General features: G+C 63.4%; 49 protein-coding genes and 3 tRNA genes. 29 read left to right on the plus strand and 23 right to left on the minus strand.

What is annotated here, in order from left to right:
* A partial coding sequence (locus E5X34_RS28065) for a rhomboid family intramembrane serine protease (protein WP_292571665.1) occupies positions 1 to 230 on the plus strand: 230 nt, incomplete at its 5' end.
* A 127-nt stretch (positions 231 to 357) separates the two neighbouring features.
* Entirely contained in the window at positions 358 to 789 is a 432-nt protein-coding gene (locus E5X34_RS28070) for a CBS domain-containing protein (protein WP_292571668.1), read from the plus strand.
* A gap of 49 nt (positions 790 to 838) precedes the next feature.
* Here the strand turns inward: E5X34_RS28070 and E5X34_RS28075 are convergent, their stop codons facing one another.
* Positions 839 to 1,111 carry a YjhX family toxin gene (locus E5X34_RS28075; protein WP_042643899.1) on the minus strand — a complete coding sequence of 91 codons (273 nt, stop codon included), beginning with the start codon at positions 1,109 to 1,111 and terminating at the stop codon, positions 839 to 841.
* Positions 1,112 to 1,482: 371 nt separating this feature from the next.
* On the opposite strand from E5X34_RS28075, the gene gatB reads away from it, so the two are divergent.
* Entirely contained in the window at positions 1,483 to 2,982 is a 1,500-nt protein-coding gene (gatB, locus tag E5X34_RS28080; protein WP_292571671.1) for an Asp-tRNA(Asn)/Glu-tRNA(Gln) amidotransferase subunit GatB, read from the plus strand.
* A gap of 4 nt (positions 2,983 to 2,986) precedes the next feature.
* Entirely contained in the window at positions 2,987 to 3,475 is a 489-nt protein-coding gene (locus E5X34_RS28085) for a GNAT family N-acetyltransferase (RefSeq protein ID WP_292571674.1), read from the plus strand.
* A 100-nt stretch (positions 3,476 to 3,575) separates the two neighbouring features.
* Here the strand turns inward: E5X34_RS28085 and panC are convergent, their stop codons facing one another.
* Both panC and panB read right to left on the minus strand, forming a co-directional pair.
* Positions 3,576 to 4,427: a pantoate--beta-alanine ligase gene (panC, locus tag E5X34_RS28090; RefSeq protein WP_292571677.1), complete on the minus strand. Its 852-nt coding sequence runs from the start codon at positions 4,425 to 4,427 to the stop codon at positions 3,576 to 3,578.
* Positions 4,424 to 5,263: a 3-methyl-2-oxobutanoate hydroxymethyltransferase gene (gene panB / locus E5X34_RS28095; RefSeq protein ID WP_292571680.1), complete on the minus strand. Its 840-nt coding sequence runs from the start codon at positions 5,261 to 5,263 to the stop codon at positions 4,424 to 4,426. Before panB ends, panC begins: the two co-directional genes overlap by 4 nt.
* 321 nt (positions 5,264 to 5,584) lie before the next feature.
* On the opposite strand from panB, the gene E5X34_RS28100 reads away from it, so the two are divergent.
* The 3 genes from E5X34_RS28100 (at position 5,585) to E5X34_RS28110 (ending at position 7,179) form a co-directional block, all read left to right on the plus strand.
* On the plus strand, positions 5,585 to 5,983 hold the full coding sequence (locus tag E5X34_RS28100) for an NADH:ubiquinone oxidoreductase subunit NDUFA12 (protein WP_042643890.1): 399 nt from the start codon (positions 5,585 to 5,587) through the stop codon (positions 5,981 to 5,983).
* 129 nt (positions 5,984 to 6,112) lie between these two features.
* Positions 6,113 to 6,742, plus strand: a complete 630-nt coding sequence (locus E5X34_RS28105; protein WP_292571684.1) for a DUF2155 domain-containing protein — start codon at positions 6,113 to 6,115, stop codon at positions 6,740 to 6,742.
* A gap of 59 nt (positions 6,743 to 6,801) precedes the next feature.
* Positions 6,802 to 7,179 (plus strand): hypothetical protein, encoded by a 378-nt coding sequence (locus E5X34_RS28110; RefSeq protein WP_292571687.1) that lies wholly within the window; start codon positions 6,802 to 6,804, stop codon positions 7,177 to 7,179.
* A gap of 8 nt (positions 7,180 to 7,187) precedes the next feature.
* Here E5X34_RS28110 and aat read toward each other — a convergent pair whose 3' ends face one another.
* The 6 genes from aat to E5X34_RS28140 form a co-directional block, all read right to left on the minus strand.
* Positions 7,188 to 7,805 (minus strand): leucyl/phenylalanyl-tRNA--protein transferase, encoded by a 618-nt coding sequence (gene aat, locus E5X34_RS28115; protein WP_292571690.1) that lies wholly within the window; start codon positions 7,803 to 7,805, stop codon positions 7,188 to 7,190.
* 12 nt (positions 7,806 to 7,817) lie between these two features.
* Positions 7,818 to 9,161, minus strand: coding sequence for an acetyl-CoA carboxylase biotin carboxylase subunit (gene accC, locus E5X34_RS28120; RefSeq protein ID WP_292571693.1), 1,344 nt, complete (start codon positions 9,159 to 9,161; stop codon positions 7,818 to 7,820).
* 13 nt (positions 9,162 to 9,174) lie between these two features.
* Positions 9,175 to 9,642 carry an acetyl-CoA carboxylase biotin carboxyl carrier protein gene (gene accB / locus E5X34_RS28125; protein WP_292571696.1) on the minus strand — a complete coding sequence of 156 codons (468 nt, stop codon included), beginning with the start codon at positions 9,640 to 9,642 and terminating at the stop codon, positions 9,175 to 9,177.
* A gap of 26 nt (positions 9,643 to 9,668) precedes the next feature.
* The gene (gene aroQ / locus E5X34_RS28130; RefSeq protein ID WP_292571698.1) at positions 9,669 to 10,103 is read right to left on the minus strand and encodes a type II 3-dehydroquinate dehydratase; all 435 of its coding nucleotides are present in this window, start codon (positions 10,101 to 10,103) and stop codon (positions 9,669 to 9,671) included.
* 132 nt (positions 10,104 to 10,235) lie between these two features.
* Positions 10,236 to 11,063, minus strand: a complete 828-nt coding sequence (locus E5X34_RS28135; protein ID WP_292571701.1) for a DsbA family protein — start codon at positions 11,061 to 11,063, stop codon at positions 10,236 to 10,238.
* Positions 11,064 to 11,121: 58 nt separating this feature from the next.
* Positions 11,122 to 12,534 (minus strand): M48 family metalloprotease, encoded by a 1,413-nt coding sequence (locus E5X34_RS28140; protein ID WP_292571705.1) that lies wholly within the window; start codon positions 12,532 to 12,534, stop codon positions 11,122 to 11,124.
* A 185-nt stretch (positions 12,535 to 12,719) separates the two neighbouring features.
* Between E5X34_RS28140 and E5X34_RS28145 the strand changes: the two genes are divergently transcribed.
* Positions 12,720 to 13,868 (plus strand): aminotransferase class I/II-fold pyridoxal phosphate-dependent enzyme, encoded by a 1,149-nt coding sequence (locus tag E5X34_RS28145; protein ID WP_292571708.1) that lies wholly within the window; start codon positions 12,720 to 12,722, stop codon positions 13,866 to 13,868.
* Between the two features lie 5 nt (positions 13,869 to 13,873).
* Positions 13,874 to 14,803 carry a glutaminase gene (locus tag E5X34_RS28150; RefSeq protein WP_292571710.1) on the plus strand — a complete coding sequence of 310 codons (930 nt, stop codon included), beginning with the start codon at positions 13,874 to 13,876 and terminating at the stop codon, positions 14,801 to 14,803.
* An 85-nt stretch (positions 14,804 to 14,888) separates the two neighbouring features.
* Here the strand turns inward: E5X34_RS28150 and E5X34_RS28155 are convergent, their stop codons facing one another.
* Positions 14,889 to 17,852 carry an Rne/Rng family ribonuclease gene (locus E5X34_RS28155; RefSeq protein ID WP_292571713.1) on the minus strand — a complete coding sequence of 988 codons (2,964 nt, stop codon included), beginning with the start codon at positions 17,850 to 17,852 and terminating at the stop codon, positions 14,889 to 14,891.
* Between the two features lie 722 nt (positions 17,853 to 18,574).
* Here E5X34_RS28155 and E5X34_RS28160 point away from each other — a divergent pair.
* The 8 genes from E5X34_RS28160 to E5X34_RS28195 all read left to right on the plus strand — a co-directional run bounded on the left by E5X34_RS28160 (position 18,575) and on the right by E5X34_RS28195 (position 26,980).
* Positions 18,575 to 19,756 (plus strand): N-acetylmuramoyl-L-alanine amidase, encoded by a 1,182-nt coding sequence (locus E5X34_RS28160; protein ID WP_292571800.1) that lies wholly within the window; start codon positions 18,575 to 18,577, stop codon positions 19,754 to 19,756.
* Between the two features lie 228 nt (positions 19,757 to 19,984).
* On the plus strand, positions 19,985 to 22,441 hold the full coding sequence (locus E5X34_RS28165; protein ID WP_292571716.1) for a penicillin-binding protein 1A: 2,457 nt from the start codon (positions 19,985 to 19,987) through the stop codon (positions 22,439 to 22,441).
* Between the two features lie 127 nt (positions 22,442 to 22,568).
* A protein-coding gene (gene prfB, locus E5X34_RS28170; RefSeq protein ID WP_292571719.1) for a peptide chain release factor 2 occupies positions 22,569 to 23,700 on the plus strand; the annotation gives its coding sequence in 2 pieces (ribosomal slippage) (positions 22,569 to 22,634 and positions 22,636 to 23,700; 1,131 coding nt in all).
* Between the two features lie 31 nt (positions 23,701 to 23,731).
* The gene (locus E5X34_RS28175) at positions 23,732 to 24,136 is read left to right on the plus strand and encodes a GFA family protein (protein ID WP_292571722.1); all 405 of its coding nucleotides are present in this window, start codon (positions 23,732 to 23,734) and stop codon (positions 24,134 to 24,136) included.
* 298 nt (positions 24,137 to 24,434) lie between these two features.
* The gene (locus tag E5X34_RS28180) at positions 24,435 to 24,812 is read left to right on the plus strand and encodes a hypothetical protein (protein WP_292571803.1); all 378 of its coding nucleotides are present in this window, start codon (positions 24,435 to 24,437) and stop codon (positions 24,810 to 24,812) included.
* Positions 24,813 to 24,964: 152 nt separating this feature from the next.
* The gene (locus E5X34_RS28185) at positions 24,965 to 25,333 is read left to right on the plus strand and encodes a GFA family protein (RefSeq protein ID WP_292571725.1); all 369 of its coding nucleotides are present in this window, start codon (positions 24,965 to 24,967) and stop codon (positions 25,331 to 25,333) included.
* A gap of 136 nt (positions 25,334 to 25,469) precedes the next feature.
* On the plus strand, positions 25,470 to 26,120 hold the full coding sequence (locus E5X34_RS28190) for an OmpA family protein (protein ID WP_126061063.1): 651 nt from the start codon (positions 25,470 to 25,472) through the stop codon (positions 26,118 to 26,120).
* Positions 26,121 to 26,371: 251 nt separating this feature from the next.
* On the plus strand, positions 26,372 to 26,980 hold the full coding sequence (locus E5X34_RS28195) for a hypothetical protein (protein WP_292571728.1): 609 nt from the start codon (positions 26,372 to 26,374) through the stop codon (positions 26,978 to 26,980).
* 80 nt (positions 26,981 to 27,060) lie between these two features.
* Here E5X34_RS28195 and E5X34_RS28200 read toward each other — a convergent pair whose 3' ends face one another.
* From E5X34_RS28200 to E5X34_RS28230, 7 genes are all read right to left on the minus strand, one after another.
* Positions 27,061 to 28,599, minus strand: a complete 1,539-nt coding sequence (locus tag E5X34_RS28200; RefSeq protein WP_292571731.1) for a DEAD/DEAH box helicase — start codon at positions 28,597 to 28,599, stop codon at positions 27,061 to 27,063.
* Positions 28,600 to 28,789: 190 nt separating this feature from the next.
* On the minus strand, positions 28,790 to 29,563 hold the full coding sequence (locus E5X34_RS28205; RefSeq protein ID WP_292571734.1) for an NAD kinase: 774 nt from the start codon (positions 29,561 to 29,563) through the stop codon (positions 28,790 to 28,792).
* 431 nt (positions 29,564 to 29,994) lie between these two features.
* A complete protein-coding gene (locus E5X34_RS28210) occupies positions 29,995 to 30,753 on the minus strand; it encodes an MBL fold metallo-hydrolase (protein WP_292571738.1) in 759 nt (252 codons plus the stop codon).
* A gap of 3 nt (positions 30,754 to 30,756) precedes the next feature.
* The gene (locus E5X34_RS28215) at positions 30,757 to 31,821 is read right to left on the minus strand and encodes an ABC transporter ATP-binding protein (protein WP_292571741.1); all 1,065 of its coding nucleotides are present in this window, start codon (positions 31,819 to 31,821) and stop codon (positions 30,757 to 30,759) included.
* A complete protein-coding gene (locus E5X34_RS28220) occupies positions 31,818 to 32,600 on the minus strand; it encodes an ABC transporter permease (protein WP_292571743.1) in 783 nt (260 codons plus the stop codon). Before E5X34_RS28220 ends, E5X34_RS28215 begins: the two co-directional genes overlap by 4 nt.
* 2 nt (positions 32,601 to 32,602) lie before the next feature.
* Entirely contained in the window at positions 32,603 to 33,448 is an 846-nt protein-coding gene (locus E5X34_RS28225; protein ID WP_292571757.1) for an ABC transporter permease, read from the minus strand.
* Between the two features lie 8 nt (positions 33,449 to 33,456).
* On the minus strand, positions 33,457 to 34,533 hold the full coding sequence (locus tag E5X34_RS28230; protein ID WP_292571760.1) for a spermidine/putrescine ABC transporter substrate-binding protein: 1,077 nt from the start codon (positions 34,531 to 34,533) through the stop codon (positions 33,457 to 33,459).
* A gap of 93 nt (positions 34,534 to 34,626) precedes the next feature.
* Between E5X34_RS28230 and E5X34_RS28235 the strand changes: the two genes are divergently transcribed.
* Both E5X34_RS28235 and E5X34_RS28240 read left to right on the plus strand, forming a co-directional pair.
* Positions 34,627 to 35,241: a TetR/AcrR family transcriptional regulator gene (locus E5X34_RS28235; protein ID WP_292571763.1), complete on the plus strand. Its 615-nt coding sequence runs from the start codon at positions 34,627 to 34,629 to the stop codon at positions 35,239 to 35,241.
* A gap of 126 nt (positions 35,242 to 35,367) precedes the next feature.
* Positions 35,368 to 35,940: a DUF2569 family protein gene (locus tag E5X34_RS28240; protein WP_292571766.1), complete on the plus strand. Its 573-nt coding sequence runs from the start codon at positions 35,368 to 35,370 to the stop codon at positions 35,938 to 35,940.
* A gap of 122 nt (positions 35,941 to 36,062) precedes the next feature.
* Here the strand turns inward: E5X34_RS28240 and E5X34_RS28245 are convergent.
* Positions 36,063 to 36,138 (minus strand) — tRNA-Thr (locus E5X34_RS28245).
* Between the two features lie 152 nt (positions 36,139 to 36,290).
* Here E5X34_RS28245 and E5X34_RS28250 point away from each other — a divergent pair.
* Positions 36,291 to 36,458 (plus strand): hypothetical protein, encoded by a 168-nt coding sequence (locus E5X34_RS28250; RefSeq protein WP_292571769.1) that lies wholly within the window; start codon positions 36,291 to 36,293, stop codon positions 36,456 to 36,458.
* 218 nt (positions 36,459 to 36,676) lie between these two features.
* Complete coding sequence (locus E5X34_RS28255) at positions 36,677 to 36,994, plus strand: BA14K family protein (RefSeq protein ID WP_292571772.1); 318 nt, start codon at positions 36,677 to 36,679, stop codon at positions 36,992 to 36,994.
* Positions 36,995 to 37,485: 491 nt separating this feature from the next.
* On the opposite strand, the gene E5X34_RS28260 is transcribed toward E5X34_RS28255, so the two are convergent.
* Positions 37,486 to 37,851, minus strand: coding sequence for a hypothetical protein (locus E5X34_RS28260; RefSeq protein WP_292571775.1), 366 nt, complete (start codon positions 37,849 to 37,851; stop codon positions 37,486 to 37,488).
* Between the two features lie 206 nt (positions 37,852 to 38,057).
* On the opposite strand from E5X34_RS28260, the gene E5X34_RS28265 reads away from it, so the two are divergent.
* A complete protein-coding gene (locus tag E5X34_RS28265) occupies positions 38,058 to 38,417 on the plus strand; it encodes a hypothetical protein (protein ID WP_292571778.1) in 360 nt (119 codons plus the stop codon).
* On the opposite strand, the gene bhcR is transcribed toward E5X34_RS28265, so the two are convergent.
* The gene (bhcR, locus tag E5X34_RS28270; protein WP_292571781.1) at positions 38,414 to 39,235 is read right to left on the minus strand and encodes an HTH-type transcriptional regulator BhcR; all 822 of its coding nucleotides are present in this window, start codon (positions 39,233 to 39,235) and stop codon (positions 38,414 to 38,416) included. The two genes, E5X34_RS28265 and bhcR, sit on opposite strands and share 4 nt — an antisense overlap.
* 204 nt (positions 39,236 to 39,439) lie before the next feature.
* Between bhcR and gcl the strand changes: the two genes are divergently transcribed.
* From gcl to E5X34_RS28285, 3 genes are read left to right on the plus strand one after another with little or no spacing between them, the layout of a single operon-like run.
* Positions 39,440 to 41,221: a glyoxylate carboligase gene (gcl, locus tag E5X34_RS28275; RefSeq protein WP_292571783.1), complete on the plus strand. Its 1,782-nt coding sequence runs from the start codon at positions 39,440 to 39,442 to the stop codon at positions 41,219 to 41,221.
* A 27-nt stretch (positions 41,222 to 41,248) separates the two neighbouring features.
* A complete protein-coding gene (otnI, locus tag E5X34_RS28280; protein ID WP_292571786.1) occupies positions 41,249 to 42,046 on the plus strand; it encodes a 2-oxo-tetronate isomerase in 798 nt (265 codons plus the stop codon).
* Positions 42,016 to 43,038, plus strand: coding sequence for a 2-hydroxy-3-oxopropionate reductase (locus E5X34_RS28285; RefSeq protein ID WP_366664921.1), 1,023 nt, complete (start codon positions 42,016 to 42,018; stop codon positions 43,036 to 43,038). The genes otnI and E5X34_RS28285 overlap by 31 nt, the downstream gene beginning before the upstream one ends.
* A gap of 94 nt (positions 43,039 to 43,132) precedes the next feature.
* Here the strand turns inward: E5X34_RS28285 and E5X34_RS28290 are convergent, their stop codons facing one another.
* Positions 43,133 to 43,996 carry an RNA methyltransferase gene (locus tag E5X34_RS28290; protein ID WP_292571789.1) on the minus strand — a complete coding sequence of 288 codons (864 nt, stop codon included), beginning with the start codon at positions 43,994 to 43,996 and terminating at the stop codon, positions 43,133 to 43,135.
* A gap of 199 nt (positions 43,997 to 44,195) precedes the next feature.
* On the opposite strand from E5X34_RS28290, the gene E5X34_RS28295 reads away from it, so the two are divergent.
* Both E5X34_RS28295 and E5X34_RS28300 read left to right on the plus strand, forming a co-directional pair.
* Positions 44,196 to 44,280: transfer RNA gene (locus E5X34_RS28295), tRNA-Tyr, on the plus strand.
* An 88-nt stretch (positions 44,281 to 44,368) separates the two neighbouring features.
* Positions 44,369 to 44,442, plus strand: a tRNA-Gly gene (locus E5X34_RS28300).
* A gap of 73 nt (positions 44,443 to 44,515) precedes the next feature.
* Here the strand turns inward: E5X34_RS28300 and E5X34_RS28305 are convergent.
* Positions 44,516 to 44,971 carry a YidB family protein gene (locus tag E5X34_RS28305; RefSeq protein ID WP_292571793.1) on the minus strand — a complete coding sequence of 152 codons (456 nt, stop codon included), beginning with the start codon at positions 44,969 to 44,971 and terminating at the stop codon, positions 44,516 to 44,518.
* A 128-nt stretch (positions 44,972 to 45,099) separates the two neighbouring features.
* On the opposite strand from E5X34_RS28305, the gene E5X34_RS28310 reads away from it, so the two are divergent.
* Positions 45,100 to 45,357 (plus strand): GlsB/YeaQ/YmgE family stress response membrane protein, encoded by a 258-nt coding sequence (locus tag E5X34_RS28310; protein ID WP_112130010.1) that lies wholly within the window; start codon positions 45,100 to 45,102, stop codon positions 45,355 to 45,357.
* Positions 45,358 to 45,430: 73 nt separating this feature from the next.
* Here the strand turns inward: E5X34_RS28310 and E5X34_RS28315 are convergent, their stop codons facing one another.
* Complete coding sequence (locus E5X34_RS28315; protein WP_127884139.1) at positions 45,431 to 46,318, minus strand: DMT family transporter; 888 nt, start codon at positions 46,316 to 46,318, stop codon at positions 45,431 to 45,433.
* A 227-nt stretch (positions 46,319 to 46,545) separates the two neighbouring features.
* Between E5X34_RS28315 and E5X34_RS28320 the strand changes: the two genes are divergently transcribed.
* On the plus strand, positions 46,546 to 46,873 hold a 328-nt coding region (locus E5X34_RS28320; RefSeq protein WP_041006264.1), incomplete at its 3' end, for a GTP-binding protein.

Raw genomic sequence — 46,873 nt, forward strand, 5'->3', positions numbered from 1 at the left:
GCAGGGCGGCCTTCGCCGGCGAGCCCCTGCCGATTTCGGCCGTGTTGCGCTCGCGCGGCGTCATGACCTTTCTTGGCGTCTGGTTGGTGATCAATCTCGCCACCGGCCTGCTCGGCTTCGCGCCAGGCGTCGATGGCCAGATCGCCTGGGAAGCCCATATTGGCGGCTTTGTCGCAGGCTTCTTCGGATTGCGTTCCTTCGACCGCGGCTGGCTGCAGCCTAGTCCTTAGGCGCACTTGAAAAGCAACCAATCACGGCGCACGATGTTTGCTAAGCACCCGGTGTCTTTCTAGGGGCGCAGGGGCTGAAAAAGCCGGTCGGGGCGGGGAGCCGGCGTCAAAGGCAGTGGAGGACGCCATGACGGTTAAGGCAATTCTCGAAAGCAAGGGCCATGACGTGTTCACGCTCGGGCCCAATGAGAAACTCAGCGAGGCCATTCGCATGCTGGCCGAGCACAGGATCGGCGCGCTCGTCATCACCAATGGCGACCGGAAGATCGTCGGCATCCTCTCGGAGCGCGACATCGTCAAGGTCCTGGCCAGGGATGGCGCCGCCGCGCTCGATATCGCCGTGCGCTCGGCGATGACGCCGAAGGTGAAGATCTGCAACGAAAACCACACGGTCAATGAGGTCATGGAGATCATGACCAGGGGCCGCTTCCGCCATCTGCCGGTTGAGAAAAACGGCCTGCTCGACGGCATCGTCTCCATCGGCGACGTGGTCAAGCGCCGCATCGAGGACGTCGAGCGCGAGGCCGAGGAGATCAAGCAATACATCGCCACTGCTTGATCTTGAGTGAAAACCGCCGGCTGTTGCCAGCCGGCGGCGTGGGCGCGTTCTATCGGTTGTCGAGCTCGGCACGGACGAGTTGGAGCCCGCGTCGGGTGATGCGATAGGGGCCGCCATCTGTCGAGGAAACCGCTTTCTTGCGCCTCAGTTTTCGAAAGAGTTCCAAGTCGAAGCCCGGATAGCGCCAGCCGTCGCGGGTCAGGCACTGGACCGAGGCGATTTTCCTGCTCTCGTTCTTTTCGATTTCGATACGCCCGCCCTGCGCGAGCAGGTGCAGGATGCGCTGTTCCCCACAGCGCCGCGCGTCCTCTTGGACGCGCAAAAGGACGCTGTGGCACTCTTGGTTGGCGCATGATCCTTTCCGAAAATCGGTTCCGATTTTCGGGGTCATGCGCTGCGCGAAATGTCCATTGGAGAATTCCCGGGAAAATAAAAAAAGCCGCCGCCGCGAGACATCGCGGCACGGGGTTTCAGGTTTTTCTGCCCTGCCTCGCTTAGGAGGTCAGGGCTTCACCGGGACTGAGCGTAAGTGGACATCCACTCTCCATTGGGATGGATGTCCTATAGGCGAACGTGGCGGAAAAGGCCAGGGTGGGGCTTTCCGCTTGTCTCGACGGGCTGTTTGCACTAGCGAAGTTGCGCAGCGAAATGTGCATTAATGCAATTCCGAGAATTCTAAGTCCGTAGGCCTCCATGAGCATCATCGACACCCGCACCCCCGACGCAAAACGGCTTATCCCCGGCGCCACCGGCGACTGGGAAATCATCATCGGGCTCGAAGTGCATGCGCAAGTGATCTCGCAGGCCAAGCTTTTCTCCGGCGCCTCGACCTCGTTCGGCGCCGCGCCCAACGCCAATGTCAGCCTGGTCGACGCGGCCATGCCCGGCATGCTGCCGGTCATCAACGAGGAATGCGTCAAGCAGGCGATCCGCACGGGGCTCGGTCTCAAAGCCGCGATCAACCACAAGTCGGTCTTCGACCGGAAGAACTATTTCTATCCGGACCTGCCGCAGGGCTATCAGATCTCGCAGTTCAAGCAGCCGATCGTCGGCGAGGGCAAGGTGATCGTCTCCGTCGGCCCCGACCGCCAGGGCGAGTTCGAGGATATCGAGGTCGGCATCGAGCGCCTGCATCTGGAACAGGACGCCGGCAAGTCGATGCACGACCAGCACCCGACCATGTCCTATGTCGACCTCAACCGCTCCGGTGTCGCGCTGATGGAGATCGTCTCCAAGCCCGACATCCGCTCGGCCGACGAGGCCAAGGCCTATGTCACCAAGCTGCGCTCGATCATGCGCTATCTCGGCACCTGCGACGGCAATATGGACGAGGGCTCGCTGCGTGCGGACGTCAACGTCTCGGTGCGCCGTCCGGGCGGCGAATTCGGCACGCGCTGCGAGATCAAGAACATGAATTCGATCCGCTTCATCGGCCAGGCCATCGAATATGAGGCGCGCCGGCAGATCGCCATTCTAGAAGACGGCGGCAAGATCGACCAGGAAACGCGCCTGTTCGACCCGAACAAGGGCGAGACGCGCTCGATGCGCTCCAAGGAAGAAGCGCACGACTATCGCTATTTCCCGGATCCCGACCTTTTGCCGCTGGAGTTCGACCAAGCCTATGTCGACGCGCTGGCCAAGGACCTGCCGGAACTGCCTGACGACAAGAAGGCGCGGCTGGTCGATGTGCTTGGGCTGTCCGCCTATGACGCCTCGGTGCTGGTTTCGGAAAAGCCGATTGCCGACTATTTCGAGAAGGTTGCCGCCGGGCGCGACGGCAAGCTCGCCGCCAACTGGGTCATCAACGATCTCCTTGGGCAGCTGAACAAGGCCGGCAAAGACATTGAAAATGCTCCGGTTTCGCCTGAGCAGCTGGGCGCCGTGCTGGACCTGATCAAGGAAGGCACCATTTCAGGCAAGATCGCCAAGGACCTGTTCGAGATCGTCTGGAACGAGGGCGGCGACCCGCGCCAGCTGGTCGAGAGCCGCGGCATGAAGCAGGTCACCGACACCGGCGCCATCGAGAAGGCCGTCGACGAGGTGATCGCCGCCAACCCGGACAAGGCCGAGCAGGCGCGGGCCAAGCCGACCATGGCCGGCTGGTTCGTTGGCCAGGTGATGAAGGCGACGGGCGGCAAGGCCAACCCGCAGGCGGTCAACGACCTCGTCAAGGCCAAGCTGGGCATCGAATAGGGCGATGTTCGTCCGTACCGCCAGCGAGCGCGATCTTGTTGCGGTCCGCGCGCTGCTGGTCGAGACCTGGCATGCGACCTATGACGCCATCTACGGCGCCGAGCGGGTGACGGCGATCACCGACGACTGGCATTCGATCGCCTCGCTCAAGGCGCGGCTGACGCGGCCGAATTCCGAATTCCTGGTGGCTGACGATGGCAAGCGGCTCGGCGGCATGGCGTTCGCCGCCGCGACCACCGACCCGAAGATCGTCCTTCTGAACCAGCTCTACGTGCATCCGGCCTGCCAGCGGCAGGGGATTGGCCAGTCGCTGCTCGACGAAGTCGAGGCCAGTTTTCCGGAGATGGATACGCTGCGCCTCGAGGTCGAGGAAGCAAATGCCGCGGCCATCGGCTTCTACGAGGCCAACGGATTCCGGCCGGCGGGCAGGACCGCCGATTGCGGCGGCGGTTCGGGATTGCCCGCGCTCATCATGGAAAAACGGCTCGGCTAGACCGCCGGCGCGCATCCAATCGATGTATCTGCATAGGCCGTCGGACGAGTAGCGTCACGAAGCGTAGCGGCGGATCGGCAGCCGATCGGGCCGCAAGCGGTCAGGCGGAGGGAATCTCCACATTGTCGATCAGCCGCGTCGTGCCGAGCCAGGCTGCCGCGAGCAGACGGCCGTCGCGGCTCCGCTGCCAGGGTGCAAGCGTCACGCTCGCGCGCGCGGCGACATAGTCGACCTTACGGAAGCCCGCTGAGATGACAGCCTTCGTGGCATCTTCGATCGCGTCGGCTTCACCCGCGCCGGCTGAGAGCGCCGCCGCCGTGCGGCGCAGGATTACGTTGAGCTGGCGCGCGATGTCGAGCTCGGCTTCGCCCAGATAGGCATTGCGTGACGACATGGCGAGGCCATGGGCGTCACGCACCGTCGGCGCGCCGATGATCTCGACCGGCAGGTCGAGATCGCGGCAGAGCTGCCTGACGACGCAAAGCTGCTGGTAATCCTTCTCGCCGAACACGGCGCAATCGGGCGCCGCCTGCAGGAAGAGCTTGGCCACCACGGTCGCGACGCCGTCGAAGAAGCTTGGCCTGAAGTCTGTTTCGAGGCCCGACGAGGGACCGCCCACCGAGATCTTGGTGGCGAAGCCGGCAGGGTACATTTCGCTTACGCCCGGCGTGAAGGCGAGATGCGCGCCTGCCTCCCGCAACCGGTCGAGATCGCGGGCCAGCTGACGCGGGTATTTGTCGAGGTCTTCCGTTGGCGCGAACTGCGTCGGATTGACGAAGATCGAGACGACGCAGCGCTCGGCCCGTTCGAGCGCGATCCTGACCAGCGAGATATGGCCGTCATGCAGCGCACCCATCGTCGGCACCATGGCGACCTTGAGGCCGGCTCGCCGCCAACCCTGGACCTGCGCCCGAAGCGCTGTGACGCTGTCGACGACGATTGGAGCGTTCATGTCTCGTCCTTGCTGGATGCCGTCGTGAAGACGTGGTCGGGGCCGGGAAAGGCGCGGCTGCGCACCTCGGCCGCGTAGCGCGCCGCCGCATCCGCGATGACGCCGCGCAAGTTGGCGTATTCCTTCACGAATTTAGGCACGCGGTCGACGGTCATGCCGACCATGTCGTCGATCACCAGGATCTGGCCGTCACAGTCGGCGCTGGCGCCGATACCGATTGTCGGTATGGAAATGTGACGGGTCAACTTCGCGGCCACGACCTCCATGGTGCCCTCGATAACGACGGAGAAGGCGCCGGCCTTTTCCACCGCCTCGGCGTCGCGGAAGAGCGCTGCGATGTTCTCCTCCGTGCGGCCCTTGACCTTGTAGCCACCGTCCTTTTCCACTGACTGTGGCTGCAGGCCGATATGGCCCATGACCGGTATGCCTTCGGCGACGATGGCCGCGATCTGGGCGGCCATGTCGACGCCGCCTTCGAGCTTCACGGCCTGGCAGCCCGTTTCCCCGACGATCCGCCTCGCCGATGCTGCGGCCTGCGTCGGTGAGTCCTCATAGCTGCCGGCCGGCATGTCGACCACGACGCAAGCCTTGGCCGAGCCGCGCATCACGGCCTGACCGTGGGCGATCATCATCTCCAGCGAGGCGCCGAGCGTGGTTGCGTGGCCGTGCAGGACCATGGCGACGCTGTCACCGACCAGGAGCAGGTCGACATGCGGATCGAGCAGGCGGGCGACGGGATAGGTATAGGCGGTGAGGCACACGATCGGCACGCCGCCCTTGCGGCGGCGGATGTCTTCGGCGCTGATCCGGCTGTCGGCGGACGGATCACGGGTCAATCGTCACCTCCCTAGAGCATGATGCCGAAAAGTGTGTAGCGGTTTTCGGACGACATCATTCTCTATCTCTTTGATCTAGAGCCGGATGATTTCAGTTCGATTCGACCTGAAATCATCCGGCTCTAGGCGCCCCGGAACGAGGCGGGTCGAGCTTTAGAAAGACAGGCAAGGCTTGGCAAGCCGCCCTGCCGCCGGCGGAGCGGCTGCATCGATTTAGCGCACGAAGCATTATGTTCCGGGCGCGGCAAAAGCCTTGCCTTCGCGTTTGGGTGACGCCATAAGCAGGGGAATGGCGCAGCCGCTGCCGCCGCGAGGATCTGGATGAAAACTTTCCTGCTGCAGTTTTTCACCTGGTGGAACAGCCAGACGCTTGGCACCCGCTTTCACACCTGGCGCTTCGGCAAGAAGGTCGGCGAGGACGAAGCAGGCAACGTCTACTATGAAGGCGGTGTCGATTCGGAAGGCCGCACCCGCCGTTGGGTGATCTACCGCGACTATTCGGAAGCCTCGAAGATCCCGCCCGGCTGGCATGGCTGGATTCATCACCGCGTCGACACGCCCCCTTCGGGCGAGAGCTACAAGGCGCGCGAGTGGCAGAAGCCGCATCGGGCGAACCTCACAGGAACGCCCGGCGCCTATCGGCCGCAAGGTTCGATCTTGACCAACCAGCATCGTCCGCAAGTGACCGGCGACTACGATGCCTGGACGCCGGGATCGTAATCACCCGGATCGCAAAGCGCCGCTTCGATCCTTTATCGCCACAATTGGCGTTTAGCTGCTTGCTGACTGCGCAGCCATGATTAGCCTTGGGCATTGAGAATCACCCGGGCGCAACCACCGGTATTTTGCATGAGCGATCCAGAGCAATTCCAGGAAAAGTGCGCAGCGGTTTTCCGTTCGGAATTGCGGCTCAGGATTCCAGCCCAAATCTCTAAGGCGCTGATCGCTGCGGCGTCCCTTCTGCTTGGCTCGACGGCCGCTTTCGCCGCCGCGCAGGCGCCGGCCCCAGCGCCGGCTGCCTCCGAGCGTATCACCAATCCCGTGGCCGAATTCGCCGGCATCGACAAGATCACCGGTCGCATCATCACCTTCGACGTCTATGTCGACGAGACCGTGCAGTTCGGCGCTTTGCAGGTCACGCCCCGCATCTGCTATTCGCGGCCGGATACGGAGCAGCCGAAGACCGATTCCTTCGTCGAGGTCGACGAGATCACGCTCGACCGCAAGATCCGCCGTATCTTCACCGGCTGGATGTTTGCCGAAAGCCCTGGCCTCAACGCCGTCGAGCACGCCGTCTATGACGTCTGGCTCAAGGGCTGCAAGCAGAAGTCGGACGTGCCGCCACCGACCGCGGCAAAGGCCGAGACAGGCAAGCCGAAGACCCAGGCCGCCAAACCCAAGGCTTCGGCGGAGCCAGCGACCGAGCCGGCCGACGCTGCTCCCGAGCCGGCCGACGACGATCCTTCCAGGACCAACTGATCCCGGAACCTGCCCGCCTTTGAGCCGTTCCAACTCGGCAAGGCGAGGAGGATTCCGCGATGACCCCCACGAAGCCGATCATGGCCAACAAGCAAGAGCTTCTCGACATCGAGAAGGGCTTCTGGACCGGCGATTCCGCTTATTATGAAGCCAATGCCGATGTGGAATGCCTGGTGGCGTTTCCGCAAATGGCCAAGGCGATGACCAACGCCGAACTGGCAGGGACTGCCGGCAAGCCCAACCGTTGGCGCGACCTCGACATCAAGCTGAAGGGTATGGTCGAGCCGGGCAGCGATATCGTCATGCTGACTTACGAAGCGCGCGCGACGCGTGAGAACGGCGAATCCTATGCCGCGCTGGTCAGCACCGGCTATGTTCACCGCGCCGACGGCTGGAAGATGATGTTCCATGCCCAGACGCCGTTGGAGACGGCGTAGAGCTGACCTCAAGGATAGAAGACGGCCTCGCCCTTCAGCGCTTCGGCCAGCAGCTTCTCATATTGGCCGCGCGGCACGTCGATGGCGCCGAAGCGCTTCAGATGCTCGGTGGTGAACTGCGTGTCGAGCAGCGCGAAGCCGCGCGCCTTCAGCCGCTCGACGAGATAATAGAGGCAGGTCTTCGAGGCATCGGTCTCCCTGGCGAACATGCTCTCGCCGAAGAACACACGCCCGAGCGAGACGCCGTAAAGGCCGCCGACCAGGCGATCCTCGCGCCAGGCTTCGACCGAATGGCAATGGCCGAGGCGATAGAGCTCGACATAGGCTTCGCGGATCGGCGCATTGATCCAGGTCGAGCGGCGCTCCTCGCGCTTCTCGGCGCAGCCGTCGATCGTCGCCTCGAAATCGAAATCGTAGCGGATCTCGAACGGGTGCTTGCGGATCGTCTTCTTGAGGCTGCGCGGTGTATGGAACCCGTCCAGCGGGATGATGCCGCGCGTTTCCGGCCGCACCCAGAACACTTCCGGGTCGTTGGCGCTCTCTGCCATCGGGAAGACGCCCGAGGCGTATGCCCTGAGCAGCAGGTCGGTCGGGATGCGATAGCCTGGCGCGTAGGGGCGGGTCATCGCATCCCCGTGCTATTCACCCTTGGCCAGGTATTTTTCCAGCCAGTGGATGTCGTAGTCGCCATTGGCGATGTCGGGATTGCCGACAAGGTCGCGAAACAGCGGCAGCGTCGTCTTGATGCCGTCGACGACGAACTCGTCGAGCGCGCGGCGCAGCCGCATCATGCATTCGACGCGGTTGCGGCCATGCACGATCAGCTTGCCGATCAGGCTGTCGTAATAAGGCGGGATCTTGTAGCCGGAATAGACACCGGAATCGACGCGGACGCCGAGGCCGCCCGGCGTATGGAAATGCGTGATCGTGCCGGGCGAGGGTGTGAAGGTGCGCGGATCCTCCGCGTTGATGCGGCACTCGATGGCATGGCCGTTGAACTTGATATCCTCCTGCCTGACCGACAGCCCGCCGCCGGAAGCGACGCGGATCTGCTCGTGCACGAGGTCGATGCCGGTGATCGCTTCCGTGACCGGATGCTCGACCTGCAGGCGCGTGTTCATCTCGATGAAATAGAACTCGCCATTCTCATAGAGGAATTCGATCGTGCCGGCGCCGGAATAGCCGAGATCGGCGATCGCCTTGGCGCAGATGTTGCCGATGCGCGAACGTTCCTCGGCATTGAGCGCCGGCGAATTGGCTTCCTCCCAGACTTTCTGGTGGCGCCGCTGCAGCGAGCAGTCGCGTTCGCCGAAATGCACGCCGCGGCCGGCGCCGTCTCCGAACACCTGCACCTCGATATGGCGCGGCTTCTCCAGATATTTCTCGATATAGACGGCGTCGTCGCCAAAGGCCGCGCCCGCTTCAGACTTTGCCGTCTGCAACGCGACTTCGAGATCCGCTTCGGTGTGCGCCACCTTCATGCCGCGGCCGCCGCCGCCGGCGGAGGCCTTGATGATCACCGGATAGCCGATCTCGGCCGCAACGCGCTTGGCCTCCTTCTCGTCGCTGATCGCGCCGTCGGAGCCGGGCACCACGGGAATGCCGAGACGCTTTGCCGTGCGCTTGGCCTCGATCTTGTCGCCCATGATGCGGATATGGTCGCCGGAGGGGCCGATGAAGGTGATGTTGTGGGCGGCGAGGATGTCGGCGAATTTGGCGTTTTCCGACAGGAAGCCGTAGCCCGGATGCACGGCGTCGGCGCCGGTGATCTCGCAGGCGGCGACGATCTGGTGGATGTTGAGATAGCTTTCGCGCGACGGCGGCGGGCCGATGCAGACGCTCTCATCGGCGAGCCGCACATGCATGGCGTCGGAATCCGCAGTCGAGTGGACCACCACCGTCTGGATGCCGAGCTCCTTGCAGGCGCGCAGCACCCGGAGCGCGATTTCGCCGCGATTGGCGATGAGGATCTTCTGGAACATCTCTTGGCTGTTCCTACTCGAGGACCACCAGCGGCATTCCGTACTCGACCGGCTGGGCATCCTCGATGAGGATCGCCGTCACCGTGCCGGCGCGCGGCGAGGGAATCTGATTCATCGTCTTCATCGCCTCGATGATGAGAAGCGTCTGGCCTTCCTTCACCTTCTGACCGATCTCGACGAACGGCTTGGCATCGGGCGAGGGCGCCAGATAGGCAGTACCGACCATCGGCGAAGGCACGGCGTTTTTCGACGGATCGGCGGGCGCCGCGGCGGCGGCCGCTGCCGGCTGAGTCGCGGCGGCGACGGGAGCGGCGATCGCGGGCAGGGGCGCGGCAACCGCATGGACAGCCTGCGACTGGCGCGACACGCGCACCTTGAGGTCGCCGAGCTCGACCTCGATCTCCGTCAGATTGGTGTCGTTCAGGATGCCCGCCAGATCGCGGATCAGCTGCTGGTCAACACCGGTCTTTTTTATCGACATTTTCGAGCCTTCTGTTTGGGGGCCGGTCACAGGCGTGCCGCCAGTGCCTTCAGCGCGAGCGTGTAGCCGAGCGGCCCGAACCCGCAGATCATGCCGACAGCGACCGGCGCGACCATCGAAACGTGGCGGAAGGGCTCCCGCGCGTGGATGTTGGAAAGATGGACCTCCGCGACGGGCAGTGGCGCAACAGAGCGGATGGCGTCGTGGATGGCGATCGAGGTGTGGCTGTAGGCGCCGGGATTGATGACGATGCCTGCGGCCTTCTCGCCGGCTTCCTGGATCCAGTCGACCAGATCGCCCTCATGATTGGACTGGCGAAAATCGATCTCGAGCCCGAGCGCGGCGCCCGCCGCCTTGCAGTCCTCTTCGATGGCCGCAAGCGTCTTGCCGCCATAAATTCCCGGCTCGCGTTTGCCGAGCGCATTGAGATTGGGACCGTTGAGGACGAAAATCGTTTTCAATATGCCGACCTTGTTTCACGCCGACCTCAAGCCGGCGCACTGGGCCTCTATAATGGGCATAGCCGCCCGCGAAAAGAGCGCAAGTGCGTTCTTACGCTGTCCACAGCGGCCGGCTTTTGTATCCGCAAGCGCCTACAGTGCGCTCTTGGCCTCTTCGATCTTTTCCGCCAGAACCTGCTGGCCGAGCGCTCCGAAGATCACCTCGTTGCCGACCACATAGGACGGCGTGCCAGTGATCGACAGTTTCGTCGCAAGGTCATAGGTGCGCGAAAGCGTCTCGGCGATGCGCGGATCCTTCATCTTCTCGCGCAGCGTCGCCTCATCGGCGCCGAGCGAAAGCGCCACCTTGATAGCGGTCGCTTCGGTGGCGCGGCCCTGGCCGCCGAGCAGCGCGGTGTGGAATTCGCCGTATTTCTCCGGATGCATCAAGTGGAACGCCATGGAGACGACGCTGGCCTTCTGCGAATCGGGGCTCAGGATCGGGAACTCCTTGAGCACGAAGCGCAGGTCCGGGTCTGACTTGGTCAGCGCCTGCATGTCCTCGATGGCGCGTTTGCAGAAGCCGCAATTGTAGTCGTAGAACTCGACGATCGTGACCTTGCCCTTGGGGTTGCCGACGACGCCGTCGAAGGTCGAGTTGAAGATCTCGTCCTTGGAATTCTTGATGACGCCCAGTGCGGCAAGCCGCTGCTCTTCCTTCTGCTTGGCCTCGAGCGCGTCCTGCACCTCGAGCAGCACTTCCGGGTTCTTCAAGAGGTAGTCGCGGATGATGCCCTCGACCTCCTTGCGGTCGATCTTGGTGTCGGCAGCCGCCTTGGTGTCGGTGGAGGACGTGACCTGGGCGACCTGCACGGTGTCGGCCTTCGCGGCCTGCGGATTTCCCGCCACGAAACCGAAGGCCAGCATGCCGAGCGCCACCGCCAGGCCGCCGGCACTGCCAAGCAGGATTGCCTTGTTCATTATCGTCGTCCTTTTTCCTGTTCCGGTCCGCCTTCGTCGTCGCCGACGTCCGGGAGGTTCATTTGAGTTTGTTAGACGGTGTGTAGTTTATAATATCCTGAGCGCGCACCCAGCGGGGTTCGCCGCGCTTCAATTTCTGTTGAGCGCGCATGGCGAAGATCTTCGCATTCTTGTAGTCGCCCGCATAGTAATGGCCCTCCGCGGTGGCGAGATCGGCGGCCGGAATGTCGCCCTGTTCTCCATAGGCCTGCGCCAGGAAGCGATAAGCATCGGCATTCTCCTTGTCCCGCCCAACGCCGTTGTTGAGCTGGACCACGGCCTTTTTCAGCGAATCGGGCGTGCCCACCGCCATCAGCGCCTGGCCGAGCGAGACCAGTAGCAGTCCGGAATGCGCGGGATCGAGGCTCACCGCCTTGGCATAGGCGTCCGCCGCATCCTTCGGCTTGTTTGCCTTCATCAGGATATCGCCGCGCAGCTCCTGGAAATAGGGGTTCTTCGGCTGTTCCTTGATCAGCGCCGCCGTCTTGGTCAGCGCGGCGCCTGGATTGCCGTAAAGATAGGTCTGCTGCGCGTCGCCATAGCGCGAGGCGAGGCTGGCCGGATTCTTGCGCATCAGCCGCGCGACAGCCGCCTGGCCCTGCATATAGGCGGCGATCTTGATGCGCATCATGTCGTGCCGCTGCTGCAGCGCCGGGGGGTCGACAACATTGACGAAGGGGCTCTGCTTGACCAGCACTTCAAGATTGGCGATGCGCTCCTGCGGCATCGGATGGCTGATCCGGTAGGGATCCACCTGGGTGCCGGCGAGCGACAGCGCGCTCTGGAAGCGGCCGAAGGTCTTCAGCATGCCCATGCCGGATTGGCCGGTGGCGTTGAGATAGGTGATCGCCGAACGGTCGGCGGTGATCTCTTCGGTGCGCTGATAGGCAAGGATCGAACGTTGCGCCATCTCGCCGCCGCCGGCGGCGACGCCCATGCCGGCGCCCGCCAGCCCTTTGCTGTTGGTGGTGGCGCCGGCAACCATGGCGCCGGCGCCGAGCAGCGTGGCGATGATGGCCATTGTCTTGGCGCGGTCGAGCTGGTCGCGCAATTTCTGCTGATGTCCGCCAGCGATATGGCCGGCCTCGTGCGCGATGACGCCGATGATCTCGTTCGGGGTTTCGGCGGTCACCAGCGCGCCGGTGTTGACGAACAGGCGCCGCCCGGTGACGAAGGCGTTGAAACTCGGATCGTTGACCAGGACAATGTCGATGCCGTCATTGGCAAGCCCCGCGGCCTTGAAGATCGGCCGGGCGTAATCGCGTACCAGCGCCTCGATCTCGGCGTCGCGCACCACCGGCACGCCTTGCGCGAAGGCGCCGACCGAGCTCGACACGGCAACGGCGGCGGTAAGCATAAGCGTCGCGAAACCGCGCGCGGTTCGGCTGAGAGAGGTCGATCTGCCAATCGATGGTCGGGGTCGGCTCAACATAGGTCCACTGGTAGACGAGCGGGCGAAAGATGAAAAGTCGGCGCCGGCAACTTCCTGCGCGCTTGTGATCCCCACATCAATCGGGCATTTGTGCGGCGCTGTTCCTTTAACTAGGGCAGTTCAAGGGCAAGTCTGCGCTGCTTGCGTCCGAAATTCACCGAAATAGGGCGGTTGGAAGAGGTCAAATGGTCGTTTCGCTTTCGCGCCGGGGGGAAGTCGAACCCTTCCACGCCATGGATATCCTGGCCGAAGCCAACCGGCTGAAAGCTACCGGCGTGCCCGTGGTGTCGATGGCCGTCGGCCAGCCGTCGGATCCCGCGCCGGCCGGCGTCCGCGAAGCGGCTGCCGCGGTCCTCAAGCACGGCCGCATTGGCTACACCGATGCCTTGGGCCTGGCCGATCTGCGCAAGGCGATCGCCGAGCACTATGGCGAGCATTACGGGATCGACGTCGCGCCGTCGCGCATCGCCGTCACGACCGGCTCGTCGGCCGCCTTTAACCTCGCTTTCCTGGCAATGTTCGATCCGGGCGACCGCGTCGCCATCGCCGCGCCCGGCTATCCGGCCTATCGCAACATCATGGCCGCGCTCGGCATCGAGATCGTCGAGATCGAGCTCGGCGCGGACGCCTATCTGCATGCCGAGCATTTGAAGGCCGCCCATCGCGATGAGCCGCTGAAGGGCGTGCTGTTCGCCAGCCCCGCCAATCCGACGGGTGCGGTGATCCCGGCGGACGAACTTGCGGCCCTGGTGAAAACGGCCGAGGAACTCGGCGTCGCCGTCATCTCCGATGAAATCTACCACCGGCTGGCCTATGCGGCGCCCGATGTGAGCGCGCTCGCGCACAGCGCCGGCGTGACCGTGATCAATTCCTTCTCGAAATACTATTGCATGACCGGCTGGCGCATCGGCTGGATGGTGTTGCCCGAGGAATTGGTGCGGCCGGTCGAGCGTATCGCCCAGAGCCTCTATATCTCGCCGCCGGAATTGTCGCAGGTCGCCGCGATCGAGGCCTTCAAAGCCACGGAGGAGCTCGAAAAGGTGAAGGCGCGCTATGCCTGGAATCGCGACCTTCTGATGAGGCGTCTGCCCGAGCTCGGCTTTGCGCTGGCCGCACCAATGGACGGCGCCTTCTATGCCTTCTGCGATGTCACCCGCCACACCAATGATAGCATGGCCTTTGCGCGAAAAATGCTGGCCGAGGCGCATGTCGCGGCGACGCCAGGCCGCGATTTCGACCCGTTGCAGGGGCATCGCACCATGCGCTTTTCCTATGCCGGCAGCCATGACGACATGGTCGAGGCGCTGGCGCGCATCGAACGCTGGCTGAAATAGAAGCCATGCCGGAACTCGAGCAAGCATTGGCGGAAGTCGCCGCCGAAATGGCTGAGCGCACCGATCGCGGCAAGGTGGCGACCTACATCCCGCAGCTGGGCAAGGTCGATCCGAAGAGGTTCGGCATCGCCGCCGTGACCAATGACGGCCGCGTCATCCTAGCTGGCGATGCCGATCAGCCCTTTTCGATCCAGAGCGTCTCGAAAGTTTTCACCCTCACGCTGGCGCTGGGCAAGATCGGCGATGCGCTCTGGCAGCGCGTCGGTCGCGAGCCGTCCGGCAATCCGTTCAATTCGATCGTCCAGCTCGAACATGAGAACGGCATCCCGCGCAATCCGTTCATCAATGCCGGCGCCATCGTCGTCTCCGACGTGCTGCTCGCCGGCCATCAGCCGCGCGAGGCGATCGGCGAGATCCTGCGCTTCATCCAGTTCCTCGCCGATGACGAGACGATCATCATCGATCGCGAAGTGGCGGCATCCGAGCGGGCCACCGGCTACCGCAACTTCGCTCTGGCCAACTACATGAAATCCTTCGCCAATCTTCATCATGAGCCGGAGCTGGCGCTGGGCGTCTATTTCCATCACTGCGCCATCGCCATGAGTTGCCGACAGCTTGCCATGGCGGGCCGGTTCCTCGCCAATGGCGGCAGGAATCCGGCGACCGGGCATTCGGTCGTATCGGCCGAGCGGGCACGCCGTATCGGCGCGCTGATGCTGACCTGCGGCCACTATGACGGTTCCGGCGATTTTGCCTTCCATGTCGGCATCCCCGGCAAAAGCGGAGTCGGCGGCGGCATTTTAGGCATTGTGCCTGGCGTGGCTTCGCTGGCTGTCTGGTCGCCCGGCCTCAACGAGAACGGCAACTCCAAGCTCGGCTCCATCGCCTTGGAGAAGCTCGCACGTATGATGAACTGGTCGATCTTCGCGCCTTAAAAGCAATGCCCCTTCGCGGAATCAAAAATCCCGCGCCGGTTGTGGCGCGGGATCTTGAGAAAACCAGTCTAACGGCCTGAAAAGCTTAGAAGAAACCTTTGCGCTGCCACCAGCCCGCACGCTTCGGCTTGTCCTCGGTCTTGGCCTCTTCAGACACGTTCGAGGACACGACGGGAACCACCGGCGCGTCGATCGACTGCGGCTTGCGCCGCGTCTGATGCGGGTTGACGGCGGGCTCCGCCTCGGCCGCCGCGGGAGCGGCAGCTGCCTGCTCCGGCTCGACCGCCACGGGCGCCACCTGAGCTTCCGCTACAGGTTCGGACACCGTCTCCGCCACGGCCTCCTCGGCGGCTTTCTTGGCGCGCGAACGGCGGGGCTTCTTCGGCTTCTCGACCGCCTCGGCATCGTCATTGGCGGCCGCGGGAGCAGCAGGCTGCTCGGGCGCGGCCGCTACCGCCGGCACGCCTGCGGCGTCCTCATCTTCCGCCGCTTCGACCTCGCCATCGGCGGCGACGGCCTCTGACGCCTCGTCGTCACGGCGGTTGCGCTTGCCGCCGCGCTTGCCGCGCCGGCGCTTCTTGCCGGAAGCATCATCGGTAGCGGTTGCCTCGGCTTCGCCGCCAGCGGTCGCCTCCTGGGCTGCTTCTTCCGGCGCATCCGCGGCATCGTCGCTGGCTTCGCCAGCTTCCGCCGGCGCCGCCGCGACATCCCCATTGTGCTCGCGGTCGCGGTCCCTGCCGCCACGCCGCCGCCGGCGCTTGCGACGCTTGCGGTCGCGGCCTTCGCCGTCCTCGGACCGCTGCTGGTGCTGGCCCTGCTGCTGCGGCTGGCGCGGCTGTTCGGCCTGCACTGCGGCCTCTTCTTCTTCCTCGATGACGATCTCGTCCTCGGGTTCGTCCGGCTCGACATAGGCCGGCAGGCTGCGCACCTCGACAAAGCCTTCCGGCTTCTCGGCGATGGCGCCGCGGAAGATCGCGTAATGCTGGGTGCCGAGCGTCTCGTCGGCCTCGATCGTGATCGTCAGGCCGAAACGGGCTTCGAGTTCCACAAGGTTGGCGCGCTTGTGGTTCAGCACATAAAGCGCGGTCGCGGCCGGCGTGCGCACGATGATGTGGCTGCGCGAATCCTTGAGCAGGAATTCCTCGATCGCCCGCACCACCATCAGCGCCACCGAGGAATCGGAACGCACATGGCCGGTGCCGCCGCAATGCGGGCAGGGCTTCATGGTCGATTCCAGCACGCTGGCGCGGATGCGCTGGCGCGACATTTCCATCAGACCGAAATGCGAGATGCGGCCGACCTGGATGCGGGCGCGGTCGTTCTTGAGGTGATCCTTCAGCCGCTTCTCGACAGCGCGGTTGTTGCGGTTCTCCTCCATGTCGATGAAGTCGATGACGATGAGGCCGGCAAGGTCGCGCAGGCGCAACTGCCGCGCGACTTCCTCGGCCGCTTCCAGATTGGTGTGTAGCGCGGTCTCCTCGATCGAATGCTCCTTGGTGGAGCGGCCGGAGTTGACGTCGATCGAGACCAGCGCCTCGGTCTGGTTGATGATGATGTAGCCGCCGCTCTTCAGCGTCACCTGCGGCTGCAGCATGCGGTCGAGCTGCGCCTCGATGCCGTTGCGCACGAAGATCGGCGTCGTGTCGCGGTAGGGCTGAACCACCTTGGCGTGGCTCGGCATCAGCATGCGCATGAAGTCCTTGGCCTCGCGATAACCGTCCTCGCCGGAGACCAGGATCTCGTCGATATCCTTGTTGTAGAGGTCGCGCACCGACCGCTTGATCAGGCTGCCTTCCTCATAGACGAGGGCAGGGGCCGTGGATTGCAGCGTGAGGCTGCGGACATTCTCCCACAGCCGCATCAGATACTCGTAGTCGCGCTTGATCTCGGCCTTGGTGCGGCTTTCGCCGGCGGTGCGCAGGATGACCCCCATGCCCTGCGGCACGTCGAGGTCGGTCACGACCTCCTTCAGCCGCTTGCGGTCCTGGGCGTTGGTGATCTTGCGCGAGATGCCGCCGCCGCGCGCCGTGTTCGGCATCAGCACCGAATAGCGGCCGGCAAGCGAAAGATAGGTGGTGAGCGCGGCGCCCTTGTTGCCGCGTTCTTCCTTGACCACCTGCACCAGAAGGATCTGGCGGCGCTTGATGACTTCCTGAATCTTGTACTGGCGGCGGACCGGCTTGCGGCGGCTGCGGATTTCCTCCAGCGCGTCCTCGGCGCCGACCGACTCGACCTCGTGCTCGTCCGAATGCGAGGCCGATACGTCCTCCAGCATGCCGCGATCATTGTCGCTGGCGGCTTCGGCGGTCTGCTCGGGCTGATCCGCCTGCGGCACCGCCTCGGAAATCACATCGGCTTCGACGCTCGCTGCAATCGAGGTGGGACCACCTTCGGACGGCTTGCCGTCCTCGTTGTCCGCTGCGTCGCCGCCGCCGGTCTCGGCGGCGGACTCTTCAGCCGTTTCCTGGTCGGTTTCGACTTCGACGGCTTCGGCGACGATGGATGCATCCGATACGTCCGATGCGTCTTCTGGTGAGGCATCGGCGGTCACGCCGCCGGCTTCCGCGCTCCCGGCAGCCTCGCTGGCGGGTTCTTCAAGGGCTGCGGGCTCAGCCGGGCTTTCCTCGTTTTCCGAGGAAGCGTGTCTGTGCTCGCCGCGGTCGCGGTTCTTGCCGCCGCGCCTGCGGTTGCGCCGCCCGCCGCGATCGCGCGCCTGCTGCTCTTCGCCGTTCTCCGCTTCCTCGTCGTCTTCGTCCTCGGCCTCCTGCGCTTCGGCGCGCAGCAGAGCCTGACGGTCGGCGACCGGGATCTGATAGTAGTCGGGATGGATTTCACTGAAGGCGAGAAAACCGTGACGGTTGCCGCCATACTCGACAAAGGCTGCCTGCAGGGAAGGTTCGACGCGGGTTACGCGGGCGAGGTAGATGTTTCCTTTGAGCTGCTTCTTGTCCTGGGATTCAAAGTCGAATTCTTCGATGCGGTTACCGCGAACGACGACAACGCGTGTTTCCTCCGGGTGGGAGGCGTCTATCAGCATCTTGTTGGGCATTATCTTGTTTCCTGCCGGCAGCCGACGGCCGCAGCTGGCGTGGCAATGCCCGCCGCTGTGCGCCTGTATCTGTGTGCATGCCGGATAATTGAATGTCCGCTAGCCGCCGCTTGAGCGCAATGGCGGTGCCGCCCGCAGCCATTATGGCGCGGTTGGATGCGGACCTTTCCATGATTGCGCTTGAAGCCATAGGCACCCAGCAGAACCTTTTGAACCAAAGCCCGGGCTGCGCCGGACCAGCTTGTTTGCTCACGAAGAGCCGGCGCGGGGCAAACCCGGCCGTTTTCCTCACGCAAGCGATTCCCCCGCCACGGGAGCACGCCTGCGAAAATCGTCGCGACCACATGAGCCTGGAAGGATAAAGGAGCCGCCTTTGCATCCGACCTTTGGCAGGAAACTGCTGAGGCGAGCGGTTCCAGGATTGCAGTGATCCAATGTCGCTTTTATGATTTGGCGGGATGGAAGGCAACCCCGATTTCGGATGCCGGCAAAAAGCGCTTCCGCAGGGGAAGGTGCCCTTCGTCTCACCTCATGAAAGGCTTGGTTAACCTTCTCTGAATACCAATCGTTAATCGAATTGGCGGCCTGACGGGCACTCTGCGAGAAGACCGGGCGCAATGCGTCAAACCGGGAGCGACGGACAAGAGATGGGATCGGCGGGCAACGCGGACAAGAGGGGTGGGGCCGCGGCGCATGTCACGCGCATGTCCTGGGCCGCCTTGATGCTGGCGCTGCTGCTTTGTTTCGCGGCCGCCGCGCGCGCCGACGGCCTGCTTGGCGCGACCGGCTACAAGATGGCCGGCGACGCCACCAAGATGCGCATCGTCGTGAATTTCGACAGCGAGCCGGACGTCAAATGGTTCTTGTTGCGCGGCCCCAATCGCCTGGTCGTCGACCTGCCGCGCACGCGATTCGCCCTTGAGGCCAAGGATGTGAAGCCGCGTGGCCTTGTGCGGGCCGTCCGTTACGGCGATCAGGGACATGGCTCGCGACTGATCCTCACCGGCAAGGGTCCTTTCGCCGTCGACAAGCTCGAGGTGCTCAAGAATGACGACGGCACCGGCTACCGCATCGCCATCGACATCTCGGCCGCCTCCGAACGGGAGTTCGACGAGGCGCTGGCCAACCAGTCGCTGACCACCGGTTCGACGGTTTCCACCGAAAAAGGCGAGCGGGTCGGCACCGGGCCGGTCTCGGCGCCCGGCCATCGCTTCACAGTGGTGATCGATCCTGGCCATGGCGGCGTCGATGGCGGCGCCGAAAGCTCAGCCGGCACGGTCGAGAAGGACGTCACGCTCGCTTTTGCCAAGGAATTGCGCGACAAGCTGGCCGCGGTCGGCAAATACGATGTCTTCATGACCCGCGATGACGACGTCTACCTGGCGCTTGACGAGCGCGTGCGCATCGCGCGCCAGCACGAGGCCGATCTCCTGATCTCGATCCACGCCGATACGATTGCCGTCAAAGGTCTTCGCGGTGCCACGGTCTACACGCTTTCGGACAAGGCCTCCGACCCGGAAGCCCAGGCGCTCGCCGATCGCGAGAACCTGTCCGACCAGTTCGCGGGGATGAAGATCGAGGACGACAACAAGGAAGTTACCGACATCCTGATCGACCTGATCCGCCGGGAAACGCATGGCTTCTCGATGAGCTTCGCTCATACGCTGGTCGGCCAATTGTCGACCAGTGTCGGCCTCATCAACAATCCGCAACGCTCGGCCGGCTTCAAGGTGCTCAAGGCTCCGGACGTGCCGTCTGTTCTGGTCGAACTTGGCTACCTCTCCAACAGCAAGGACGAGGCGCAACTGCTCAGTGCCGACTGGCGCGGCAAGGCGGCGCAAAGCATAACCAACGCGGTCGCGCTGTTTGCCGCTGCCAAGGCCGGAACGGCGACGGGCGGTTGATCCGCCCACGCCCCACAACCGCTTGGTGTCTGCAACCATAAGCGGCGTTGCATGACGACAACACCCGGCGTTATTATTCGGCGACCGAGTCCTCAAATCTCGCGCTGCCGTATTTTGTCCACATGGTCGCGACATGGGTCTTTTGATTGCGGATTGGGACCGCCCCGGGAAGCTTGCGCGACTGCCGGCTTCGTCTAGGAAACTCCCGAACCTCGGACTGGAGCGGGCATGATTCGTCTCATCGGCTATTTCTTTGGCATCGGCACAACGCTGGCGTTGCTGGTGGCGGCCGGCCTTGCCATCTATATCAGCCATGTCGCGAAGGACCTGCCCGACTACGAGGTTCTGGCCAAATACGAACCGCCGGTGACGACGCGCATTCATGCCTCCGACGGCTCGCTGATGGCGGAATATGCGCGCGAGCGGCGCCTCTATCTGCCGATCCAGGCCATCCCGGACCGCGTCAAGGCCGCTTTCATGTCGGCCGAGGACAAGAACTTCTACAACCACCCCGGCATTGACGTCACCGGCCTTGGCCGCGCCATCATCGTCAACCTGCAGAACCTCGGCTCGGGCCGGCGCCAGGTCGGCGCTTCGACCATCACGCAGCAGGTGGCGAAGAACTTCCTGCTCACCTCGGACCAGACCTACGAGCGCAAGATCAAGGAGATGATCCTGGCCTTCCGCATCGAGCAGGCCTATTCCAAGGACCGCATCCTCGAACTCTACCTCAACGAAATCTTCTTCGGCTTCGGCGCTTATGGCGTCGCCGGTGCCGCGCTCACCTATTTCGACAAGTCGGTCAACGAGCTGACGGTCGCGGAAGCCGCCTATCTCGCCTCGCTGCCCAAGGGCCCGAACAATTATCATCCCTTCAAGCATGCTGACCGCGCGATCGAGCGCCGCAACTGGGTCATCGACCAGATGGTCGAGAATGGCTACGTCACCCGCGAGGAGGGCGCCAAGGCCAAGGCCGAGCCGCTTGGCGTGACGCCGCGCCGCAATGGCTCCTATCTGTTTGCGGGCGAGTATTTCACCGAGGAAGTCCGCCGCCAGATCATCGCCCGCTACGGCGAGAACGCGCTCTATGAGGGCGGCCTGTCGGTGCGCACCACGCTCGATCCGAACATCCAGCTTATCGCCCGCAAGTCGCTGCAGAACGGCCTGCTCAAATACGACATGCTGCGCGGCTACCGCGGTCCGGTCACGCATATCGACATTTCCGGCGACTGGGGCGTGCCGCTCGGCAATGTGAAAGGCCTCGAGGACGTGCCGGAATGGACGCTTGCCGTCGTGCTCGACAGTTCGGCGGACGGGCTGACCATCGGCATCCAGCCGACGCGGCAGATCTCTGGCGAACTCGTCAAGGACCGGGTCCAGGGCACCGTCAGCAAGGACGACATGGGCTTTGCCATGCGCCATTTCGTCAACGGCAAGTCCGTCAGGGCGAAGTCTCCGGCGGAGGTGCTGGAGCCGGGCGACGTCGTCTTCGTGCAGAAGAATGACGGCTCCGACAACACCTATATGCTGCGCCAGGTGCCCGAGGTCGAAGGCGGTCTCGTCGCCATGGATCCGCATACCGGCCGCGTGCTCGCCATGGTCGGCGGATTCTCCTACGCGCAGTCCGAGTTCAACCGCGCGACCCAGGCGATGCGCCAGCCCGGCTCCTCGTTCAAGCCGATCGTCTATTCGGCGGCGCTCGACAATGGCTATACGCCGGCCTCGGTGATCATGGATGGCCCGATCACCATCCAGAGCGGCAACACCACCTGGACGCCGAAGAACTATGACGGCACGGTCGCTGGGCCGGCCACCTTGCGCTCCGGCATCGAGAAGTCGCGCAACCTGATGACGGTGCGGCTTGCCAACGACATGGGCATGAAGCTCGTCGTGGAATATGCCGAGCGCTTCGGCGTCTACGATCACCTTGCGCCCTATCTGCCGATGGCGCTGGGCTCCGGCGAGACGACCGTCATGCGCATGGTCTCGGCCTATTCGATCATGGCCAATGGCGGCAAATCGATCAAACCCTCGCTGATCGACCGCATCCAGGACCGCTACGGCAAGACGGTGTTCAAGCAGGACGAGCGCGGTTGCGAAGGCTGCAACGCCACTGAGTGGAAGAACCAACCCGAGCCGGAACTGGTCGACAATTCCGAGCAGGTGCTCGACCCGATGACCGCCTACCAGATCACCTCGATGATGGAAGGCGTCGTGCAGCGCGGCACCGGCGCCACCATCGGCGAGCTCGGCCGCCACATCGCCGGCAAGACCGGCACCACCAATGACGAGAAGGACGCCTGGTTCATCGGCTTCACGCCAAACCTCGTCGTCGGTCTCTACATGGGCTACGACACGCCGCGCGGCCTTGGCAAGGGCGCCACGGGCGGCGGTCTCGCCGCGCCGATCTTCAAGGATTTCATGCGTGTGGCGCTGGACGGCAAGCCGAACACCGACTTCCAGGTTCCGGACGGCATGAAGCTCATCGCCATCAACCGCAAGACCGGCATGCGTGCCGCCGAAGGCGATCCCAACACCATCGTCGAGGCGTTCAAGCCCGGCACCGGTCCGGCCGACAGCTACTGGGTGATCGGCATGGGCGCGGATGGCTCCAACGGTTCGGGTGGCGCGCTGTCGCCGCAGGCCAACCAGGCCATCCAGGACGGCGGCGGCGGGCTCTACTGATCTCCTCCATTCCGGAATGGGCCGGCGCGAAACCGCCGGCCCATTTCGCTTTACAGGCGGCGACGCCGTGCCTATGTATCGCGCCTATTCCGAAAAGACCGAAAAGAACAGGACCGAACGAAAAGCCATGCGCGCGGAAACGCTCAACATTGTCGACGAGATCAGGCAGGCGATAACCCTGCTGAGGAGGCATCTTTGACTGGGATCAAGCTGTAAAGCGGCTTGAGTACCTGAACTCGCGCGCCGAGGATTCCAGCCTCTGGAATGATCCGATCGAAGCGCAGAAGCTGATGCGGGAGCGCCAGGAGCTCGAGGACGGCATCGCAGCCGTCAAGGGGCTGACCCAGGCGCTGGAAGACAATATCGGCCTGATCGAGCTCGGCGAGGAAGAGGGCGACGACGACATCATCGCGGAAGCGGAGGCTGCGCTGCGCTCGATGCAGGGCGAGGCGAAGGCCCGCCAGGTCGAGACGCTGCTCTCCGGCGAAGCCGACGCCAACGACACCTATCTCGAAATCCATGCCGGCGCGGGCGGCACCGAAAGCCAGGACTGGGCCTCGATGCTCTTGCGCATGTACACGCGCTGGGCCGAGCGCCGCCGCTTCAAGGTCGAGGTGCTGGAAGTCCATGACGGCGAGGAGGCCGGCATCAAGTCGGCAACCGTGCTGATCAAGGGCCACAATGCCTATGGCTGGCTGAAGACGGAATCCGGCGTCCACCGCCTGGTGCGCATCTCGCCCTATGACAGCAATGCGCGGCGCCACACCTCCTTCGCCAGCGTCTGGGTCTATCCCGTCATCGACGACTCGATCGAGATCAATGTTTCCGAATCCGACGTGCGCATCGACACCTATCGTTCCTCGGGTTCGGGCGGCCAGCACGTCAACACCACCGATTCGGCGGTCCGCATCACCCATCTTGCGACCGGCATAGCGGTCGCCTGCCAGGCTGAGCGCTCGCAGCACAAGAACCGCGCCAAGGCCTGGGAAATGCTGCGCTCGCGCCTCTACGAGGAAGAGCTGAAGAAGCGCGAGGCGGTCGCCAACGCCACGGAGGCGTCGAAGAGCGACATCGGCTGGGGTCACCAGATCCGCTCCTACGTGCTGCAGCCCTACCAGCTGGTGAAGGATCTGCGCACGGGCGTCGAAAGCACCTCGCCGTCGAGCGTGCTCGACGGAGACCTCGACGAGTTCATGGAAGCCTCGCTCTCGCATCGCATCGAGGGTGGTGCAGGCGAAGCGGTGGCTGACCTCGACTAGGATTCCCGGCGCTGGACGACGGAGGAAGCCGGTGACGCGCAAACTTACAGGGAAATGCTTCTGCGGCGCCGTTCACTATGAAGTGGCGGACGAATTCGCCTATGCCGCAAACTGCCACTGCTCCAACTGCCGGCGCACGACGGGATCGGCATTCAAGCCTTTCGCCGGCATCGAGCGCGGCAAGTTCCGCCTCATCGCCGGCGACGACAGGCTGCTGATTTTCGGCGACGAGAGCGGCCATGACGCGCATTGCGGCCGCTGCGGCTCGCTCGTCTATTCATTGGTCCGCGAAGGCGCCTACGTCCATGTCGCCATGGGGACGCTGATGGACGATCCAGGCATTCGCCCGAGCGCACATATCTTCGTCGGTTCAAAGGCGCCGTGGTTCACGATTACAGACGATCTGCCGCAATATCGTGAACACGCCGACGGCTGAAGGCCGGAACTTCCTTCGGAGGAACTTCGTTCTTAGGCACCCTGGGCGCAGGGCCGTTGTCTGGTTCTTGCCAGCCAGGTCTGCGCATCCTTTCCGTCGCCGAAGTTTGAAACCGGCGCGTCGCCATGGCGCGCCCACTTCTTGCGCTGGCTATGGAATCAGCTCAGCATTCGAGCTGTGGGATAGAAGCATTTATGGCCGGACGCGGCATAAACTGCGACCGACGATCCGGCCACTGGGAAGACACGTTCCGGGAACGGGCAAGCTGAAACGCTTGATGCTCGAAAGGAACGTTTCGATGTCTGCTGCCACATTAAGATCGGCCCAAGCCGCTCGACCGGCTGGCCGACTTTTGTTCTCCCTCCTCGCTGTTGGAGCTGTCTCGGTGCTGGCGCCGCCGGCTGTCGCGCACGACGCCCAGCCGACGGCGGCCGTGCCGCAAGGCTGGAAATACCCCTTTGCCTGCTGTGCCAACTTCGATTGCAAGGAAGTGCCGCAGTCATCGATCAGCGAGCGGCCCGACGGCTATGTCATAAAAGGCACGGGCGAGGTGGTGGCCTACAGCGACAAGCGGATCAAGAATTCGCCCGACGGCGAATATCACTGGTGCGCGCATCAGGCCGGGCTCGACGCCGGCAAGACCATCTGCCTGTTCGTGCCGCCACCCTCTTACTAGGGCTGTGAAACTGCTGAGAAAGGTCTGCGCCAAGCGCAGGCCTGACCCATAGCGGCAGAACGTCGCTATCCCTGCCGACAGACAGTTGTCAGGACGGCTCCTTTATGTTGCCTTGCCGCAGCGGGCGCGGCGGACAACGGAGAGCTGAGTTCATGACCATCAAAGGCAGCTGCCACTGCAAGGCGACAACCTTCGAGGTTGCCGAGGCGCCGCAGACGGTGACGCAATGCACATGCTCGTTCTGCTCGAAGCGCGGGTCGCTGTGGGCCTACTATGTCCCGTCGCAATTCAAGCTCACGAGCCCGCCTGAGAACGTCTCCTTCTATCGCTGGGGCTCGAAGACCGTGAAGCATGGTTTCTGTGCCATTTGCGGCTGCGGCACCTTCACCGAGACGCCTGACTGGTCGACCGGAAAGCCGAATTTCGACAACCCGAAGATCAGCGTCAATTCGCGCCTGTTCGACGATTTCGACCTGGACAAGGTCGAGGTGGTGGTCATCGACGGCAAGAATCTATGGTAGAGGCGAAGCGGGAACGGCCAGCGGGTTTTGCGGCCGCATCCCCGTTCCGTTTTTCGCCGTATTTCATGCTACAAGGCTGCGGAAGGGCTGATTTGGCGCGGCCGCAAGGGCCGCGAACTGGAGAGGGACCAATCTCATGAAGAAGACCGTGCTCGTCGTCGTGGCGACGGCTGTGCTGGTGAGCGCCTGCACCACCACCGATCCGTATACCGGCGACCAGAAGATTTCCAACACGGCGGCCGGCGCCGGCCTTGGCGCGCTGGCAGGCGCCAGCCTTGGTCTGCTCGCCGGCGGCAATGATCGCCGCAATGCGTTGATCGGCGCCGGCATCGGTGCGCTGGCCGGCGGCGCGATCGGCGCGACCATGGACCAGAACGAGGCTGAGCTTCGCCGTCAGTTGCAGGGCACCGGCGTCAGCGTCACCCGCAGCGGCGACCAGATCATCCTCAACATGCCGTCCGACATCACCTTCAACGTCGACCAGGACGCGGTGAAGCCGGGCTTCTATCCGGTGCTGAATTCGGTCGCGCTGGTGCTGAAGAAGTTCCGCCAGACCACGGTGGACGTGTTCGGCCACACCGATTCGACCGGCAGCGACGAGCATAATTTCGACCTGTCGCAGCGCCGGGCGCTCGCCGTCGCCAATTACCTGGCCGGCCAGGGCGTCGATCAGCGCCGCTTCGCCGTCACCGGCTTCGGCAAGACGCGCCCGATCGCGTCCAATGCGACGGCTGCCGGCCGCGAGCAGAACCGGCGCGTCGAAATCCAGCTGTCGCCGCTCACCTGAAAGAGCCGCGCCCAACTGCGCAGCGCCATCGAAGCAAAACGGTCCCGTAAGGGGCCGTTCTTTGTTGGCTCGGTCCAGAGATGGATCAAAGGTCTTAGGACATTAGCTTATTCTAATTGACACTTTTCAAATCCAGGGAAAGGACTACCATTCAGCTGTTCCAGAGGGGATGGGGTGGTCAATCGGCCGCGCAATCAACATCTGCCGCCCCGGTCTTGCACGGCCAGATCAAGGGAATCTGGGAGGAATGCATGACAAGAACAGCTCGCCTCGGGCGCTGCGGCGTCCTCGTTTTGACTGGCCTTTTGGGCGCATGGCTCGGAGCCGCCACGGCTCGTGCAGAGGACGCCAACAAGGCCGATATCGAAGCCCTGAAGAAATCGCTGGCCAAATATGCGGATTACACGGCCGCCATCCGAGACCTCTATTTGTCGACCGAAGGCTGCGTCTACTATGCCGGCGAGAAGATAGACGGCGCGATGTACTATCCGAAGGGCGCCATGGGCATCCATTTCGTCAATGTCCCGAGCATCGGCAAGCCGCTCGACCCGATGAAGCCCAACGTCCTGATCTACGAGCCGACGAAGAAGGGTTTGAAGTTGGTCGCCGTGGAATGGCTGGTTCCCTTGACGCCGGACGTGAAGGCGGTTCCGACGCTGTTCGGCCAGACGTTCATGGGACCGATGGAAGGGCACTACCCGCTCATCCCGCGGGAGTTCGTCCACTACGACCTGCATGCCTGGCTGTTCAGGGACAATCCGAACGGCATGTTCACCCCGACCAACCCGAAGGTGAAATGCACCAAGGCCGAGTTCCCGATGCTGGAGAAGCCGACCAAGATGATGCCTGGCCCGATGTAGGGCAGGGCGTGCCGGGCAGCTTGAAGAGAAACGGCCCCGTTTTGGGGCCGTTTTGATTTCTGCTTTGTTGGCGGGAAACTTTAGACCTTGGCCACGATCCGCATGAACGCCGGCACGTCGTCACCGAAGCCGACGGTCGCGTCGTCTTCCTCGCGATGGCGGCCCGGGCGGTCGCGCTGCGGGCGGGCATCGCCGCGCTGCTCGTGACGGTTGCCCGAACCCTTGCGCTCGTTCTCGGAACGGATCGCATCCTTGCGGGCGCGGCGCTCTGCGATATCGGCCACTTCAGCGACGGGCTGCTCTTCGCGCACGGCTTCGGGAGCCTCGTCGCGCTTGGCGTGACGGTCCTTCTTCCGATCGCCGCGGTCCTTGCGGTCGTCGTCCTTGCGACCGGCGCGACGCGGCGCGCCGCGGCCGCGGCGCGGCTGTTCCTCGCCTTCGCTTTCGGTTACGGTCGACAAGTCGCCGTCATGCCATTCGATCTTGGTGCCGATCAGCCTCTCGATCGCGTCGACATATTTGGTGTCGGAGCGGGTCGCGATGGTGAAGGACTTGCCGGCGCGCCCGGCGCGGCCGGTGCGGCCGATGCGGTGGACATAGTCCTCGGCATGGATCGGCACGTCGTAGTTGAAGACATGGCTGACATCGGGAATGTCGAGGCCGCGCGCGGCGACGTCCGAGGCAACGAGATAGCGCAGCTTGCCGTCGCGGAAATTGTTGAGCATCTGCATGCGCGCGCGCTGGTCCATGTCGCCATGCAGCGCGCCTGCGTCGAAATCATGCTTCAACAGCGACCGGAACAGCTCCGACACTTCGACCTTGCGGTTGCAGAAGATGATGGCGTTCTTCAGGTCGGCGTCTTCGGCCTTGATCAGATTGCGCAGCGTCTCCCGCTTCTCCCAAGGCTTGTTGCCGGACTTCACCAGGCGCTGCGTGATGCTGGTCGCGGTAGAGGCGGCCTTGGAGACCTCGACGCGCACCGGCGCGTGCAGGAATTTCTCGGTGAGCTTGGTGATCTCCGGCGGCATCGTCGCCGAGAAGAACAGCGTCTGGCGCGTGAACGGGATCATCTCGCAGATACGCTCGATGTCGGGAATGAAGCCCATGTCGAGCATGCGGTCGGCCTCGTCGATGACGAGGATCTCGACGCCGTTGAGCAGGAGCTTGCCGCGCTCGCGATGGTCGAGCAGGCGGCCTGGTGTCGCGATCAGCACGTCGGCGCCGCGCTCGAGCTTCTTGTCCTGCTCGTCGAAGGAGACGCCGCCGATCAGAAGCGCGATGTTGAGCTTGTGGTTCTTGCCGTATTTGATGAAGTTTTCCTCGACCTGAGCGGCGAGCTCACGGGTCGGTTCGAGGATCAGCGTGCGTGGCATGCGCGCGCGGGCGCGACCCTTTTCCAATCGCGTCAGCATCGGCAGCACGAAGGAAGCGGTCTTGCCGGTGCCGGTCTGGGCGATGCCCAACACATCCTTGCCGAGCAGCGCATGCGGGATGGCGCCGGCCTGGATCGGAGTCGGCTTGGTGTAGCCGGCATCTGAGACTGCGGAGAGGACCTTGGGCGAAAGGCCAAGGTCTGAAAATGTCAACGCTTCTTGAACGGTCTGGGTGTCTGAGGACAAGTGTTTGTTGTCTTTGGCTGGTTCGGGAAATCGCAACGCGTGTTGCGGCAGGCGCCGCGCGCCTGCAAGATCGCGGTTGCAGTTAGGCGCAAGTCCGCGATTTGTCAACACAAACAGCCGGGAATCCCGGCGATTGTGAAGACATAACCTTAATCGCGATGCTTGATCGAACAGGTATCGCTGCGCTGGCTCAGTAGCGGAACTGCTCGGCAAGGATGCGTTCATTCCAGGAATGGTTCGGATCGAACAGCAAAGTTGCCGTAGCCGTCGGCGATTCCCGCACGGTGACGGAAGCCACGGCCTTGACCTCGGTGTGGTCCGCGGCGGCATTCACGGGGCGCTTTTCGGCTTCGAGAATGTCGAAGCGCACGGTTGCCTTGTTGGACAGCAGCGCCCCGCGCCAGCGGCGCGGCCGGAAAGGGCTGACCGGCGTCAATGCCAGGAGCGGCGCATCGAGCGGCAGGATCGGCCCGTGCGCCGATAGATTGTAGGCCGTCGAGCCGGCGGGGGTGGCGATCATGACGCCGTCGCAGTTCAACTCCTCCAACCGCACCTGGCCGTCGACAGTGATGCGGATCTTTGCGGTCTGGTAGGACTGGCGCCACAGCGCCACTTCGTTGATGGCCGGCGCCGATACGGATTCGCCGTCATGCGTCACGGCGACCATTTCCAGCGGCCGGATCGTCTCGGCAACGGCGTTGGCGATGCGCTCCTCGAGACCGCCGGCGCGATATTCATTCATAAGGAAGCCGATGGTGCCACGGTTCATGCCGTAGACCTTCTTGCCCGTGCTCATCGTCTCGCGCAGCGTCTGCAGTAGAAAGCCGTCGCCGCCGAGTGCGATGATGATCTCCGCCTCAGCGAGAGGCACCTGCCCATAGCGCGCCGACAGGCTTTCCCGCGCGGCGAGGGCGTCCTCGGTGTCGGAAGAGACGAAGGCGAAACGGCTGACGGCTTTGCTCATGGCTCCCGGAGGGCGACCGTCTGCGGGGCCGCGCCGGCGACGGCGTAGCATGCGCCGCCCATATCTGTGAAGGGCGGCGCGCCGGCTGGCGGGTCGCACCCGTCAGTCGCGCTTCGTGACAGGCGCGACATGAATGTGATGGCCGCAATGGTTAAGAGGAGGCTTAAACACTCGTAAAGGCGGATCGATCATGTTAGCCGACAGTGGATGGGTTGGCGGGGGCTGGCCAGTCGAGAGACCTGTCTATTGCCGGTAACGCGTCTGATCATAGTCTTCCTGATGATGGGAAGTTTCGCGCTGATGTTCGCCGAACTCGTGCGTCATTCGGAAGAGATGAGCCAGCGGCCGCAGCCGACAGTTTCCCGTTGCGGCGATGCCACGGGTACACCTTGTCCTCAAAGGGCGCTGTAGGCTTCGCTTCCCCTCATCGCTCAGCCACCCTGCAGGTGGCAGCCTGCCTTGCGCTTACCGGCGACATACTCGTCGATGAGCTGGTGGTAGCGCACCTTGCCAAAGCTTGGGAAATGGCCGCCATGCACGACCGACACGTCCAGGTCGCGTATGGCCAGCAGCGTCCCGACATAATCCTCAATGTCTGAGTGGTAGACGTCGTCGATCAGCGGCCCGTCATAGACGATGTCGCCTGACAGCAGGATGCCGGTCTTCTTCTCGTAAAGCGCGATGCCGCCCGGCGAATGTCCGGGCGTGTGGATGACCTCGAAGGCGCGGTCGCCGAGATCGACGATGTCGCTGTGTTCGAGCAGCCGGCCGGCCGGTGCGGGCGGGATGCGATAGCGCGCCGTATCCCAGCCTTCCGGCGCGCCGTCGAACATCTCCTCATTGGCGTAGCGGTCGGCGACCGTCCATTCGTTGCGCGGATCGGCGAGGATTGCCGCCTCGGCGGAATGCACGCAGCGATCCGGGAACTCGTGGTGACAGCCGATATGGTCGAAATGTGTGTGGCTGGCGACGCAGGTGAGCTTGCGTTCACTGACGAGCGGCACATGGTTTCTCAGGCTGAAATGACCGAGGCCGGTGTCGAACAACAGGTCGCGGTCACGCCCGCGCACATGCCAGATGTTGCAGCGGAAGAACGGCTTGATCCATGGCTCATGGATAAGCGTGATGTCGTCGCTCATGCGGATGGTTTCGTACCAGTCCGGAGCCTCGATGACCGGAAGCGTGCTCATGGATCAGTCCGCCAGCAGGATGATGTCTCGAGCGTTGCACGAAATCGCTATCGTGTCGCCTGCCTGGACGGTGGCGGAAGCAGGCGCCTTGGCGATGAACTGCAGCGCGGCATCGAGCGCTGAGGCGGCCAGCACGCGCTTGAAGCTGCCCTGGAAGACGACATCGCCGACCTTGCCGGCGCCGAGCGCGACACTGCCCCTCGCTTCGCCGAGAAGCAGGTGCTCGGGCCGGATGGCGAGCGCGACCGTGTCGCCGGCAGGCGGTGCGCCGGGCAGCGAGACCGGCCCGACCGCCGTCGAGACGGTGACGATCCCGTTCTCCGCTCCGCTCACTGAGCCGGCTAGGATCGTGCTTTCCCCCATGAAGGTCGCCGAGAAGCGCGTCTTCGGCCGTGCATAGACGCGCTCGGGCGGGCCTTCGTCCTCGATGCCGCCGTCATTCATCACCACGCAATGATCTGCCAGCGCCATCGCTTCTTCCTGGTCGTGCGTGACATGGACGAAGGCGGTGCCGATCCGCTTCTGGATCGCTTTCAGTTCGTCCTGCATCTGCCGCCGCAGCTTGAGATCCAGCGCGCCGAGCGGCTCGTCGAGCAAAAGCACCGCCGGTTCGATGACCAGCGCGCGGGCCAGCGCCACGCGCTGGCGCTGCCCGCCGGAGAGCTGATGCGGCTTCTTGTCGAAGGCGGCCGCCAGGCCGACAAGAGCCAGCGCATCGCGCGCCTTCGCCGCCCGCGTCGCGCCGTCGATCCCCCGCATGCGCAGGCCGAAACCGACATTGCCGCCGACGCTCATATGCGGGAACAGCGCATAATCCTGGAACACGGTGGTCGTCGGGCGCTTGGCCGGCGGCACGGCGGTGCAATCCTGGCCACGAATGAAGACCTTGCCTTCGCTGGGCGTGACGAAGCCGCCAAGGATCGACAGCAGCGTCGTCTTGCCTGAGCCTGACGGCCCGAGCAGGATCGTGTAGCTCCCGGGCTCGATCGCCAGCGAGACGTCTTTCAGCACCGGCAGCTGGCCGAACCGGTGCGAGACGTTGCGGATGTCGACCAAAGGCGCGCTCATGCCGGCTTTCTCCGCAACAGCGTCAGTTCGAAAAACACCACCAGGACAATGGAGACGGCAAAGACCAGCGAGCCGACGGCATTGGTCTTGGGGTTGAGGCCGGAGCGCAGCAGGTTCCAGATTTCCACGGGCAGCGTCGTCTCGAAGCGGGTGAGCAGGAAGGAGATGACGAACTCGTCCCAGGAGAACGTCATCGACAGGAAGAAGCCGGCGAAGATCGCCGGCGCCATCACCGGCACGGTGATCAGGAGCAGCACCTTCCATTCGGCGGCGCCGAGGTCGCGCGCGGCGCGCTCGATGTTGATCTGGTGGTCGCCCATCTGGCTGTAGATGATGGCGAAGCAGAGCGGCAGGTTGATCACCACATGGCCGATGCCGGCCGCAAGCAGCGATTTCGGCACCCCGGCCCAGTTGAACAGTACCAAAAGCCCCATGCCGATGATCAGATAGCTGACGGTGAGCGGCAGCGTGATCAGCCCGCGCAGCAAGGCCGAGCCCGGCAGGACGAAGCGCGCGAAACCCCAGGCTGACAGAAATCCAAGCGTGACCGAGGCAAGCGAGGAGAGCACCGCCACCAGCAGCGAATTGACCAGCGCGGAGGTGAGCCTCGCGTCTGCAAGCACCGCCTGGTACCAGCGCAGCGACGGGCCGGTGAAAGGCGGTATAGGGAAGGAGGTCGCCTGCAGCGAGAACAGCACCAGCACGACCACCGGCAGGAAGATGAAGCCATAGACGGCGATGGCGTAGACCCAAGCGGCGAGGCGGACGGCGGCGCGCATCGTCAGGCCCGCTCGATCTTCAGCCAGCGCGCGCAGGCGAGATAGGCGATGGTGACGACAGCCATCAGGATGATCGACAGCGCGGAGGCCAGCGGGAAGTCGCCGCGCCGACCGATCTGCATCATGACGAGCTGCGGCATGACCAGCTCATTGTTGCCGCCAAGGATCTGCGGCGTGATGTAGTCGCCGATGCAGAGCACGAAGGTGAGGAAGGCGCCGACCATGATGCCGGGCAAGGTGAGCGGCAGCACGACATGCAGGAAGGTGCGCGCCGGCCCGGCGCCGAGATCGGCGGCCGCCTTGCGATAGCTCGGGCTGAGCTGCTTGAGATTGGCGAAGATCGTCAGCGTCAACAGCATGACGAAGAAATGCACGAAGCCGGTGACGGTGGCGAAACGCGTGTTGGCGAGCTGCAGCGGCTCGGCGATGAGGCCGATGCCGGTGAGCGCCCGGTTGATGACGCCGTTCTGCGCCAGCACCAGCAGCCAGGAATAGGAGCGCACGACATAGGATGTCCAGAACGGCAGCACGGCAAGCATCAGCGCCAGCCGCTGCCACCGCTCCGGGACCATTTCCGCGAGAATCCAGGCGAAGGGATAGGCGAGCAGGATCGAGATGACGGTGACGATGGCGGTGATCTCCAGCGAGTTCACCATCGCCCGCCAATAGGACGGATCGGCGAAGAACTGGCTGTAATTGGCCAAGGTGAAGCCGCCGCCTTCATGCGCCGTGAGGCTGGAAAACCCCATGGCGATGAAGGGCAGCACGAAGAACAGCAGCGTCCACGCCAGCGCCGGCGTGACCAGCGCCCAGGGCAGGGCACGCGGGTTGCTTCCGGAAACGCTCATCGGCCGATTTACTGCGCCTGCAGCATCTCGGTCCACATGTCCTGCATTTTCTTGTCGAGGTCGGCGTTCGGCGCCGGATAGGCCTGGGCGCGGGCGAGGAAGCCGGGCTGCTCGTCGAAGCGCAGGATCTTCTTCTGCTCGTCGGTCAGCGCCGCCTTGGTGTTCGCCGGCATGCCCCAGTAGCAGGACGAGGTGGCGAGCCGCGCCTGGCCCTCAGGGCTCATGATGTACTGGATGAATTTCAGCGCCATGTCCTTATTCTTGGAATCCTTGAACATGGCGAGCGACTGCGACCACAGCACCGCGCCTTCCTTCGGGATCGAGAAGTCGAGCGCCGGGTTTTCCTCGGCAAGGCCGGCCGTCACCCATTCTCCGCCGCCGACAAGAACGTCCACCTCGCCGGTGGCCAATGCGGTCTGGCTGGCGGTGACCTCGCCGACCAGCTTGGCGTTGGCCTTCATCTTGAGGAGCTCGGCCTTCAGCGCTGGCAGGTCGGCCTCGGTGAGATCCGCGGTCTTCTTGCCGATCGCCAAAGCGGCCATGCCGATCACCGGCAGGTAATAGTCGTAGATCGCGACCTTGCCCTTGTATTTTTCGCTGGTGAGCGAGGCCAGCGACTGCATGTCGGCCGGGTCGACCTTGGTCTTGTTGAAGCCGATCGTGTTGTAGCCGAACTTTTCGGTGATGCCGTAGCGCTTGCCGTCGACGACGGTCGACTTGTCCATCTTCACTTCCGGGAAGAGGTCGGCGAAGGGCAATTTGTCCTCGGGCAGCGGCTCGAACAGGCCTTTCTCGACACCGCGCGGCACGTCGATGGAATCGATCACCATCACGTCCCAGTCGCCGGGCTGCGACTGGTCGACGATGGCGAGCCCCGCGCCAGTGCCCTCGAACTCCTTGACGTTGACCTTGACGTCGTTGGCCTTCTCGAAAGGCTCGAGCAGCGTCGGATCGGAATGGTCGCACCAGATCAGCGCATTGAGATCGGCGGCCTCAGCGCCGCCGGCCGCAAGTAGCAGCGCGGCGGCCGCGCAGGCGGCTGCGAGACGGGACTTCAGGGTGGAAAGCGGATTCCGAGCGGTCATCGAGTGTTCTCCCTGCCTTGCTGGCTTGTTGGAAGAAAAGTTGAACCAATTCTAAAATTGAGTCAATTATGATTTTGTGTCAAAGAGGCCGATATGAGCGGATTGCGCGAACGGCAAAAGGCGGACCGGCACCGCCGCATCATCGATGCGGCCACCGCGCTGTTTCGCGAGGCCGGCTATGAAGGCGCCAAGATCGAGGCGATCGCCGCGCAGGCCGAGGTCTCGATCGGCACCATCTACAATTATTACCAGAACAAGGGCGACATCCTCGGCGCCATCGTGTCGATGGAAGTCAACGAGGTGCTGAATGCCGGACGAGGCGTGGTCGCCAGCCCACCCGCCAATGTCGGCGATGCGCTGGACACGCTGATCGGCATCTATATCGAGCACTCGCTGAATTACCTGAGCAAGGAGATGTGGCGCCAGGCAATGGCGATCTCGACGCAATTGCCCGACAGCCCCTTCGGCCAGGTCTACACCGCGCTCGACCGGGAACTGACCAGCCAGATCAGCGCGCTGATTGCCCGCCTGCAGGAGATCGACCTCGTGCGCCCGGACATCGACGGGCCGGCGGTGGGCGAGCTGATCTTCAACAACATGAACATGATGTTCATCGAGTTCGTGAAGCGCGACGAGGCGAGGATACCGGAGCTGAGGGCGGCGATACGGCGGCAGAATAGGGTGCTGGTGGCGGCGATTGGGGCGTGAGGGCGTCGGGAGAGGGCAAGAGAAACAATCGCCTGAAGGATTAGCAAGGCGGCCATCGACTGTCCACCTCTTGAGTTGAGATTGAAATCTGATACAACTTGTGAGAGCATAGGGGGCGAGGGACAAATGGGGTCGTCTTCTATCTGGCACTGGGCGATCGTGCTGCTGTTGATCGGCGTGCCTGTCTTTTTTGCCGTTCGCTCGGCGAGCAAGCGGTCGCAGAATCTAGGCGATTTGGCTGGATTCAGCGGTTGGCTGATGCTCTTGGCGATCGGGCAGGTTTTGTCACCTTTTCGCACGCTGGCCGAGCTGTTCTCCTCGAGCGAGGGTTACAAGCAGCTGATACCGCTGCCCAACGGCCCTTTGGCCGTCTGTGGCGAGATTGTACTCTTGCTGGTATTTGCAGCGTTTCAGGTGGTCGTTCTTTTCGCAATGCTGCGGCGCAGCCCGCGTTTCAAACGGCTGTTCCTTTATCAGTGGATTGCGATTCCCGTCGTGTTCACCCTCGACACAGCTTGGACTTCGACTGTTCTCGGCGCCCCAATCAGCCAGATCCTTGCGGGAGACGCGCTGGCCGCGGTCATCGCATCGTTTGCCGTAACTGGGATTTGGGTGGCCTACGTCTATAGATCCGTCAGGGTAAGGAACACATTCGGCAAGGCTGCGGGGAGTGCGCCGATTGCGACTGTCTTTGAGTGAAGGCGAGGAGTTCGGCTCTTCGCATAGCCGTCAGCGGTCCTCCTACGCTAGGGCTTCGGAGGACGCTCCTTCGTCTAACGATCTTCGGGTGCCCTGCCACCCGAAGCTCGAAGCCTGAAGAGTGGTGCCCCCGGCAGGGATCGAACCCGCGACCTTCGGTTTACAAAACCGCTGCTCTACCAGCTGAGCTACAAGGGCATGGCGCTCCGGTAGCATATTTCGTGCGCCAGTAAAGACAAAACTCCGTTTTGGCTTGCTGATGGACGACGCGGCTGGCCGGCATGCTGAAAAGCGGCGCGCCGCTTCCTACATCCTTGTTCAGGTGCAATCGCATCGAACGGGGTGCCCGCATGATCAGATTAGTCATCATCCTGCCGCTCATCGTCGTGACCTGGCTTCTGCTGGTGAAGGTCGTCAGCGATCTGAAGAAGGCCAATATCGACTGGACCGGCGTCACCACCTTCGTCGGCTTCATCGTGCTGGCGTTTTGGCTGAGGCATGTCACGGGGATGGGATGAGGTGGTGAGTGGTGAATGGTAAATAGTGAATGGTGAATGGTGAATGGCGGCGCCTTCCGGACCATTCACTATTTACCATTCACCATTCACCCGCCTCAAGCGAGCGGTTTTCAGGCCGTCGAAAAATCTGAAAAGATCTTCGAACCTTTTTTCGTGGTGCCGCGACAGACGATCAAGAGGCGGATGGTTCGCCTCTCCAGCGAAACCAGGAGATCGTCATGTTCAAGCGCACCATCGTTTCCGGCCTCATCGCCACCACCGTCGCCGCCGGCTCGCTCGTCGGCACCGTCCAGCCTTCGGCCGCTCACGACCATCATCACCGCCGCGAGCTCGGCATCGGCATTGCCGCCGGCGTCGGCGGCTTCGTCCTTGGCAGTCTGCTCGCCCAGCAGCAGCCGCGCCCGGTCTATGTCGAGGAAGGCGGCTATGAAGGTTCCTGGCATGTTCGCCGCTGCTTGGCCCGCTACGGCAGCTATGACCCGGATACGAACACCTATATCGGCTACGACGGCTACCCGCACTATTGCCATCTGTAAGAGAAGGCGGACCAGGAAAGAGGGGCTGCACGCAGCCCCTTTTCTTGCGTTTGAGCGTTAGACACCAGTTCCCCAGCACAGGGATTTTGACTGGTCGGCTATGTTTGGCAGGTGGAATGCCTTCGAGATTGGCCAAAACCCCCAGTCGTCATCCACGGGCGGAGCAAGGAGCGAAGCGACGCGCGCAGACCCGAGGATCCATTCCGTGATTTCCGAGCGCCGCAACGGTGCAGAATTCTGCTCCGCTGCGTCCTCCGGCCAAAGTCACGGAATGGATTCCAGGGTCTCCGCGACGCCGCTTCGCGGCTGCTCCGCCCAGGAATGACGAGGTTGGAAGGCTTCGCCCAATCCTTGGCGTTTGCGCTGATTTCACGGAAAGAAGCGGTGAAAATCGTGCCCGTCGACAAACGGCAACCTTTCAAAAATCCCTGTGCAGTGCCACCAGCCTGATTGGCTGATTTGAAGCGGGCAGCTTCCCTGCGTCGACCGATCTAGGCTTTGGATTTCAGCTCCGGCATTGCCAGTCCGGCTGCCTTGCAGGCGCCGCTGACCGAAACGTCGTTTATCGCCACGAGATCGAAACTGTTTCCGGCGTCGGGGTAGATCTTGCCGATGAAAGGCTCATTGCCGCCGCCCTTGTCGTCGACATATCCGCACACCACGATCTCGTGCCGGCCGTTCAAACTGCGCTCTCCGGCAAGCATGGTTCCGAACTTGGCGGCGAGCGGGTTCTTCAAATGCTGGCGGACGCCGGCGGTGATGATCTCCTCCAGGGCCAACGAGATCGGGACGGGATCGACGAGAGGGTTGCCGCTGGGACCTGCGATGGGCTCGACCGGCGGCGGTGCCGCCGCCACGCATCCGCAGAGTGAAGCGACGGATAGAAGGAAAATTGTTTTCCGCATCCGTGCCCTTTCGCATGCATCCCGATGGCCCGGCAAGACGGTCAAGTCCGTCATCCGGCCTGGCTAATGCCCGGTCGGCTCCTGCCACGCACCCAGCGATGTACAGCGATTTTGCAAGTGTTTAGTCTGGCGTCGGCATCAATCGAGGGGAGGGTGGCATGGACAAGCAGGATCCCAAGGAAGAACGGGTCGAGCCGGTTTTCCGCAACGGCACCATCACCATCGTCGGCATCCTGCTTGCGTTTTCGCTAGGCTTCATCACGCATTGGGCGGCCAACCCGATCCCATGGCAGACCTACCACCTGGTCGCCGTCCTGCCGATCCTGGTCGGGATCGCGCTGCAGATCCGGGCGCTTGCGATTCTGCTCGACATCAAATCCCTGCAGCGCAGCATTCATGACCGCGCCAGTCGGATATTCATCGCCGGCCTTATCCTGGCGGCCTGCGGCGTCGGGCTGGCGATCCTGCTCGATTTCTTCGAGGTAGCGGCCAAGAGCGCCTTGCCGGGCGCGTCCTAATACGCTTTCACGCCGCCGATCATCTTCGTCACCTCGACCGCGGCGTCGCGCACCAGCGGGCCGATCTCGGCCAGCCGCTCGGGCGTGACCCGAACCGTCGGGCCGGACACCGAAACGCCGCCGATCGGCTCGCCATATTCGTTGAAGATGGCCGCGGCCACGCAGCGCATGCCCGGGTGGCGTTCCTCGTCGTCCACGGACCAGCCGCGATGCTTGATGGTGGCGAGATCGTGGGCGAGGGCCGAGATGTCGGAAAGCGTCCTGTCGGTGTAGCGCTGCAGGCCTGCCTTGCGCAGGATCGAGGCTACCCGTTCCGGCTCGAGATGCGCCAGCACTGCCTTGCCGATGCCTGAGGCATGGAAGGGGCTGCGTGTGCCCGGCCGGAAGAAGGCGCGGATCGCCTGATGCGTCTCGACCTGGCTGACGAAGACGACGCAATCGTCCTCGGCCACACCCAGATTGGCGGTCTCGCCGGTCTTCTCCATCAGCTCCTGCATGACGATGCGGGCGCGGTCGACCAGCTTGCGCCGCCGCAGGAAGGCAGCGCCCATGCGGTAGGTCTCGACCCCCACCGACCAGAGCTGGTCGGTTGTATCGAACTCGACCATGCCGTGGTTTTCCAGGGTCGTCAGCATGCGATAGGCGGTGGAGGCGGCAATGCCGCTTTGCGCGGCGATTTCGCTGAGCGACAGGCCGCTCGCGTCGGCGACGATCGCGAGGATGCGCAGCGCCCGGTCGAGCGACTGCACCGAAGCCGCTTCGGAAGGGCCGTTGAAGGCGCGCGGCCGGCCGCGCTGGCGTTTTTCGGTGGTCTCCATGAGCCAACATTCTCACTGAATTCGCGCGAGGTGCAATGGAAAAGTTTTTCATCACTCTGGCAGGGTGAATTTCTGGAAAACCGAAAATGACATGAATTCAATGGGTAAATGCCGTTTGCTGGAAATGAAAAAATATCCTGAAAAAATTGAAAATTCGAACGCGCGCTGTCACTATCAAGCCAACCAACGAAATGGAGGCTTGTCATGGCCAGGATGCGCGCTGTCGACGCGGCGGTTCTCGTTCTCGAAAAGGAAGGCATCTCCAATGCCTTCGGCGTGCCGGGCGCCGCGATCAATCCGCTCTATTCGGCGCTGAAGGCGCGCGGCACCATCCGCCATGTGCTTGCCCGCCATGTCGAGGGCGCCTCGCATATGGCCGAAGGCTACACGCGGGCCAAGGCCGGCAATATCGGGCTCTGCATCGGGACCTCCGGTCCAGCCGGCACCGACATGATCACCGGCCTCTATTCGGCGTCCGCGGACTCAATCCCGATCCTCTGCATCACTGGCCAGGCGCCGCGTGCGCGTCTCAACAAGGAGGATTTCCAGGCCGTCGACATCGCGTCGATCGCCACGCCCGTCGCCAAATGGGCGGTCACCGTCATGGAACCTTACCTGGTGCCGATGGCGCTGCAGAAGGCGTTCCATCTGATGCGGTCCTCGCGTCCGGGCCCGGTCCTGGTCGACCTGCCACTCGACGTGCAATTGGCCGAGATCGAGTTTGACATCGAGGCCTATGAGCCGCTTGCGCCCTTCAAGCCGGCGATGACGCGCGCCCAGGCCGAGAAGGCGCTGGCGATGCTCAACGAGGCGGAAAAGCCGCTGATCGTCGCCGGCGGCGGCATCATCAACGCCGATGCCTCCGACCTCCTGATCGAGTTCGCCGAAGTCACCGGCGTGCCGGTCATCCCGACGCTGATGGGCTGGGGCGCGATCCCCGACGACCATCGGCTGATGGCCGGCATGTGTGGCCTGCAGACGTCGCACCGCTACGGTAACGCGACGATGCTGGCGTCAGACTTCGTCTTCGGCATCGGTAACCGCTGGGCCAACCGTCACACCGGCTCGGTCGATGTCTACACCAAGGGCAAGAAATTCATCCATGTCGACATCGAGCCCACCCAGATCGGCCGCGTCTTCGCGCCGGATCTCGGCCTCGTGTCGGATGCGGGTGCGGCGCTGAAGATCCTGCTCGACGTCGCCACCGAATGGCGCACGGCCGGCAGGCTGCGCGACTGGTCGGGCTGGGCCAAGGAATGCCAGCAGCGCAAGAAGACCATGAAGCGGAAGACGCATTTCGAGCAGGTGCCGCTGAAGCCGCAGCGTGTCTATGAGGAGATGAACAAGGCTTTTGGCCGCGACACCACCTATGTCACCACGATCGGCCTGTCGCAGATCGCCGGCGCGCAGTTCCTGCATGTCTACAAGCCGCGCAACTGGATCAATTGCGGCCAGGCCGGCCCGCTCGGCTGGACGCTGCCGGCGGCGCTTGGCGTGCGCGCCGCCGATCCGGACCGGAACATCGTCGCGCTTTCCGGCGACTACGATTTCCAGTTCATGATCGAGGAACTGGCCGTCGGAGCGCAGCACAAGCTGCCCTACATCCACGTCGTCGTGAACAACGCCTATCTCGGCCTCATTCGGCAGGCGCAGCGCGGTTTCTCGATGGACTACGAGGTGAGCCTCGCCTTCGAGAACGTCAACCGCGCAGGCGATCCGGGGGCGGGCTACGGCGTCGATCATGTCGCCGTCGCCGAGGCGATGGGCTGCAAGGCGGTCCGCGTGAAGAAGCCCGAGGAATTCGCCGGCGCCTTCAAGGAAGCGCAGCGGCTGATGAAGGAGCACCAGGTTCCGGTGGTCCTGGAATTCATCCTCGAGCGCGTCACCAACATTTCGATGGGCACCGAAATCGACAAGATCACCGAATTCGAGGAACTTGCCGAGAGCCATGAGGATGCGCCGACGGCCATCGTCATGTTGGATTGAGTTCAGGCGGAACGAAGGAGAAGAAGAATGCCGCGTTTTTCAGCCAATCTGTCGATGCTCTTCGGCGAGCATGAGTTCCTCGATCGCTTCGATGCCGCCGCCCGCGCGGGCTTCAAGGGCGTCGAATATATCGGCCCCTATGATCACGCGCCGGATGTCGTCGCGGCGCGCCTGAAGAAGAACGGCCTGACCCAGGTTCTCTTCAACCTGCCGGCTGGCGACTGGGCGAAAGGCGAACGCGGCATAGCCGCGCTGCCGGACCGGGTGCCGGAGTTCCGCCAGGGCGTCGCCAGGGCGATCACTTATGCGCATGCGCTGGGCTGCGAGCAGGTGAACTGCCTGGCCGGCATCGCGCCAGAGGGCGCCGATCGCGCGGTGCTGGAGAACGTCTTTGCCGAGAACCTGGCCTTCGCGGCGGAAAAGCTGGAGCAGGCCGGCATCAGGTTGCTGATCGAGCCGATCAACACCCGCGACATCCCGGGCTTCTTCCTGAATTACTCCGACCAGGCCTTGGCGCTGATCGACCGCATCGGCTCGAAGAACCTCTATTTGCAATACGACATCTATCACATGCAGATCATGGAGGGGGATCTCGCCCGTACCATCGAGGCGAACCTCGGCCGCATCGCGCATATCCAGCTTGCGGACAATCCCGGCCGTCACGAGCCGGGGACGGGCGAGATCAATTATCCCTTCCTCTACGACCACATCGACCGCCTCGGTTACTCCGGCTGGATGGGCGCCGAATACAAGCCGAAGGTCGGCACGGAAGCCGGGCTCGGCTGGTTCCAGCAATTTGCCGGGCAGGGGAGCGCCGCGGCTTAAGAGCCGGCGATGAAACAGCCAATCTCCCCCAAAGTGGGGGAGATGGCCGGCAGGCCAGAGGGGGGCGCGAAGGAACGCGACCTCAACAACTGCGACGGAGCAAAACAATGGAAACCATCGGCTTCATCGGCCTCGGCATCATGGGCGCGCCGATGGCGGGGCATCTCCTCGACGCCGGCTACACGGTCGTCGCCAGCGACCACCGCTCCAAGCCGCCGGCCGACCTTACCGCCAAGGGGCTGAAGTCAGTCACCGGCCACAATGCGGTGGCCAAGGCTGCCGACATCATCATCACCATGGTGCCAGACACCCCGCAGGTCGCGGATGTTCTCTTCGGCGAGAGCGGCGTCGCCGCTGGCTTGTCCAAGGGCAAGCTCGTCATCGACATGAGCTCGATCTCGCCCATCGCCACCAAGGAATTCGCCAAAAAGATCAACGACCTCGGCTGCGATTATCTCGACGCGCCGGTGTCGGGCGGCGAGGTCGGCGCCAAGGCCGCCTCGCTCACCATCATGGTCGGCGGCGAGGAAAAAGCCTTCGAACGCGCCAGGCCGGTCTTCGAGAAGATGGGCAAGAACATCACCCTTGTCGGCCCGAACGGCGTTGGCCAGACCACCAAGGTGGCCAACCAGATCGTGGTGGCGCTCACCATCGAAGCCGTTGGCGAAGCCCTCGTCTTTGCCTCGAAGGCCGGCGCCGACCCCGCGAAAGTAAGGCAGGCGCTGATGGGCGGGCTCGCCGCCTCGCGCATCCTCGAAGTGCATGGCGAGCGCATGATCAAGCGCACCTTCGCGCCGGGCTTCCGCATCGAGTTGCACCAGAAGGACCTCAACCTCGCGCTGGAAGGCGCGAAAGCGCTTGGCGTCTCGCTGCCAAACACCTCGACCACGCAGCAGCTCTTCAATTCCTGCGCCGCCAATGGCGGCGCCAAGGAGGACCATTCGGCGCTGGTCAGGGCGCTGGAGCGGATGGCGGGACACGACGTAGCCTAGCGAATAGCGAATAGGGAGTAGCGAATAGGCTTGCAGGCCAGCAACCCGCAGTGTTCCGTCTATTCGCTATTCGCTATTCGCTATTCGCTATTCGCTATTCGCTATTCGCTAAGAACTTCCTAGCCGCATAGAGACTGACTGCCGCCGCATTCGACACGTTGAGCGAACGGATGGCGCCCGGCATGTCGAGGCGGGCAAGCGCGGTCACCGTCTCGCGGGTCTTCTGGCGCAGGCCTTTGCCTTCGGCGCCCAGCACCAGCGCGATCTTCTCTCTGTCGAAGGTCTTTTCGAGCTCCGCCGGTCCTTCGGAATCAAGTCCGATGGTCTGGAAGCCGGCTTCGTGCAGTTGACCCAGCGCATCGGCGAGGTTCTTCACCTCGATCTGGTCGATATGCTCCAGGGCACCGGACGCGGATTTCGCCAGAACGCCGGATTCCTGCGGGCTGTGCCGCGCCGTGGTGATCAACGCGCCGGCGCCGAAGGCGACGGCGGAGCGCAGGATCGCGCCGACATTGTGCGGGTCCGTCACCTGGTCGAGCACCAGCACCAGCCTGGTATCGCCGAGCGCGTCGAGACGCTTCGGCTTGAGCGGCTCAGCCTCGATCAGCACGCCCTGATGCACCGCATCCGACCCGGTGATCCTGTCGATGTCCTTCGGCTCCACCAGTTCGGCCCTGAAGGGCAGGGCGGTAAGCTCTCCGATCGAAAGCCGTTCGGCCGCGTTGCGGGTCACCAGCATCTTCTTGATCTTGCGGCGCGGATTGTCGAGCGCGGCCCGCACCGTGTGCAGGCCATAAAGCCGCGCCAGCCCGTCACCGGGTGCTTCGCCAGGGGGCACCGGCTGGCGCGGCCGGAATGCCGGCGCGCCGCCCGCCTTCTGGTCGCGATGCGACCGCCTCAGCTTGGCGTAGTGGGTATCCTTGCGCGTTCCCGGCTTGTTGCTTTTATCGTCGCTCATGCGGGCTTCTATAGCCGCCTCGTTCGGCTAAGGATATGGGCCGCGACAATTGATGCGAAACATCCTCGAAAAACCCTCGCCGCGCCGGTTGACACCCACCGGCCTTGCCGCCATAAGGCGCTTCGCTGATTTCGGAGAAGATCTTACTCGGGCTCCGGATCGGCGAAAATGCCTCGTTGCATGGCTCCGGCGGCAGACTGGAGAGGTGCCCGAGTGGTTAAAGGGGACGGACTGTAAATCCGTTGGCTTAGCCTACGTTGGTTCGAATCCAACCCTCTCCACCACTGCCGGCCCGGAAGCCCTGAAACGAAAAGTCTCGGACCGAAAAGTGCATGGCGCTTTTCGGGTGAATCCGGTACCTCAGTGCAAGGCGCGGGTATAGCTCAGTGGTAGAGCAGCAGCCTTCCAAGCTGAATATGCGGGTTCGATTCCCGCTACCCGCTCCAGATTGTTTCTCTGCTCTCTGACAAGAAAACGCCGCGCACCTTGGCGCGCGGCGCGTTCTCATCTGCTTAGCCCTTAGCTATTGAAGGCCGAAGCGACCTGATGGTTCTGCGGGATCTGGCCGTTCGGCGTCAGCTTGTCGACGATGCCGGGCAGCGCCGTGGAGAGTTGCTGCAGCAGTTCCTGTTCGTTCATGCCTGTGCGCTGGGCAATCTCGCGGATCACCGCCGGCCCGAGCGCCGAGCCGAGATCGCCCGGATTGATCGGCTGGTTCTGGCCGGTGCCGACCCAGGAATCGGCGACGTTGCCGTGGCCGGCATCCCTGAGCTTGCCGAGCAGGCCGCCGAGACCGCCAAGCAGGCCGCCATCGGCGGACGCGCCGGTTCCAGCAGGCGCCGGGGCCGGCGCTTGCTGCGCGGCCGGTTCCTCGCTTCTGCCGCTCAGCATCTTGCCGACCAAAAGCGCGCCGAGCGCGATCATCAGGGGTTTGGTGATATTCCCGCCGGGAACGGCATTGTCGAAAAGGCCCATCGTGGATCTCCTTGTCCAGCCAAGTCCGCCCGTCCCCAGAATGGCGCAAACAGGCGGAATTTCAAGCTGTCTTGAGCTTTTGACAATCATATGACCATGATGGCGGGGCGGGGAATTTGGAGGGAATTATGGGCATCATCAGCTGGATCATTCTCGGCATCATCGCCGGATTCATCGGCAGCAAGATCGTCAACAAGACCGGTCAGGGCATGATCATGGATATCGTGCTCGGCATCGTCGGCGCCATCGTCGGAGGTGTGATCTTCAGCGCCTTCGGCGCGCAGGGCGTCACCGGTCTCAACATCTGGAGCCTGATCGTGGCCGTGGTCGGCTCGGTCGTCGTGCTCTGGGCCTATCACCAGATCAGCGGCAAGCGCACGCTGTAGGGCCAAGAAAGTCGCAGCCAGCCAGGCTGCTGGGAGTCGATCCTGTCGGATCGGCCCAGATTGATGCGCGTCGTCAGGCGACCATGGCCAATCGGCGCTTCCTCTCGTCGAGAGAGACGATCACAAGGCCGCTGGCCATGACCAGCAGAATGCCGCAGACGGCGAGCGCATTGGGAAACTGCCCGAACACCAGCAGTCCGGATATGACCGCCCAGACGGTGAAGCAGTAATAGAAGGGCGCGACCGCGCTTGTCGGTCCGACCCGGTAGGCCATGAATATGAAGAAATGGCCGAAGATCAGGAATAGGCCGGCACCCGCGATCAGCAGCAGATGGCGTCCTTCGGGCATCACCCATTGCTCGGAGACGAGATGCGCCGCGCCCGAGCCGACCAGCACCACGAGGACGGCGGAGATGGCGACGATCATGCCGGGTACCTCGGCGCCCACCTTGCGGCCGGCTATATCGCGCACCGCCGCAAAGGCGGCGTTGCCGAGCGCCAGCAGCGCATAAACCGAAATACCCTGCATGGTCGGCTGCGCCACCATGAGCGCCCCGACGAAGCCAAGGCCGATCAGCGCCATGCGCGTGGCGCCGATCCTTTCGCCGAACAGCATCGAGGAGCCGACCAGCACGATGAGCGGCGTGATCTGCCCGAGCGCCGTGGAATCCGCGATCTGCATGTTCGCCAGGGCGACGACGTAGCAGAGGATCGCCAAAAGCTCGAACAGATTGCGGCGCAGCACCTTGCGCTCGAAGAGCAGCGGGATCTGCCGGGCATAACCCAGCATCAGGAGCAGCGGCACGCCCCACAGCGTCGCGGCGGCACCCCGCAGCAGCAGCACCTCGTAGGGCGGCAATCCCGTGGTGGCGAGCTTCATCATCGTGTCGTTGACGAGGTAGGACCCCGTCGAGACGACCATGAACAGCGGGCCGCGGATATTGGATGGAATGAACTGCATGCGGCGGACAAGATCAGAGCGGCGCCGCCGCGGCAATGGGCCAGTCCGGCGCCTTTGATTTTACGCACGGCAGCCCTATATCCGCCCACATCCCACTGAAATCGACCATTGGTTCGGGTCGAGCGGGAATCCGCTCAGCCACAAGGTACTTGTGTTTTTCGGCCGTTGTCGCTAATCGCCCCGCATTCGACTGAACTGAAGGTCAAGGCCGTCCAAGGAAAGAGACTATGGCAAAAGGTAAATTCGAGCGCACCAAGCCGCATGTGAACATTGGCACGATCGGCCACGTCGATCATGGCAAGACGTCGCTGACGGCGGCGATCACGAAGTATTTTGGCGAATACAAGCGCTATGACCAGATCGACGCAGCACCCGAAGAGAAGGCGCGCGGCATCACCATTTCGACGGCTCACGTCGAGTATGAGACGGCCAACCGTCACTATGCCCATGTCGACTGCCCCGGCCACGCCGACTATGTGAAGAACATGATCACCGGTGCTGCCCAGATGGACGGCGCGATCCTGGTCGTGTCGGCCGCCGACGGCCCGATGCCGC

The organism is Mesorhizobium sp. (genome assembly GCF_004963255.1).
Taxonomy (GTDB): Bacteria; Pseudomonadota; Alphaproteobacteria; order Rhizobiales; family Rhizobiaceae; genus Mesorhizobium.

Excerpts from the sequence above, each read along its gene's own strand:
- E5X34_RS28070 (WP_292571668.1), top strand. The coding sequence starts at position 358 with ATGACGGTTAAGGCAATTCTCGAAAGCAAGGGCCATGACGTGTTCACG.
- gatB (WP_292571671.1), top strand. The coding sequence starts at position 1,483 with ATGAGCATCATCGACACCCGCACCCCCGACGCAAAACGGCTTATCCCC.
- E5X34_RS28085 (WP_292571674.1), top strand. The coding sequence starts at position 2,987 with ATGTTCGTCCGTACCGCCAGCGAGCGCGATCTTGTTGCGGTCCGCGCG.
- panC (WP_292571677.1), bottom strand. The coding sequence starts at position 4,427 with ATGAACGCTCCAATCGTCGTCGACAGCGTCACAGCGCTTCGGGCGCAG.
- E5X34_RS28100 (WP_042643890.1), top strand. The coding sequence starts at position 5,585 with ATGAAAACTTTCCTGCTGCAGTTTTTCACCTGGTGGAACAGCCAGACG.
- E5X34_RS28105 (WP_292571684.1), top strand. The coding sequence starts at position 6,113 with ATGAGCGATCCAGAGCAATTCCAGGAAAAGTGCGCAGCGGTTTTCCGT.
- E5X34_RS28110 (WP_292571687.1), top strand. The coding sequence starts at position 6,802 with ATGACCCCCACGAAGCCGATCATGGCCAACAAGCAAGAGCTTCTCGAC.
- aat (WP_292571690.1), bottom strand. The coding sequence starts at position 7,805 with ATGACCCGCCCCTACGCGCCAGGCTATCGCATCCCGACCGACCTGCTG.
- accC (WP_292571693.1), bottom strand. The coding sequence starts at position 9,161 with ATGTTCCAGAAGATCCTCATCGCCAATCGCGGCGAAATCGCGCTCCGG.
- accB (WP_292571696.1), bottom strand. The coding sequence starts at position 9,642 with ATGTCGATAAAAAAGACCGGTGTTGACCAGCAGCTGATCCGCGATCTG.
- E5X34_RS28135 (WP_292571701.1), bottom strand. The coding sequence starts at position 11,063 with ATGAACAAGGCAATCCTGCTTGGCAGTGCCGGCGGCCTGGCGGTGGCG.
- E5X34_RS28140 (WP_292571705.1), bottom strand. The coding sequence starts at position 12,534 with ATGTTGAGCCGACCCCGACCATCGATTGGCAGATCGACCTCTCTCAGC.
- E5X34_RS28145 (WP_292571708.1), top strand. The coding sequence starts at position 12,720 with ATGGTCGTTTCGCTTTCGCGCCGGGGGGAAGTCGAACCCTTCCACGCC.
- E5X34_RS28150 (WP_292571710.1), top strand. The coding sequence starts at position 13,874 with ATGCCGGAACTCGAGCAAGCATTGGCGGAAGTCGCCGCCGAAATGGCT.
- E5X34_RS28155 (WP_292571713.1), bottom strand. The coding sequence starts at position 17,852 with ATGCCCAACAAGATGCTGATAGACGCCTCCCACCCGGAGGAAACACGC.
- E5X34_RS28160 (WP_292571800.1), top strand. The coding sequence starts at position 18,575 with ATGCTGGCGCTGCTGCTTTGTTTCGCGGCCGCCGCGCGCGCCGACGGC.
- E5X34_RS28165 (WP_292571716.1), top strand. The coding sequence starts at position 19,985 with ATGATTCGTCTCATCGGCTATTTCTTTGGCATCGGCACAACGCTGGCG.
- E5X34_RS28180 (WP_292571803.1), top strand. The coding sequence starts at position 24,435 with ATGTCTGCTGCCACATTAAGATCGGCCCAAGCCGCTCGACCGGCTGGC.
- E5X34_RS28185 (WP_292571725.1), top strand. The coding sequence starts at position 24,965 with ATGACCATCAAAGGCAGCTGCCACTGCAAGGCGACAACCTTCGAGGTT.
- E5X34_RS28190 (WP_126061063.1), top strand. The coding sequence starts at position 25,470 with ATGAAGAAGACCGTGCTCGTCGTCGTGGCGACGGCTGTGCTGGTGAGC.
- E5X34_RS28195 (WP_292571728.1), top strand. The coding sequence starts at position 26,372 with ATGACAAGAACAGCTCGCCTCGGGCGCTGCGGCGTCCTCGTTTTGACT.
- E5X34_RS28205 (WP_292571734.1), bottom strand. The coding sequence starts at position 29,563 with ATGAGCAAAGCCGTCAGCCGTTTCGCCTTCGTCTCTTCCGACACCGAG.
- E5X34_RS28210 (WP_292571738.1), bottom strand. The coding sequence starts at position 30,753 with ATGAGCACGCTTCCGGTCATCGAGGCTCCGGACTGGTACGAAACCATC.
- E5X34_RS28215 (WP_292571741.1), bottom strand. The coding sequence starts at position 31,821 with ATGAGCGCGCCTTTGGTCGACATCCGCAACGTCTCGCACCGGTTCGGC.
- E5X34_RS28220 (WP_292571743.1), bottom strand. The coding sequence starts at position 32,600 with ATGCGCGCCGCCGTCCGCCTCGCCGCTTGGGTCTACGCCATCGCCGTC.
- E5X34_RS28225 (WP_292571757.1), bottom strand. The coding sequence starts at position 33,448 with ATGAGCGTTTCCGGAAGCAACCCGCGTGCCCTGCCCTGGGCGCTGGTC.
- E5X34_RS28230 (WP_292571760.1), bottom strand. The coding sequence starts at position 34,533 with ATGACCGCTCGGAATCCGCTTTCCACCCTGAAGTCCCGTCTCGCAGCC.
- E5X34_RS28235 (WP_292571763.1), top strand. The coding sequence starts at position 34,627 with ATGAGCGGATTGCGCGAACGGCAAAAGGCGGACCGGCACCGCCGCATC.
- E5X34_RS28240 (WP_292571766.1), top strand. The coding sequence starts at position 35,368 with ATGGGGTCGTCTTCTATCTGGCACTGGGCGATCGTGCTGCTGTTGATC.
- E5X34_RS28250 (WP_292571769.1), top strand. The coding sequence starts at position 36,291 with ATGATCAGATTAGTCATCATCCTGCCGCTCATCGTCGTGACCTGGCTT.
- E5X34_RS28255 (WP_292571772.1), top strand. The coding sequence starts at position 36,677 with ATGTTCAAGCGCACCATCGTTTCCGGCCTCATCGCCACCACCGTCGCC.
- E5X34_RS28265 (WP_292571778.1), top strand. The coding sequence starts at position 38,058 with ATGGACAAGCAGGATCCCAAGGAAGAACGGGTCGAGCCGGTTTTCCGC.
- bhcR (WP_292571781.1), bottom strand. The coding sequence starts at position 39,235 with ATGGAGACCACCGAAAAACGCCAGCGCGGCCGGCCGCGCGCCTTCAAC.
- gcl (WP_292571783.1), top strand. The coding sequence starts at position 39,440 with ATGGCCAGGATGCGCGCTGTCGACGCGGCGGTTCTCGTTCTCGAAAAG.
- otnI (WP_292571786.1), top strand. The coding sequence starts at position 41,249 with ATGCCGCGTTTTTCAGCCAATCTGTCGATGCTCTTCGGCGAGCATGAG.
- E5X34_RS28290 (WP_292571789.1), bottom strand. The coding sequence starts at position 43,996 with ATGAGCGACGATAAAAGCAACAAGCCGGGAACGCGCAAGGATACCCAC.
- E5X34_RS28305 (WP_292571793.1), bottom strand. The coding sequence starts at position 44,971 with ATGGGCCTTTTCGACAATGCCGTTCCCGGCGGGAATATCACCAAACCC.
- E5X34_RS28310 (WP_112130010.1), top strand. The coding sequence starts at position 45,100 with ATGGGCATCATCAGCTGGATCATTCTCGGCATCATCGCCGGATTCATC.
- E5X34_RS28315 (WP_127884139.1), bottom strand. The coding sequence starts at position 46,318 with ATGCAGTTCATTCCATCCAATATCCGCGGCCCGCTGTTCATGGTCGTC.